The 55,300-nt window shown below is 71.1% G+C and carries 52 protein-coding genes, 1 tRNA gene and 3 pseudogenes (2 of these 56 cut by a window edge); 30 read left to right on the top strand and 26 right to left on the bottom strand.

Annotated features, from left to right (window positions below; translation table 11 throughout):
• The 3 genes and pseudogenes from ABZ079_RS23920 to ABZ079_RS23910 all read left to right on the top strand — a co-directional run.
• Window positions 1-159 carry the 3' end of a zinc-dependent alcohol dehydrogenase family protein gene (locus ABZ079_RS23920; protein WP_356941478.1) on the top strand. Its footprint begins 909 nt before the window's first position, so the window shows 159 of its 1,068 coding nt (coding positions 910-1,068); its start codon lies beyond the left edge, outside the window; its stop codon occupies window positions 157-159.
• Window positions 160-519: 360 nt separating this feature from the next.
• Window positions 520-706, top strand: a pseudogene (locus tag ABZ079_RS23915) (BON domain-containing protein); the annotation flags it as partial.
• Between the two features lie 35 nt (window positions 707-741).
• Entirely contained in the window at window positions 742-1,338 is a 597-nt protein-coding gene (locus ABZ079_RS23910; RefSeq protein WP_356941477.1) for a hypothetical protein, read from the top strand.
• Window positions 1,339-2,014: 676 nt separating this feature from the next.
• Here ABZ079_RS23910 and ABZ079_RS23905 read toward each other — a convergent pair.
• Both ABZ079_RS23905 and ABZ079_RS23900 read right to left on the bottom strand, forming a co-directional pair.
• Window positions 2,015-2,473, bottom strand: coding sequence for a cyclic nucleotide-binding domain-containing protein (locus ABZ079_RS23905; protein ID WP_356941476.1), 459 nt, complete (start codon window positions 2,471-2,473; stop codon window positions 2,015-2,017).
• Between the two features lie 324 nt (window positions 2,474-2,797).
• On the bottom strand, window positions 2,798-3,031 hold the full coding sequence (locus ABZ079_RS23900; protein ID WP_356941475.1) for a hypothetical protein: 234 nt from the start codon (window positions 3,029-3,031) through the stop codon (window positions 2,798-2,800).
• A gap of 247 nt (window positions 3,032-3,278) precedes the next feature.
• Between ABZ079_RS23900 and ABZ079_RS23895 the strand changes: the two genes are divergently transcribed.
• The 3 genes from ABZ079_RS23895 to ABZ079_RS23885 all read left to right on the top strand — a co-directional run bounded on the left by ABZ079_RS23895 (window position 3,279) and on the right by ABZ079_RS23885 (window position 5,712).
• Window positions 3,279-3,731: an ATP-binding protein gene (locus ABZ079_RS23895; protein WP_356941576.1), complete on the top strand. Its 453-nt coding sequence runs from the start codon at window positions 3,279-3,281 to the stop codon at window positions 3,729-3,731.
• A 333-nt stretch (window positions 3,732-4,064) separates the two neighbouring features.
• A complete protein-coding gene (locus tag ABZ079_RS23890; protein ID WP_356941474.1) occupies window positions 4,065-4,937 on the top strand; it encodes a trypsin-like serine protease in 873 nt (290 codons plus the stop codon).
• 235 nt (window positions 4,938-5,172) lie between these two features.
• Window positions 5,173-5,712, top strand: a complete 540-nt coding sequence (locus ABZ079_RS23885) for a hypothetical protein (protein WP_356941473.1) — start codon at window positions 5,173-5,175, stop codon at window positions 5,710-5,712.
• On the opposite strand, the gene ABZ079_RS23880 is transcribed toward ABZ079_RS23885, so the two are convergent.
• Complete coding sequence (locus ABZ079_RS23880) at window positions 5,687-5,950, bottom strand: GlsB/YeaQ/YmgE family stress response membrane protein (protein WP_356941472.1); 264 nt, start codon at window positions 5,948-5,950, stop codon at window positions 5,687-5,689. The genes ABZ079_RS23885 and ABZ079_RS23880 overlap by 26 nt on opposite strands.
• A gap of 1,242 nt (window positions 5,951-7,192) precedes the next feature.
• Between ABZ079_RS23880 and ABZ079_RS23875 the strand changes: the two genes are divergently transcribed.
• On the top strand, window positions 7,193-8,899 hold the full coding sequence (locus tag ABZ079_RS23875) for an LCP family protein (RefSeq protein ID WP_356941471.1): 1,707 nt from the start codon (window positions 7,193-7,195) through the stop codon (window positions 8,897-8,899).
• Window positions 8,900-8,949: 50 nt separating this feature from the next.
• Here the strand turns inward: ABZ079_RS23875 and ABZ079_RS23870 are convergent, their stop codons facing one another.
• From ABZ079_RS23870 to ABZ079_RS23860, 3 genes are all read right to left on the bottom strand, one after another.
• Window positions 8,950-9,183 carry a hypothetical protein gene (locus ABZ079_RS23870; RefSeq protein ID WP_356941470.1) on the bottom strand — a complete coding sequence of 78 codons (234 nt, stop codon included), beginning with the start codon at window positions 9,181-9,183 and terminating at the stop codon, window positions 8,950-8,952.
• A gap of 169 nt (window positions 9,184-9,352) precedes the next feature.
• The gene (locus tag ABZ079_RS23865) at window positions 9,353-10,198 is read right to left on the bottom strand and encodes a DUF1206 domain-containing protein (RefSeq protein ID WP_356941469.1); all 846 of its coding nucleotides are present in this window, start codon (window positions 10,196-10,198) and stop codon (window positions 9,353-9,355) included.
• A gap of 66 nt (window positions 10,199-10,264) precedes the next feature.
• Window positions 10,265-11,134: a class II glutamine amidotransferase gene (locus ABZ079_RS23860; protein WP_356941468.1), complete on the bottom strand. Its 870-nt coding sequence runs from the start codon at window positions 11,132-11,134 to the stop codon at window positions 10,265-10,267.
• A 257-nt stretch (window positions 11,135-11,391) separates the two neighbouring features.
• On the opposite strand from ABZ079_RS23860, the gene ABZ079_RS23855 reads away from it, so the two are divergent.
• Together ABZ079_RS23855 and ABZ079_RS23850 are read left to right on the top strand one after the other, a co-directional pair.
• Window positions 11,392-12,240, top strand: a complete 849-nt coding sequence (locus ABZ079_RS23855; protein WP_356941467.1) for an RNA polymerase sigma factor SigF — start codon at window positions 11,392-11,394, stop codon at window positions 12,238-12,240.
• Window positions 12,241-12,544: 304 nt separating this feature from the next.
• Complete coding sequence (locus tag ABZ079_RS23850) at window positions 12,545-12,901, top strand: hypothetical protein (RefSeq protein ID WP_356941466.1); 357 nt, start codon at window positions 12,545-12,547, stop codon at window positions 12,899-12,901.
• Between the two features lie 484 nt (window positions 12,902-13,385).
• Here the strand turns inward: ABZ079_RS23850 and ABZ079_RS23845 are convergent, their stop codons facing one another.
• The 3 genes and pseudogenes from ABZ079_RS23845 to ABZ079_RS23835 form a co-directional block, all read right to left on the bottom strand.
• Window positions 13,386-14,198, bottom strand: coding sequence for a cytochrome c oxidase assembly protein (locus ABZ079_RS23845; protein ID WP_356941465.1), 813 nt, complete (start codon window positions 14,196-14,198; stop codon window positions 13,386-13,388).
• A 20-nt stretch (window positions 14,199-14,218) separates the two neighbouring features.
• Window positions 14,219-14,779 carry a DUF2243 domain-containing protein gene (locus ABZ079_RS23840; RefSeq protein ID WP_356941464.1) on the bottom strand — a complete coding sequence of 187 codons (561 nt, stop codon included), beginning with the start codon at window positions 14,777-14,779 and terminating at the stop codon, window positions 14,219-14,221.
• 118 nt (window positions 14,780-14,897) lie between these two features.
• Window positions 14,898-15,434 (bottom strand): annotated as a pseudogene (locus ABZ079_RS23835) (alpha/beta hydrolase); the annotation flags it as partial.
• A gap of 184 nt (window positions 15,435-15,618) precedes the next feature.
• Between ABZ079_RS23835 and ABZ079_RS23830 the strand changes: the two are divergent.
• The 4 genes from ABZ079_RS23830 (at window position 15,619) to ABZ079_RS23815 (ending at window position 19,168) form a co-directional block, all read left to right on the top strand.
• The gene (locus tag ABZ079_RS23830) at window positions 15,619-16,476 is read left to right on the top strand and encodes an MBL fold metallo-hydrolase (RefSeq protein WP_356941463.1); all 858 of its coding nucleotides are present in this window, start codon (window positions 15,619-15,621) and stop codon (window positions 16,474-16,476) included.
• A gap of 90 nt (window positions 16,477-16,566) precedes the next feature.
• Window positions 16,567-16,992 carry a DUF6003 family protein gene (locus tag ABZ079_RS23825; protein ID WP_356941462.1) on the top strand — a complete coding sequence of 142 codons (426 nt, stop codon included), beginning with the start codon at window positions 16,567-16,569 and terminating at the stop codon, window positions 16,990-16,992.
• 531 nt (window positions 16,993-17,523) lie between these two features.
• On the top strand, window positions 17,524-18,489 hold the full coding sequence (locus tag ABZ079_RS23820; protein WP_356941461.1) for a GNAT family N-acetyltransferase: 966 nt from the start codon (window positions 17,524-17,526) through the stop codon (window positions 18,487-18,489).
• Window positions 18,490-18,499: 10 nt separating this feature from the next.
• Window positions 18,500-19,168, top strand: a complete 669-nt coding sequence (locus tag ABZ079_RS23815; RefSeq protein ID WP_356941460.1) for a hypothetical protein — start codon at window positions 18,500-18,502, stop codon at window positions 19,166-19,168.
• 399 nt (window positions 19,169-19,567) lie between these two features.
• On the opposite strand, the gene ABZ079_RS23810 is transcribed toward ABZ079_RS23815, so the two are convergent.
• Together ABZ079_RS23810 and ABZ079_RS23805 are read right to left on the bottom strand one after the other, a co-directional pair.
• Window positions 19,568-20,236 (bottom strand): L,D-transpeptidase, encoded by a 669-nt coding sequence (locus tag ABZ079_RS23810; protein ID WP_356941459.1) that lies wholly within the window; start codon window positions 20,234-20,236, stop codon window positions 19,568-19,570.
• Window positions 20,226-20,735 (bottom strand): SigE family RNA polymerase sigma factor, encoded by a 510-nt coding sequence (locus ABZ079_RS23805; RefSeq protein WP_356941458.1) that lies wholly within the window; start codon window positions 20,733-20,735, stop codon window positions 20,226-20,228. The genes ABZ079_RS23810 and ABZ079_RS23805 overlap by 11 nt, the downstream gene beginning before the upstream one ends.
• A gap of 138 nt (window positions 20,736-20,873) precedes the next feature.
• Here ABZ079_RS23805 and ABZ079_RS23800 point away from each other — a divergent pair, with 138 nt between their 5' ends.
• Window positions 20,874-21,803: an Ig-like domain-containing protein gene (locus tag ABZ079_RS23800; RefSeq protein ID WP_356941457.1), complete on the top strand. Its 930-nt coding sequence runs from the start codon at window positions 20,874-20,876 to the stop codon at window positions 21,801-21,803.
• Between the two features lie 170 nt (window positions 21,804-21,973).
• Here the strand turns inward: ABZ079_RS23800 and ABZ079_RS23795 are convergent, their stop codons facing one another.
• On the bottom strand, window positions 21,974-22,789 hold the full coding sequence (locus ABZ079_RS23795; RefSeq protein WP_356941456.1) for a DUF427 domain-containing protein: 816 nt from the start codon (window positions 22,787-22,789) through the stop codon (window positions 21,974-21,976).
• Between the two features lie 563 nt (window positions 22,790-23,352).
• Between ABZ079_RS23795 and ABZ079_RS23790 the strand changes: the two genes are divergently transcribed.
• Window positions 23,353-25,473, top strand: a complete 2,121-nt coding sequence (locus ABZ079_RS23790; protein WP_356941455.1) for a SpoIIE family protein phosphatase — start codon at window positions 23,353-23,355, stop codon at window positions 25,471-25,473.
• A gap of 28 nt (window positions 25,474-25,501) precedes the next feature.
• On the opposite strand, the gene ABZ079_RS23785 is transcribed toward ABZ079_RS23790, so the two are convergent.
• Complete coding sequence (locus ABZ079_RS23785; RefSeq protein ID WP_356941454.1) at window positions 25,502-25,669, bottom strand: hypothetical protein; 168 nt, start codon at window positions 25,667-25,669, stop codon at window positions 25,502-25,504.
• Window positions 25,670-25,899: 230 nt separating this feature from the next.
• Here ABZ079_RS23785 and ABZ079_RS23780 point away from each other — a divergent pair, with 230 nt between their 5' ends.
• Window positions 25,900-26,037 (top strand): hypothetical protein, encoded by a 138-nt coding sequence (locus ABZ079_RS23780; RefSeq protein ID WP_356941583.1) that lies wholly within the window; start codon window positions 25,900-25,902, stop codon window positions 26,035-26,037.
• Window positions 26,038-26,090: 53 nt separating this feature from the next.
• Here the strand turns inward: ABZ079_RS23780 and ABZ079_RS23775 are convergent.
• Window positions 26,091-26,270: pseudogene (locus ABZ079_RS23775) on the bottom strand (hypothetical protein); the annotation flags it as partial.
• Window positions 26,271-26,904: 634 nt separating this feature from the next.
• Window positions 26,905-27,144 (bottom strand): hypothetical protein, encoded by a 240-nt coding sequence (locus ABZ079_RS23770; protein ID WP_356941453.1) that lies wholly within the window; start codon window positions 27,142-27,144, stop codon window positions 26,905-26,907.
• 550 nt (window positions 27,145-27,694) lie between these two features.
• On the opposite strand from ABZ079_RS23770, the gene ABZ079_RS23765 reads away from it, so the two are divergent.
• Together ABZ079_RS23765 and ABZ079_RS23760 are read left to right on the top strand one after the other, a co-directional pair.
• Entirely contained in the window at window positions 27,695-28,072 is a 378-nt protein-coding gene (locus ABZ079_RS23765; protein WP_356941452.1) for a hypothetical protein, read from the top strand.
• Between the two features lie 517 nt (window positions 28,073-28,589).
• On the top strand, window positions 28,590-28,760 hold the full coding sequence (locus ABZ079_RS23760; RefSeq protein ID WP_199209256.1) for a hydrophobic protein: 171 nt from the start codon (window positions 28,590-28,592) through the stop codon (window positions 28,758-28,760).
• Between the two features lie 284 nt (window positions 28,761-29,044).
• Here the strand turns inward: ABZ079_RS23760 and ABZ079_RS23755 are convergent, their stop codons facing one another.
• On the bottom strand, window positions 29,045-29,929 hold the full coding sequence (locus ABZ079_RS23755) for a PaaX family transcriptional regulator C-terminal domain-containing protein (protein WP_356941451.1): 885 nt from the start codon (window positions 29,927-29,929) through the stop codon (window positions 29,045-29,047).
• The gene (locus tag ABZ079_RS23750; RefSeq protein WP_356941450.1) at window positions 29,926-30,537 is read right to left on the bottom strand and encodes a GNAT family N-acetyltransferase; all 612 of its coding nucleotides are present in this window, start codon (window positions 30,535-30,537) and stop codon (window positions 29,926-29,928) included. The genes ABZ079_RS23755 and ABZ079_RS23750 overlap by 4 nt, the downstream gene beginning before the upstream one ends.
• A gap of 149 nt (window positions 30,538-30,686) precedes the next feature.
• Between ABZ079_RS23750 and ABZ079_RS23745 the strand changes: the two genes are divergently transcribed.
• From ABZ079_RS23745 to ABZ079_RS23735, 3 genes are all read left to right on the top strand, one after another.
• Entirely contained in the window at window positions 30,687-31,754 is a 1,068-nt protein-coding gene (locus tag ABZ079_RS23745; RefSeq protein ID WP_356941449.1) for a CocE/NonD family hydrolase, read from the top strand.
• Window positions 31,751-33,007, top strand: coding sequence for a DUF418 domain-containing protein (locus ABZ079_RS23740; RefSeq protein WP_356941448.1), 1,257 nt, complete (start codon window positions 31,751-31,753; stop codon window positions 33,005-33,007). The genes ABZ079_RS23745 and ABZ079_RS23740 overlap by 4 nt, the downstream gene beginning before the upstream one ends.
• A gap of 105 nt (window positions 33,008-33,112) precedes the next feature.
• Window positions 33,113-33,186: transfer RNA gene (locus tag ABZ079_RS23735), tRNA-Met, on the top strand.
• A 218-nt stretch (window positions 33,187-33,404) separates the two neighbouring features.
• On the opposite strand, the gene ABZ079_RS23730 is transcribed toward ABZ079_RS23735, so the two are convergent.
• Window positions 33,405-34,037: a hypothetical protein gene (locus ABZ079_RS23730; RefSeq protein WP_356941447.1), complete on the bottom strand. Its 633-nt coding sequence runs from the start codon at window positions 34,035-34,037 to the stop codon at window positions 33,405-33,407.
• A 568-nt stretch (window positions 34,038-34,605) separates the two neighbouring features.
• Between ABZ079_RS23730 and ABZ079_RS23725 the strand changes: the two genes are divergently transcribed.
• The 3 genes from ABZ079_RS23725 to ABZ079_RS23715 are packed head-to-tail and all read left to right on the top strand — an operon-like array spanning window position 34,606 to window position 38,560.
• Window positions 34,606-35,292, top strand: coding sequence for an FCD domain-containing protein (locus ABZ079_RS23725; RefSeq protein WP_356941446.1), 687 nt, complete (start codon window positions 34,606-34,608; stop codon window positions 35,290-35,292).
• Window positions 35,289-36,728: a hypothetical protein gene (locus tag ABZ079_RS23720; protein ID WP_356941445.1), complete on the top strand. Its 1,440-nt coding sequence runs from the start codon at window positions 35,289-35,291 to the stop codon at window positions 36,726-36,728. Before ABZ079_RS23725 ends, ABZ079_RS23720 begins: the two co-directional genes overlap by 4 nt.
• On the top strand, window positions 36,725-38,560 hold the full coding sequence (locus ABZ079_RS23715; protein ID WP_356941444.1) for a GMC family oxidoreductase: 1,836 nt from the start codon (window positions 36,725-36,727) through the stop codon (window positions 38,558-38,560). Before ABZ079_RS23720 ends, ABZ079_RS23715 begins: the two co-directional genes overlap by 4 nt.
• Window positions 38,561-38,615: 55 nt before the next feature.
• Here ABZ079_RS23715 and ABZ079_RS23710 read toward each other — a convergent pair whose 3' ends face one another.
• Both ABZ079_RS23710 and ABZ079_RS23705 read right to left on the bottom strand, forming a co-directional pair.
• Complete coding sequence (locus tag ABZ079_RS23710) at window positions 38,616-38,912, bottom strand: alpha-amylase (protein ID WP_356941443.1); 297 nt, start codon at window positions 38,910-38,912, stop codon at window positions 38,616-38,618.
• Window positions 38,913-39,355: 443 nt separating this feature from the next.
• Window positions 39,356-40,579, bottom strand: coding sequence for a spore photoproduct lyase family protein (locus ABZ079_RS23705; protein WP_356941442.1), 1,224 nt, complete (start codon window positions 40,577-40,579; stop codon window positions 39,356-39,358).
• A 463-nt stretch (window positions 40,580-41,042) separates the two neighbouring features.
• Between ABZ079_RS23705 and ABZ079_RS23700 the strand changes: the two genes are divergently transcribed.
• Window positions 41,043-41,189, top strand: coding sequence for a hypothetical protein (locus ABZ079_RS23700; RefSeq protein ID WP_356941441.1), 147 nt, complete (start codon window positions 41,043-41,045; stop codon window positions 41,187-41,189).
• Window positions 41,190-41,336: 147 nt separating this feature from the next.
• Here ABZ079_RS23700 and ABZ079_RS23695 read toward each other — a convergent pair whose 3' ends face one another.
• The gene (locus tag ABZ079_RS23695; RefSeq protein ID WP_356941440.1) at window positions 41,337-41,849 is read right to left on the bottom strand and encodes a MarR family transcriptional regulator; all 513 of its coding nucleotides are present in this window, start codon (window positions 41,847-41,849) and stop codon (window positions 41,337-41,339) included.
• 85 nt (window positions 41,850-41,934) lie between these two features.
• On the opposite strand from ABZ079_RS23695, the gene ABZ079_RS23690 reads away from it, so the two are divergent.
• The gene (locus ABZ079_RS23690) at window positions 41,935-42,780 is read left to right on the top strand and encodes an SDR family oxidoreductase (RefSeq protein WP_356941439.1); all 846 of its coding nucleotides are present in this window, start codon (window positions 41,935-41,937) and stop codon (window positions 42,778-42,780) included.
• A 1,148-nt stretch (window positions 42,781-43,928) separates the two neighbouring features.
• Here ABZ079_RS23690 and ABZ079_RS23685 read toward each other — a convergent pair.
• Window positions 43,929-44,132: a hypothetical protein gene (locus tag ABZ079_RS23685; RefSeq protein ID WP_356941438.1), complete on the bottom strand. Its 204-nt coding sequence runs from the start codon at window positions 44,130-44,132 to the stop codon at window positions 43,929-43,931.
• Window positions 44,133-44,457: 325 nt separating this feature from the next.
• Here ABZ079_RS23685 and ABZ079_RS23680 point away from each other — a divergent pair, with 325 nt between their 5' ends.
• Window positions 44,458-45,903 carry a gluconokinase, GntK/IdnK-type gene (locus tag ABZ079_RS23680; protein WP_356941437.1) on the top strand — a complete coding sequence of 482 codons (1,446 nt, stop codon included), beginning with the start codon at window positions 44,458-44,460 and terminating at the stop codon, window positions 45,901-45,903.
• Window positions 45,904-46,073: 170 nt separating this feature from the next.
• The gene (gene manD / locus ABZ079_RS23675) at window positions 46,074-47,318 is read left to right on the top strand and encodes a D-mannonate dehydratase ManD (RefSeq protein WP_356941436.1); all 1,245 of its coding nucleotides are present in this window, start codon (window positions 46,074-46,076) and stop codon (window positions 47,316-47,318) included.
• A 3-nt stretch (window positions 47,319-47,321) separates the two neighbouring features.
• On the opposite strand, the gene ABZ079_RS23670 is transcribed toward manD, so the two are convergent.
• From ABZ079_RS23670 to ABZ079_RS23660, 3 genes are all read right to left on the bottom strand, one after another.
• Window positions 47,322-48,020 carry a hypothetical protein gene (locus tag ABZ079_RS23670; protein WP_356941435.1) on the bottom strand — a complete coding sequence of 233 codons (699 nt, stop codon included), beginning with the start codon at window positions 48,018-48,020 and terminating at the stop codon, window positions 47,322-47,324.
• A gap of 80 nt (window positions 48,021-48,100) precedes the next feature.
• Window positions 48,101-48,796, bottom strand: coding sequence for an alpha/beta hydrolase (locus ABZ079_RS23665; protein ID WP_356941434.1), 696 nt, complete (start codon window positions 48,794-48,796; stop codon window positions 48,101-48,103).
• A gap of 350 nt (window positions 48,797-49,146) precedes the next feature.
• On the bottom strand, window positions 49,147-51,213 hold the full coding sequence (locus tag ABZ079_RS23660; protein WP_356941433.1) for a SpoIIE family protein phosphatase: 2,067 nt from the start codon (window positions 51,211-51,213) through the stop codon (window positions 49,147-49,149).
• A gap of 699 nt (window positions 51,214-51,912) precedes the next feature.
• Here ABZ079_RS23660 and ABZ079_RS23655 point away from each other — a divergent pair.
• The gene (locus ABZ079_RS23655) at window positions 51,913-52,728 is read left to right on the top strand and encodes a maleylpyruvate isomerase family mycothiol-dependent enzyme (protein ID WP_356941432.1); all 816 of its coding nucleotides are present in this window, start codon (window positions 51,913-51,915) and stop codon (window positions 52,726-52,728) included.
• 55 nt (window positions 52,729-52,783) lie between these two features.
• Here ABZ079_RS23655 and ABZ079_RS23650 read toward each other — a convergent pair whose 3' ends face one another.
• Window positions 52,784-53,884 (bottom strand): PP2C family protein-serine/threonine phosphatase, encoded by a 1,101-nt coding sequence (locus ABZ079_RS23650; RefSeq protein ID WP_356941431.1) that lies wholly within the window; start codon window positions 53,882-53,884, stop codon window positions 52,784-52,786.
• 421 nt (window positions 53,885-54,305) lie between these two features.
• Here ABZ079_RS23650 and ABZ079_RS23645 point away from each other — a divergent pair, with 421 nt between their 5' ends.
• A protein-coding gene (locus ABZ079_RS23645; protein WP_356941430.1) for an FAD-dependent oxidoreductase crosses the window boundary here: on the top strand, window positions 54,306-55,300 show its 5' portion. 238 nt of this gene lie beyond the right edge of the window; the window shows 995 of its 1,233 coding nt (coding positions 1-995); it begins with the start codon at window positions 54,306-54,308; its stop codon lies off the right edge, out of view.

The following is a 55,300-nucleotide window of genomic DNA, read 5'->3' as shown; positions in this document are numbered from 1 at the left end:
GCCGCCGGCCGGCTGCCGACCGGGCAACTGGTCACCCACACCTTCCCACTGAACCGGATGGAGGAGGCGTACGACGTCTTCTCCCGTGCGGCCGAGACCGGGGCGTTGAAGGCCGTGCTCGGCGGGGAGCAGCACGAAGTGGCCGCTCGTGCGGCCTGACCGAATGGGCGTGACGGCCATGTCCGAACAGATGAGGACGCCCGGGCAGCGGGCAGCGGACGTGGAGGTGCCCCTGGGCGACCTGGGACGTCGCCTGTCCGCACGCCGCGCCAGGATCGGCCGGGACGGCAGCGCGGGGGAGATGTTCCAGGTCCCGTGGCGAGGGCCGACCGGCCAGAGGAGGCGCCGTCCACGGGGTTCCCGTACCCCGCGCAGTACCCCGCGCAGTCCGGGACCGCTGCCGTGGCCGGGCGTCGCCAGTCGCTCCCACCGGCCGAAGGTGTTCCCGGGGGACGCGGACATGGTAGTCCGGCTGGAGGCCGGCGCACGCTTTTCTGCATCCACCCAGCCGCGACCGGGGTAGAGGTGCACGATGGTGTTGTGACCCTCGGTGGCCGCGTCCGGGACACCCTCCTGGTGCCGCCCGCCGTCCGCCTCGCGCGCTCCGTGCCGGGCATGGTGGACGTACGGTGCGCCTGCCCGGGCGCCCCGGCACCCGGACCTTGACCCGGACCTGCCGGACGCCGAGTGGACCGGCACGCCGTGAGGCGGAGCCGCCGGTGCACGAAGGAGGCGGTGACGATGACCCGGACACCTCCCACGACGGTCTCCCCGGTACGGCTGTGGCGGTGGCGGCGCAACCCGCTTCGACGGCACAGTGACGTCGTCGAGGCCTGGATCGTCCTGGCCACCTGGGTGCTCGCCCTCGTCGGCGGGGTCCTCGCGGGCGTCGTGGCGGCACACGCTTCCGACGCGGCGTTCTCGGCCCGCCGGGCACAGATGCACACCGTGTCCGCCGTCCTCACCGACGACGCGGCGAAGACACCGCTTGCCGGGACCGGATACGACGACGGGCGGGTGTGGGCCGCCGTGCGCTGGACGGACGCGGACGGTTCGGTGCACACCGACCGGGCGAAGGTCTTCCCGGGCGCCCCCGCCGGAAGCCGGTTGACTGTGTGGACGAACCGGGCGGACCGGGTGGTCTCGGCACCCGTCACCGGAGCCGCCGCCGACCTCCAGGCGGCCCTCACCGGTGCCCTGGCGGCCCCATTGGCCGGTGCGGCCGTGTGGGGCGCGGGATGGGTCGTCCGCAGCCGGCTCATCCTGCGGCGCATGGCGGAGTGGGACGAGGAGTGGAAGCAGATCGGTCCCCGGTGGGGAAACCTCAGCGGCGCCTGAACGACGGCCGCCGGGGCCGTTGCTGTCACTCCGGGCGGACCCGAGGAGCGGGCAGTACACCCGCCCCCGACGCCCTCGACGCCCGGTGTCGGCCTCGAGCGGTATCCCCGTGCCGTCCGGGACCCGTCGGTCGGCGTTGCGACGCCGTCGGTGACCGTGATGTGCACGGCTCGACCGGACCCGGCAACGGCGACGACACGGGGCGAGGACGTCCCGGCGAATCTCGTCGGCGAATTGGCGCATCGCGGGAACACCTTGAGCGGGGTCACCCCGGCTGACGACGCCTTCGAGCATGCCCTCGGCGTTCACCACGGGCAGCCGCTCGACCCGCCGCCGGGCCCTGAGGCGCGCCGCCTCGGCGAGCATGGCGCCGGCGTGCACGGTGACGGCCGGCACGCCCCTCAACTCCTCGGCGGTCGCCGTCCCGGCCTCGGCCGGACCGGGTGGCCGACGCGGCTGAGTGAGCCGGTCCGGTCGCTGTCCCCGAACTCCTCCTTCGGCAGCGGACCGCCCTCGGACACCGCGCCGATTCACCCGGCCGTCGTCCGCGGGCACGGAAGGGCGCTGACCTTCCGCTGTGCCATCCGTTCGACGATGTCCTCCAACCGGGCCGTGCGGCCCACGACGACGACGGCACGGCCTCGTGCCGGGAGCGCCGGAAGCGGGGACACGGTGTTCACACCGGCCCGCCGCTGCCGTACGGGGCGTACAGGTCGAGCAGCCGGACCCGCGAGGCATGCAGTCGCTGGGCGACCACGCGCCCGACCCAGACCGCGATCGCCCGCCCGAACGCGGGGTCCTCGGCGCCCATCCCGCGCACTGAACCGGCATCGAACTCGTACGCCCGCACGGGGCTCGTCGCCTCGGCGCCCAGGTGCCAGATGTACGGCGGGAAGTGCCAGGCCCAGCCGACGAGTTCGCCGTGCCCGAGTGTCTCGATCACGGCCGGGCGACGGCCGGGCACGTGCAGGTCGAGGGCGACGGTGCCGGAGCGCACGATCCAGAAGCGGTCGGCGCGCCGGCCCTCCTCGAACAGGCGGGCACCGGCCTCGAAGGAGACCTCACGGGCGAGGCGCATCAGCCGTTCGCGGTGCACGGCCTCAAGGGCCGTCGTCATAGTGGTGGCGGAGGTCATCGCGCCGCTCCCTTCATGGCTTGTGCATCCAGCCTGGGCGCGTCCGGTGCGCGGCACCACGGGCCGCTCGGGCCGAACCGGGGGCCTTTCGGCCCACGTGGCCAGCCCCCGGGCACGTGTCGCCGTGGCACGCGGCGCCACGCAGTGAACGGCGTGGACGGCGACAGCGGGAACGGCACACAGTGAATGCCGGAGAACGGCAGAGAGAGAAAGTACGGCAGGACACGCGAGGACGGGAAGGGCCATCCGCTTCTCGCGGATCCTGATTGCGCGGTGCGCGGTTCCCGCCCGCTTCTCCGCGTCTGTCTAGGGTCCTTCCCGCCACTACCAGCACACCACGAAAAGCGCCGGCCCACCAGGCCCGACCGGCCCCGAATCCGCAGCCGTACGTACGAGGTCCGTCCCGGAGACGGCCGAGATGTCGTTCGAGAGGGTGGTGAGGCCGACGATCTCCAGGATGCGCAGGACGGGCCCGCGGACGCCCGCCAGCCGCACCCGGCCGGTCGGACCGTGGGCCTGGTGGGCGGCGATGAGTGCGTTCACACCGCTGGAATGCATGAAGGCCATCTCCCCGGGCGCCGTGACGACTGCGACGGCGTCGACGACGGCACGGCTGATCGGCCGCCCAGGAGCGCACGAAGGATGCATGGCCGGGCCCCGCGCGTCACCGGTCCCCATGGGAGCACCGGGTCCTGCACGTCCGCGATCGGCAGGCGTGCGGGGCGCGAACGTGGGTACAAGCCCGTGCGTGAACGGGGTGACGAAACATGTCCGTAAGGAATCGGGTGCCTTCGCTGAGGGGCCCCTGGCGCCGGACCTGCGGCTGCCGCACATCGCGGTCGAGCTGGACGGCGGCGACGGCGGGTGCATCGCCGAGGCCCGCGACCGGGCGGGAGCCTTCCTCGCCCGGATGCAGGCGGTGCACGGGGCGCCGGTGACGGCTCGCACCATGCATCTGACCCGGCTGGTGGTCAGCGAGCTGGTCACCAACGCCTGCAAGTACGCTCCCGGCCCGCTGCTGCTACGGGTACGGATCGCCAACGGGGCGGTGGAGCTGGAGGTCTGGGACAGCGATCCCGTCCTGCCGGTGGCCAGGGCCGCCGACCCGGGCCGGGTGGGCCAGCACGGTCTGGAGATCGTGATGGCCGTCGTCCAGGGTTTCGAGGTACGACGGGAGCCGGTCGGCAAACGCATCACCGCCCGGATCGCCCTGTGGGACGACCCCGTCGGCGGCCTCACCCAGCCCGGTTCCCGCTGACACCCGAACACGGAGGACCAGGCGGGTTGTGCTCCGGCGTCGGCGCCCGACCGACCGGGGCGTTGACGCGGTGAACGGCCTGCCCGAGGGCGACTGCGCGTGCGGTGCCCTCCCCGCGCACCGTCTCCGCGAACCGGCGGTCCGCCGCGCAACCGCCACCTCGGCGCGCGCCGGACCGGCGTGCGGTGGGCCGAGTTGCCGGGCAACCCCATGGAGTTCCTCCGGGGCCGGCTCCGCCCTGCCGTCTTGTCGTCGGCCGCCGCGCGCACTTCAATGCTCCCTACCTCCCACAGGAGAACACCTGTCCCACAACGCCCAGTGAAGGGGTTCTTCTTGACAGCCGTACGCGCCACCGCCGTCACCGCCGCCGCCTGTGCCACCGTGCTCGCCGCGACGCTGCCCTCCTCCGCGATCAACTCGTACAACGCCACGCCCGCACCCGAACGGACCGAGGTCGGGGCGCTGGTGGCCACCTGGGACGACGACAACGACCCGGCGACCCCGGACCGCGTCGACTGGGTGTGCTCCGGCACGATGATCGATGCGAACACCTTCCTGACCGCCGCGCACTGCACCAGCGACTGGCCTGCCGGCGTCCGCTTCCACGTCTCGCTCGACCAGGACGTCCAAGCGGGACTCGACGCCGCCGCGAAGAAGTACCCGGGTGATCCGGCCGCCCAGGCGAACGCCGTCGCCGTCCAGGGCACCGCGCACACCCACCCCGGTTACCCGGGCCCCGCTTCCGATCCGCACGACATCGCGGTCGTCGAGCTGCCCGCCGCGAAGGTCGCCTCCCGCTGGTCCTTCACACCGGCCGCCCTGCCCACCGCGAACCAACTGGGCACCCTCGCCCCGCAGGGCCTGAACTCCACCGACTGGTTCGTCGCCGGGTACGGCACGCAGGAGGCCGCCAACGGGCCCGGCGGACAGACCCACCCGGGCGGAGGCGTCCGCATGAAGGCGCCTGTGACATTCAACGCCCTCGACAACACCTGGGTCCGGCTGGGCATGACGGCTCCCCAGGGCAACGGCGGCGCTTGCTACGGAGACTCCGGCGGGCCCAACTTCGCCGTCATCGGCGGCAGGAACGTCCTCGCCTCCACGACCATCACCGGTGACACGCCCTGCTACGCCACCAATGTCACCTACCGCCTGGACACCCCGGGGCCCCGAGCCTTCCTGGCCCCCTTCGTGAAACTGCCGTAGGGCCGCAGCGTCGCGGGTCTGCACCCGGAGGCATCACAGGCATCACCCATCCACCGGCACTGGCAGGAGTCACGCCCTCACCGGCCCGCCTTCGGGCACGGCTCGAGGTGTGGCCCCCGGCTGCCTCCGGGTGGACGCCCGGGCGGAGAAGCGCCCCGGGCGCGGCCGAGGACTCCCGCGCCGCCCGGTGCGGTGTGCGAGCCCTCGGCCGACGGCGTGCGTCACGCCGGACCACGTGGTGGTGACCGTGGGCACGGACGACGCGGTGGCGGTCGTGATGGCATGGCCGGCCCGGCATCCCGGCATCGCATGTCCGCCGCGCCGGATCACCGTCGGCTCCGGCGGCCACTGCTACGAGGACTTCGTCCGCGGTGACGACGTCCGCGGTGACGACGTCCGCGGTGACGACGTCCGCGGTGACGACGTCCGCGGTGACGACGTTTCCGTCATCACCGACGTCAGCGCCATGGATCGTGTCCATTACGACGCCGGCATGGATGCCTGTGCGTCGAGGCCGGCGCGGGCAACGCGCACATCACCACCCAGCTCCACCGCCGTCACGGGCTCGCCCCGCCCGGCGGCTCCTGCCACCCCGCCCGCACCCGCGGTCCATCCCCTCGTCCCGGAGGACCTGTGCCGACTGCGCGAGGCTGCGGCATCTCCTGACGCACAGCGCCCCGCCGGATCATGGGGTCCGGCGGGGATCGCGGTGCTGGGCCGGCCGATGACGGGCTTCGTCTCCGGCGTCGTCAGTGCCGGAACTTCACCCGGCTGAGAGCGGCCACGCCGAGTGCCGCGAGAGCGATCTGAATGAGCCATTCGATCCAGTCGACGCCCTTGGTGTTCGCGACACCGAGTCCGGCCGCGACGGCGGTTCCGATGAATGCGGCGACGATACCGACCACGATCGTCCACAGGATGCCGATGTGCTGGCGGCCGGGGACGACGAGCCGTCCGAGGACGCCGATGACGATGCCGATGACAAGCGCGCTGATGATCCCGGATATCTCCATGGCTGAAAGACCACCCCTCTGTCGTTGGTGGCATACAAGTGCCCGTTCGGAATTGCGCCACGCCTGCCGGTGCACGGGACACCTTGAGTGGGTGTCAGCTGCAACCGCGGACGCTCGTAAGGTCTCCACTCCCAGTGAGGGCTCAGGCGGGAAGGGAGCGCGGTGGACCCGCTTTCTGTGGCGCTGCTCGGAGCGCTGGCGGTCGGCGCCGGCGGTGAGGCCGGGCGGCAGGCCTGGCACGCGCACCGGCGCTGAGCACGGCTCTGGCGATGCGGGCCGCCGTCGTCGCCTGCTTCTCCGCCGGCCTGCGGGACTGGCGCGAGCGGGCACGAGAGGTGCGCACCGGCGAGGGTGACGTGCACCACGAGATCAGTGACCGGGAAGGCCAGCGTCACGCCCCCTGCGAGGACGGCCACCACGTCCTGGCTGAAGGCATGTCCACGACAGGCCACTCGGGCGTGGGACGCGGAGGCCACCGGTCAGCGGGGGAGCGCGCCTGCCGTACCGGTACTGGGCCCGCGGTACGGCCGGCTGGACGACTGCCTCTCCTCAATGAGCGGCAACTCCTGGACAGAGTGAGGACATATCGCCTGGTATCAGGGCAACTCGGACGAGTGGGCCCACGCGGTGGACGGCAAGGCGCCCCACGCGCGAAGGCGCCCCACGCGCCGGGGCTGTACGACGGGCGACATAGGGGACTGGTACTGGGCCATCAACGACGCGGAGCTCCACGGTGGCTACCGGGGCCGTGCGTCGGCACGGCGCCGTAGCCATCCGGCGTTCCGGATCGACAACGTGGGGTTCCGTGTCGTGTGCTCCGGGCCCGCGGCATGCCTGTGACAGCCCGTCAGCCCGCACCGGCCGCTCGGCGCGCGCCTGCACCGGGCGGGCGCGCGCGTCAGCCCCGCCGTGAGAGCCGACGGCAGGACGCCTCGACGACCCCGGTGTCGTGACCCAGGTCCGTGTGATGGCGGGTCAGCCGACCGAGAGCTCACAGCACGCTACCGCCCCGTCGTCGCCTGCGTGGGCCCGGGTGCCGACGGCGGAACCCGGTGCGGCGGTTCCATGAGATGCCTCACCTGTGAATTGCGTATGGTCTGTGCTGCTCGCGCCCCGGGTTTGTTAGATTGCGCAACTACGCAACCGGGGTGAACGGCCGCTTCACCTGCCTGTACACCGCCGCGCAAGCCTGGCCGTCCACCGGACGGCCCTGACGGGGCCGACCGTTCATGGGAGTGGAAGATGAGCGACCCGTGGGACGGTCGAGCAGGTCAGGCCACGCGCAGCCCTGGCGCGCGGGTGCCCGGACAGCGTACCGCCGAGCCCGATGGGACGCGTCCGCCCGGCGGCCGGGCCACGGCACGGCCAGCCGCCCCTTCACACGGTGGCCGACGGCCAGGCCGAGGCCGTCCGATGCGTCGCGGCAGGAAGATACTGAGGGTCCTCGGGACATGCCTGTCCGTGCTCATCGTGGTCACCGCCGGCGCCGGCTGGTGGTTCTACCAGCATCTGAACGGCAACCTCCACAGCGTCTCGCTCGACGGCAAGGGCGGCGCGGAGAAGGCCGACGCCTTCGGCCGTACGCCGATCAACATCCTGGTGATGGGCTCGGACGGTCGTACCAGCGCGGCGGACTGCAAGCTCGGCGGCGGCTGCTCGAAGACCGGCGTGCAGACCGGCAGCAACGCGGACGTGCAGATGGTGTTGCACATATCCGCTGACCGCTCCAACGCCACCGTGATGAGCATCCCCCGCGACACCATGACGAAGGTCCCGGCCTGCAAGGACAGTGAGTCGGGCCAGTCCACGAACGGTTACTACGGACAGATAAACAGCGCGCTTCAGTACGGCCCCGCCTGCCAGGTGGCCACGGTCCATCGGCTCACCGGCATTCCCATCGACCACTTCGTCAAGCTCGACTTCTCCGGCGTGGTCAAGATGTCCGACGCGGCCGGCGGCGTCTCCGTGTGCGTCAGCGACGACGTCTACGACACCTACTCGCACCTGAAGCTGTCCAAGGGCACCCACACGCTGAAGGGCGTCGCGGCCCTGGAGTTCGTCCGCTCCCGCCACGGCTTCGGCGACGGCGGCGACCTGGGCCGGACCACCTCGCAGCACATCTTCCTCAGCGCGATGATCCGCAAGTTCAAGAGCGCGGGCACGCTCACCGAACCCACCGCCGTCTATGCCCTCGCCGACGCCGCCACCAAGGCGCTGACCGTGGACGACGGCCTGGGCACGGTGAAGAAGCTGATGGCGCTCGCGGCCGATCTGAACAAGGTGCCCACCAATCGGATCACCTTCACGACGATGCAGACGGCCCCGGACCCGGCCGACGACAACCGAGTGGTGGTGGGCGCGGGCGCGAAGAGCTTGTTCTCCACGATCGCCGACGACCAGTCCCTGACCACCGGGTCCGGCAGGAAGACCGGGGCCGCCTCCGCGAAGGCCACGGCCACCGCCTCGGCCGTGCCCACGTCCGGCATCGCCGTGACGGTGGAGAACGGCACCACCCTCACCGGCCGCGCCTCCGCTGTCGCCACCGCCCTGACCCAGCAGGGTTTCAGCTCCGCAACGACCACGGCCAACGCCCCGAACCCCGCGATCACCACCACCCTCACCTACGGGACCGGCCAGAAAGCCGAGGCCAGGACGGTCGCCAAGGCGCTCGGCCTGTCCGCCTCCCAGCTGAGGCAGGGCACCGGCGCGGGTCTCACCCTCGTCGTCGGCAGCGACTGGCCCAGTGGCACCAGCTACCCGGGCGGCAGCCTCTCGCCCGCGCCCGCCGACACCAAGGCCGCGGTCTCGAACGCCCACGCCTCCACCGCCGACCAGGCCAAGGCCTGCGCCAAGGTCAGCCCGTACAAGACGGTCGCCCTCGACGGCGTCTCCATGACACCGCCCCAGGCGTATGCGGCGGCGCGGAGCAAGCCCGACTCCGACGACTGAGGAGCACGTTCCGGACCCCCGGTCGCCGCGCCGGTCCGGGACTCGGGTGATCAGGGACTGGCGATGTCGAAGCCGTACCGCACGGGCCCGTCGGTCACGGTGTAGTCACGGCGGTAGAGGTACACCGCTTCCGCGCGCATGCCGTCGGGGTACTCGGCCTCCGCCTGGCAGGGGTACGTCACCTGGATCACGCGCGGCCGGTCGGAGACCTTCATCCGCAGTCCGTCCGCGGGCCCTCCGTCGAGCACCGCGATCTCCCAGCCGGTCACCTCGGTCGTCTCCACGCCGACAGTTTAGGGGGCGCCCGCGTCTCCACCCCGTGAGGCGGGTCACGGTCAGCGGGCGGCCGTTCGGCGTTGTAGGGAGGTCAGGGGCGCGGGCCCGCGTCGTCATGGACGACGACGGTGCCGGTGATCACGCGGCCCCAGAGGCCCGCCCGAGGACGCGGGCCGCTCAGACCTCGCGCCAGCGTGCGTTGCACCACGAGAAGACGCCGAACGCGGCCAGGCCGAGTGCGATCAGGGCGAGCAGCCAGGGCCCGGCGGGCAGATCCCGGAAGGCGCGCAGGGTGTCGTCCATCCCCTTGGCCTTGCCGGGCCGATGCTGGACGGCCGCGACGATGGCGAACACACCCGCGACGGCGAAGACGATCCCGCGCGCCGTACCGCCCGTCACGCCGAGGAACTCGGTGACCTGCCTCGTCCGCCGTGACATGGCCGCGGTCCGCAGATGCTTGCAGAACTTCTTCCGCGCGGCCCGGACCGCGATCCACAGACCGGCGATCACCACTGCGGCCCCCGAGATTCCGACGATCCACTCGCCGCCGGGCCACTTGAGCACCAGGGCGGTGACATCGTCGGTGTGCTTGTCGGAGGAGCCGCTGCCGCTGCCCCGGTTTCCGGCCGCGTAGGACAGCACCGAGTACGACACGAAGGCGTAGAAGACGAAACGGCCCGCGGCCGACGCCCGCTTGGTGAGCTTGGAACCGTCTGGACCCGCCCCGCCGAAGACCGCCTCCGACAGCCGCCACAGGCCCATGCCGGCGAGCGCGATCCCCACGATCCACAGCATCACCGATCCGAACGGCTTGCCGGCCAGCTCGCCGAGGGCACCGCCGCGGTCCGCCTGCTGCCCACCGCCGTCACCGCCGAAGGCGATCTGCAGTGCGATGACGCTCACGAGTACGTAGATGAGCCCGCGGGCGGCGAACCCCGCCCGGGCCGCGGCAGCCATCGCCGTGCTGTCGGCCGCCCGGCGGGCCTTGAACCGTCCATGCAGTGCCCATGACTGTCTGTTCATACCTCGCCGATGCCCCCGCGCCCGTGTCCGACACCTGCTCGACGGCCTCTGGCCGCGCCCGCCGTGCTACCCGGGCCGCTGCGAGGCGGCCGCGGTGGGACGCAGGTCGGCGAGAGTGAGGGGATGGACCGGAGGGTCGGGCAGGGCGAGGCGCGATGTGGTCTGCAGGTGGTGGTCGACGTGGAGCAGCTCGCCGGGTTCCATGAGCCGCCAGTGCGGGTTCTCGTCCATGGGCTCGCTGGCCACGACGACCGCGGGACGATCGCCCAGGCCCGCCGAGCGAACGCGCAGCCGGCCGTGGCGGCCGCTGTGGTCCAGATGCCGCGATCCGTGATGGCCGCCCGCAGGGCGCTGAAGCACGTACAGCTCGTGGGTGGCGGGATAACGCAGGGCCCACAGACCGCCGGCGGTGACGAGGATGATGTTGAGGGCGTACAGGGGCAGGTTCTCCGCGGTCCAGCGTGCCGCGGCGACGATACCCGCGGACACGTCGCCGCCGTGCGCCGCGGTCTCCCGGGTCACCAGGGCGAAGAAGCGCTCGGAATCGGTGTCGCCACGCACCAGTGAGCGGTCCGCTCCCAGGTGGCGGTCGAGCTCGTCGAGCCCCTCGATCACGCCGTTGTGCGCGAACAACCGCCCCTCCTGCTCGAAGGGGTGGGTGTTGCGCACGTCCAGGCCTCCGGTTGAGGCGTAACGGATGTGGGCGAGGAAGGTCGCCGACTCCACCTGCCGGGCCTCCTGGGCGAAGACACGGTCTTCGTAGGCCGCGATCGGGGCCTTGTGCACCTCCGGGGCGCCGTCCCTGGCGAAGTAGCCCAGCCCGGTGCCGTCGGGTTCGCGGTGACTCTGTGCACTGAGACTGTCGGGGGCGTCCAGCAGCCAGAACGTGGCATACGTGCGCAGGGGGGAGCTGCTCAGCCCGAAAAGGCGGCACACGGCATCCTCCTTCGTCTCCGGTCTCCGGTCTCCGGTCTTCGGCCGGAGACCGGGACCGTACAACGGCTGGTGACCATGGTCCCGCGCTCGGCGCAGCCCCGCATGCGGCGCGCGCGGCGGAAGGGGGCGTGCGCGGGCGCGGCCGGCCCGGACAGTCATCGATCTCGTACGGAACAGGCATGGATGCCTTGTGTCCGGGTAGGCGGCGTGTCGTTGACAACACGAGCAGTTGCGAACCGATCCGGGAGGGGAACACCATGACACCGCAGACCGTGGCGGACCAGGACACGCGGAGGGCAACCGAGTTGCCCGAGCTCGCCGACCCTTCCAGCGTGGCCCCCAGGGACGCCCGAGAGTTGTCCAAGGTGTTCTTCGACCAGTTGGCGGTGCTGGAGGAGGGTACGCCCGAGCACCAGTACGCCCGGAACACGCTGATCGAGATGAACATGTCCCTGGTCCGCTTCGCGGCGGCCCGGTTCCGCAGCCGGGGACCGGAGGAGATGGAGGACATCGTCCAGGTCGGCATGATCGGCCTGATCAAGGCGATCGACCGGTTCGAGCTGTCGCGTGAGGTGGAGTTCACCTCCTTCGCCGTCCCTTACATCGTGGGAGAGATCAAGCGGTTCTTCCGTGACACGTCCTGGGCCGTGCACGTTCCGCGGCGACTGCAGGAGGCGCGGGTCCAGCTGGCGCGCGCCACCGAGGAGTTGCGCAGCCGGCTGGGCCGTACCCCCACGGTCAAGGAACTGTCGGAGCTGATGTGCCTGTCCGAGGAGGAGGTCGTCGAGGCCCGGCTGGCCTCCAACGGCTACAACTCGTCCTCCCTCGACGCCGCGATCAGCAACAGCGAGGACGGCGAGAGCGCGCTACAGGACTTCATCGGGGCCGAGGACACGGCGCTGGAGCTGGTGGAGGACTTCCACGCGCTGGCACCGATGATCGCCGAACTCGACGAGCGGGACCGGCTGATCCTGCACCTTCGCTTCGTCGAGGAACAGACCCAGGCCCAGATCGGCGAGCGTCTGGGTGTCTCCCAGATGCATGTGTCGCGACTGCTGTCGCGCACGCTCAAGCGGCTCAGGGAAGGGCTGCTGACGACCCACTGAGACAGCCGTCGGCCAGCGAAGCCCGCCGCAGGTGCGGCGGGCTTCTCTGACCGTGGAAACCGCTTCTCCCGAGCCCGCCCCGCAGCCCGCCCGCTCCTGAGCCGGAACATCCCGCTGAGCCGGCACATCCCGCTGAGGCGGACATCGCCGAGACCGGAACTTGAGCAAACCCCGCCCCTGGCTCACGCGCGAAGGCCGACCGGTCCGTGGCAAGATGACGGCATGCTGATCCGAAAGGCCGATGCCGCGTAGGCGTCCGAAGGCTGTCCGCGCCGAGCGATGGCGGCCGCGTAGACATGTTCCGGTGCGACGGATCCCTGGTGTCTCCGCCCTGACCCGCGCTGCCGTCCGGCGCCTGGAAGAGGAGCGGATGGAGCGGGATGCCGTTGCCGAGGCACTGCGTCGCTTCGAGGAGGCGCTCCAGCAGCCGGGTCGCTATCTGAACGCCACCGAGCCACCGGAGCCCGGTCTGGAGGTCGAGGATGCGCGCGACACCTTGGAGGAGGCCCTGCGCCGTCTGCCTTCCGGTGCCCGGCGGGATCTGCGGCGGCTGGTAGGGCGCATGGACGCCGAGTTCGAGCGCCGTACGCTTCCCGACCCCGGCCGGATGCCCCAGTGGACGGCGGGCTGTTGGTGGTGGTGGCGGATCCGGGAACACTGACGGAGCCTGTCGCAGGGCCGACATCGTGCTCGGACGGGAGGCGGTCCTCGTCAGCGGCCTGCCGGAGCACGAACGCCCCCTGCTCAGGGCGCTGCTGGACAGACCGATGACCGATGTCCGGAAAGGCACGGCCCGCGAAACAGGCTGGAGCCCCCGCCCCCGCCCCCGGGGCAGACTGCGGCGCAGCCCGTGACTCCGGCCACTCAGCGCCATGGTTCGAACAGCTGACGCCTCCAACAGGACCATCCCGATGGCGGGCCACCGCGCAACTCGGTGCCGGGCCGACATCCTTCGGCACCGGCTGCCCTGCGCCTGGCCGAGGTCCGGCCGGCACCGCCGTGAGGTGCCGGCGTGCCCGTGACGGCGTACGGTCACCGCTACGACAGCCGGGGAGCGACCGATCCGCCGCGCGACCGCCGGGGCATGGCCGAACAACTGGCCGCCATGGGCCGGAACTCGCCGTGGAGGTCGGGCTCGGTGCGCCTCAGACCCGGGCCGGGTCACGGGTCGCTGCCGCCGTCGCGGCGGAACGGGTACGGCGTTCTGGGCGCCAGGTGGCGACGAGGGCCGCGGCGAGGAGGAGTTCGGCGATGTCACCGCCGTAGTACATGATCTCCGCGCCGCCCTGGACCTCGGGGATGGGCGCGTGGACGTCCACCCAGAACCCGCCGTACATCAGTTGCGCCATGACGGAGTGCGCGGCGATGGCACAGCCGAGGCAGATCAGCCGGCCCCGCACGCCGAGGCGGCGCGGGTCCGGGTCGGGACCGGCGACGGCATGCGCGAACAGGCACCCCGACACCAGGAAGTGCGCGTGCAGCAGCCAGTGCCCGGCCGGGTGGGCAGCGGCGATGTTGAAGAGCGGCGTGAAGTACAGGACCGCGAGGCTGCCCGTGGACAGCAGCAGGGCGACGACCGGGTGAGCGAGAAACCGGGCCGGGCGGCTGTGCAGGAAGGCGGTCAGGCGGCGGGCGCGGGGCGCGGGAAGGGCACGCAGCAGGAGGGTGACCGGGGCACCGAGCACGAGGGCGAGCGGGGCGTACATCCCGATGAGCAGGTGCTGGGCCATGTGCCCGCGGAAGTCGCGGTGGGCCAGGGACGCGACGGGCGGCAGCAACGCCACGGACAACAGGACGAGCCCGGCGAGGAAACCCGCGCCCCGCCATCGGTTCCAGGCCCGTACCGGGTTGCGCCGCCGCGCTCGGCGTGCCAGCAACACGTAGCCGACGGCACAGGCCAGCAGGGCCAGTGCCGGCAGCAGGATCTCCAGCGGACTGCCGCCTGCCGGGTGATGCATGTGCGGTGTGTGCTCGTGCATCAGGCGACGCGTCCTGCTCGCCCGGCGCCCGGAGCCGCGGGATCGACCGGCCGCCCACCGCGCTGGAGCAGCCAGCCGCCCACGAGCAGCAGCGCCCCGAAGAGGAGGAAGCCCATGTCCCACCACACCTGGTGCGGCCCGCCGTGGACGTGGTGGATGCCCAGGATCTGGTGGTCAAGGAGGCCTTCGACGAGGTTGAAGATGCCCCAGCCGGCCAGAATCCAGCCCCACAGGACCCGTGAGGCCCACACCCGGCGTCGCTGGGTTGTCACCCGTGAGTACAGGATCGCCAGGCCGACGAGGACGGCGATCCAGCACACGGTGTGGAAGACGCCGTCCCACACGGTGTTCATCTCCAGCCCGGAGACGGTGTGCGGGTCGTAGTACTTCACACCGATGCGATCGTGGTTGGTGCTGGTGAGCATGTGGTGCCACTGCAGTAGCTGGTGCAGCAGAATGCCGTCGGCGAACCCGCCCAGCCCCACGCCCAGCACGATCCCTGGCAGCTGAAGGCTCGTCGGCACGGTTTCGCCCCTCGTTCCGCTCACGCTGGTTGCCATATCCTCGTCTCCGTCGGCGTCGGCCGTCCCTATGAGGAACTACCAGTTCCACGGCCTCACCGCCGTATCCCCCTCGGCCATATGTCGAACCCGGGCGTGCCCCTCGTCCGGATGCCCCGGCGAAGAAGTCCCCCAGGGAGGACGCGAGCGCCTCGGGAGCCTGTTCGGCCACGTGGTGGCCGGAGCCGATGCCGTGGCCGCGGACGTCGACGGCCCACTGCCGCCAGACCTCGACCGGATCCCCGCACGGATCCTCCAGGTCGTCCGGCAGCGACCACAGGATCAGCGCCGGTCACCCAGTCCGTGCCCCGGCGGTCCGGTCCGTCTCCTCGCGCCGCCGGTCGATGGTCGGGCCGGCCCGGTAGTCCTCCGGTATCGCCCGCACGACCGCGGGGTTCCGGGTGGCCTGCCGCCACTGGTCGTAGTCCTCCTGCCCCATGCTCTGCGGATCGCCGCGATACCAGCTGTCCGGATCTGCGTTGATGACCCGCTCCGGGATGTCCGGCTGGGCGAAGAAGAAGCAGTGCCACCACTACGTGGCGCACTCGGCCGTGATACGGGACAGGTGTTCGCTCAGCGGCAGGCAGTCGATCAGGGTCACCCGGGAGACCACACCGGGATGGTCGGGCGCCAGGCGCAGGGCCACCGAGCCCCCCCCGCGGAGGGCCGCGCGGCAGCACCACCGGTGGAGCCTCCCCGCCGTAGCGGACGAGCCGAGCCGCCCGTGGTTCTCGCGGGGGAGTGGCTCCGCCCGCCAGGGGGTACCCCGTGCGGCGAAGAGAGCACCCGCATCCCGCGGCGCGGGCGGTGCCTCCGGCAGACGCGAAAGGCGGGTGACCATGCCCGGAACCAAGGACGATCCCGCCGACGACGCGGTCGACATCCACTTCATCGGCAATGCGACCGTCCTCCTGCGGTACGGTCCGCTGACCCTGCTCACCGACCCGAACTTCCTGCGACGCGGCCAGTACGCCTACCTCGGCTACGGCCTGGTGAGCCGACGCCTGACCGAGCCGGCCGTCGGTCCGCAGGAGCTGCCCCGCCTCGACGGGATCGTGTTGTCCCATCTGCACGGGGACCACTGGGACCGCCAGGCCCGCCGGCACCTGGACCACGCCGTTCCGGTGCTGACCACACCCCATGCAGCGCGTCGGCTCAGGGTGGTCCACGGCTTCCGCCGGACTGCCGGACTGCACACCTGGCAGGGGCTCACCCTGGCACAGGGCGGGGTGCAGGCCAGGGTCACGGCGCTCCCCGGCCGGCATGCCGGCCACCGGGTGCTGCGAGGTCTCCTGCCTCCGGTGATGGGCAGCATGGTCGAGTTCGGCCCCATCGGGCGTCCTCCTCGACTGCGGCTTTACATCTCGGGCGACACGCTGGTGTACGACGGCCTCGACGAGATCGCCGAACGCTTTCCCACCGCCGACCTGGCCGTCCTGCACCTGGGCGGCACCCGGCTCCCTGGCGGGTTCGTGGTGACCATGGACGGCGTGCAGGGTGCGGAACTCTCCCGGCGCCTCCGGCCCCGCAGCGTCCTGCCCGTGCACTACCACGACTACACGGTGATGCGCTCCCCCCTGTCCGCTTTCCTGGACGAGGCCGACAGGCTCGGACTCGGCGACCGGATCGTCCACTGCGGTCACGGCGGGCGCGCCAGGCTGCCGGCCGCGCCGGGAGCGGTTCCCGTGAACCTGTGACCGGCAAGGCGCTGCACGAGCCGTATGCGGCCGCGGAGGGGGTAGTTTGAACGGCATTGGGGGCCGACGAGCTGTCACGAGGAGTCGCTGATGACCGATGACGCCTATCTGTTTCTCCTGGAGGACCCGGCCACGCCGCTGGGCGTGCCACCGGCCGCCGTGGGTGGACTGTCCTGCATGGAGACGTCCTCGGTGCGTGCGTGGCTGGACGCCCAGGGGGTGTCGGCGACGTCACCGCGCGTGCGGGTGGTGCCTCCGGAAGCCACGGAGGCCATTCCCGAGAACGCGGAGCGGCTGCCGGTTCCGTTGAGCGACGAGGAACTGAGCCGACTGCGTCACCGGACGGCTCCGGAGGCCATCGCCGCGGTCGAGAACGAGTTGCTCGCCTACCGGGACTGCACGGACGGCCGTGACGAACTGCTCGCACGGGCGCTCGCCGCAGGTGTCGCACCGCACCGCATCGCCGAACTCACCGGCGAGGACCTGTCCGCGGTGACAGCCGCCGCCGGGCGCTGAGAGCCCGGTGCCGGCGTAGGACCATGCGAAGGTGGTGCCCTGGTGGAGGCGCTGCGCGTGGGGCCATCCGGCTGCCACCAGCACGGTGAGTCCGGTGCGGACCCGGGCGCGGCATCCGGGGCGGGGCCGCCTGCGAGGGCGAGGTGGCCGGGACCGGGCCGCCGTGGATGAGCGGGAAAGCCCTGGGGGGCGGCCAGGGTCCGGGTCCGGAACGCGTGGGCCCATGCTGGACGCGAGCGGCCGCACCGGGGTCGGCTCCCCAGACGGGGTCCACGGCGCCGGCCAAGGGGATGTGCACGTCGTCGATGTGCGGACGCGGCTGTGGCCCGCTCGCGGAGTGCGGAACCGCCTCGAGTCATCCAGCTCCGTTTCACCATTGGTTACCGGGACCGCCCCCCGCGCTCAGCGGTGACAGGCGGCGGGGCCCGGATGCCAGGGGCGGACCGGATGGTGTGGTGCGAGGGCGTGCCGGCAGGCGGCCGGCATCCGATCAGGTCGACATGGCGGCCGGAAAGGCGCAGGGTTCATCTCATGTCTGATCTCCCCGAGCCGTGGCCGCTCGGCTACCGGAGCCGGTCCGCAACCACGGCCGACGTGCAGGCGGTTCACCGCCTGGTCACCGAGTGCGAGCGCCGATTGCTCGGCCGCGCTGTGACCGGTTTCGAACGCATCGCCGCTGACCTCGGCCTGCCGGACCAGGAACCGAAGCCCGACTCGGTGCTCGTGCGCGACTCCAAGGGGGATCCGGCCGGGTGGGGCTGGATGAAGGGGCGGCGGGCCAGGGTGCATGTCCACCCCGATCACCTGGGGCGGGGCCTTGGCCGTTCGCTCCTGGACTGGGCCGAGGCGCGGGCCCGGCGACTGGGGATCGATCGGCTGTCCCAGTCGGTTCCCGACAGCGATCACATGGCGAACGCGCTCCTGCGGTCCAGCGGGTACTTCCCGCTCGTCACCGAGTGGCTGCTGGAGATCACGATGCCCGTCGAACCGGAGGTGCCCGAGCCGCCGGCGGGCATCACGGTCCGGCCGTTCCGCCCCGGTGACGCGCAAGCGGCGTACCAAGTCACCGAGGACGCCTTCGACGAGTGGCAGCAGCGGCGCAAGACCTACGCGGAGTGGGCCCGCCTCACGGTCGAACGGGCCACGTTCGAACCGGCCGCCTCACCCGTGGCCTTCGCCGGCGGCCAGATGGTCGGTGTGGTGCTGTCCTCGGACGTCCCCGGCAGCGACGAAGGGTACGTCGAGCGGGTCGCGGTACGACGTGACCACCGTGCCCGGGGAATCGCCCGCATGCTGCTGCGGGAGGCCTTCCGTACCTTCTACCACCAGGGGAAGGGGACCTGCACGCTGTGGACGCACACGGGCACCGGCGCGCTGTCGCTCTACGAGCGGATCGGCATGACGGTCCAACGCAGCTCCACGGTCCACAGCAAGGCGCTCACCATCGAACAGCGTCCGCCCGGACCTGCCGGAGACCGCCGGCGTGGGGATCTTTAGGATCTTCGGCATGGCGAAGCGGAAGGTGCACCGGCGGGCACGGAAGATCCTGGGCGAGGAGCCCGTGGCCCTCGTCTGGTGCGGCCTGCCGGGTGACGTTCCCGCACCGCCGAAGGAGGCCCACCGCGCAGCCGGCAGGGACCGTCTGAAACCGGGGCGGCACTGGCTGTATTACGCCGGTCTGACCCTCGCCGGTGCTGTCGTCATCCCCTGGTTCCTGGCCGATCAGCTCCTGAAGGGCATCGACCGGCTGCCGTGGAAGCAGGTCCGCCAGGAGCAGGCCCGCGCACGGTCCGGGCGCGCGGTCGGCACGCGGGGCACGGGCGGTGACCGGCCGAGCGCACGGAAGCCGTCCGACAACGTGTTCGACGGTGACTGGACCCTGACCGCAGGGCAGTTGCTGTTGCGCTGGTACACGCAGTCGCCCAACTCCAGACGCCTGCTCCTCCTGACCCGTGAGCGGATCTGTCTCGCGGCCTCACCGAAGCGGCGCCTCTCGCCCACCAACGCGGACGACTTCGACATCGTCACCGAGTTCACCCGGGGCGAGGCCCGACTTCACCGCGAGCCGGACCGACGACACTTCTCCCTGTGCTTCGCCGACGGGTCCTGGCTCCACCTGGGGCGGCCGGCCGAAGCCGAGGACGCCGAGCGCTTCCTGGACGCGATCAGCGCCTGACACTGCGCCAGGATGCAGGCCGGCCCCCTCGACCGCGCCCAAGGAGGTCGCCCCGCACTTCGGGCAGCGGAACCGGGGCCGCGGGTGCTTCCGGCCACGATCAGAGCCCGGTGTGCCTCACCGCCGGCGTCGATCGCTGCCCAGCGGGCCCGCTGAGGCCACCAGGCTCTCGTACGGCAGGCCGAGACGCGGTACCGGCATGACCGCCTGCTGCCCTTGGGCAGCTCGATCGCGCACTGGCTGCACAGCCGGGCGTTCCTCCGGGCCGTACCTCCAGGGCTGCCCGCCGCACCGGGGTTCGCCGGTCTGCCGGGCGAGTGGGACGTGTGCACGAGGCCCGTGCCCGGCCGAAGCCACCGCCGGTTCCCGGAGTTCGAGCGTTGACCACCCGGACCGGCCCTAGCCGGAGCCATCGCCTCCCGCGCTCGGTGGGTTCTTCGCCGTGGATCCGCCACCCTTGACGTCGACCACGTCACCCACGCGCAGATGCCCGTACAGCCACTTCGCGTCCCCGGGGCCCAGGCCGATCCAGCCGCTCGTCGTGTCATAACGGCCGGGGGCCTCGGCGTCGTGGAACAGGGCGCCGAAGAAGGTGCTACTGCCGTCCTTCCCACGGAGTTCCACCACCCACGGGACGTTGAGGGTGTAATCGCCCTCGAAGCCGACTGCCTCGCCCGAGACCGCCTTGGACTTCTCCCGGGCGGTGACCGTCATCCGCCCGGTCGGGGTGGCGGTGCGTGACCTGCCCGCGGAGACGGGGAGTTCGCGGCCGCCGACGGAGAGCACCCGGCGCGTGAGGTCCACCGTGGCGGAGGGCGCCGCCTGGGTGCTCGGCGTACCGGCGGGGGTCCCGGCAGGGGAGCGGTTGCCGGCGTCGGGGCCGGTGAGGCCGAGCAGCAGAGTGATGCCCAGGGCGGCCGCGCCGGAGACACCGGCGACCGCGGCGACCGTACGACGGCGACGCCGGCGTACGCCCGCGCGGCGGCGGATCTCCATGCCGGGGACGGAAGGCGCGGCCTGCCCGGCCTCGGCCAGTTCGCGCAGTCCCGTGGTGAGGTCATCGGACACGGTCGTCCTCCCTCTCCCTTTCCCCCTCGCCGACGGCCAGTTCGCGTGCCAGCGCCGTCCGGCCGCGGGACAGCCTGGCCTTTACCGTCCCCAGGGGAGCACCGGTCTCGGAGGCTACCTGCTCCACACTCAGGTCGCACAGATGGTGCAGGACCAGGGCCATCCGCTGTGCCTCGGGCAGTTTGCGCAAGGCGGCCACCAGCGCGGCTCGATCCGGATCGGGCCCGGCTGTATGCTCCGGCGGCGGAGTACGCCGCACCACTTCGAGCCACCGCCGCGCCCGCCGCCAGCGGCTGACCGCGAGCCGCATCGCCACGGTCCTTATCCACGCCTCGGGCGCTCCGTCGGCGAGGAATTCCCCACGCCGGTCCCAGGCGCGGATGAACGCCTCCTGCACCACGTCCTGCGCCTCGCCGTGATCCCCCGTGAACGCGTAGAGCTGGCCGGTCAGCCGGGGGAACGCGGCCGCGTAGAACGCGTCGAACTCTTCTTCGGTCATGCCCCCGCCACGTGCCCGCTCATGGCCGTGCCACAAGTCCTCGTGAAATTCCGGGGATCGCGGTGCAACCCGGCAGCCACCCCCGTGCGTACAGGTCCCGTACATCGCACATCGAAGCACACCTTCAGGGGGAACACGATGACCAGCAGAGCCAGGAACCGGCGCCGCGGACTCGCGCGGGCGGGCGCGGCCGGGTGCGCACTGGTGGCCCTCGCAGGCTGCGCACAGACCGCTGGACCGGACGGGGACGACCGGGCCGAGCCGCCCGCGAGGCCCGGTACGACGGCCTCCGCGACGACCGGACCGACGGCTGCGCCGTTGAGGCGGCTGAGCGGCGCGCGCATCAACATCGCCGAAGGCCAAACCGTGGGTGTCGGCATGCCCATATCAGTGACCTTCAGTCATCCCGTACCGAGCGGCCAACGCGCCGACGCGGAGCGCCAGTTGAAGGTCGACACGGACGTCGAGGGCTCCTGGAGCTGGGTCAAGGACCGCAACCTGCTCGACGGCCAGCGCATCGACTTCCGGCCCCGCACGTACTGGAAGCCGGGCACGAGGGTCACCGTGCACGCCGGCTCCGGCACCACCCGGCACTTCACGGTCGGCCGCTCCCTCATCGCCACGGTGGACGTGCGAACCCACACCATGAGGATCGTCCGCGACGGCGCGACGCGCACCGTACCCATCACCGCGGGCGCTCCCGGCATGGACACCTGGAACGGCACGATGGTCGTCTCAGACAAGGCCACCAAGGTCTTCATGGACTCGCAGACCGTCGGCTACGGCGACGCCTACGCGGGCTATTACCACTACGCCGTGCATCTCACCGCCTCGGGCACCTACCTGCACCAGAATCCCAAGGCGGACACGTTCGCCGGCCGTGCGAACGTCACCCACGGCTGCGTTGGCCTCGCCACGGACGGCACGGCGAAGCACTTCTACGAAGAGGTCATCCCCGGTGACGTGGTGAAGGTGGTCGGTTCCAAGGAGACGGTCGCGCCGGGCAACGGCTACGGCGACTGGAACGTCGACTGGGCCCGGTGGCGGGCCGGCAGCGCCCTCACCTGACCGGTCGGCCGGCGGGGGAGAGGGGCGGACGCGTCCTCACGACTCTCACGATCCCCGTCTTCGGACGCCATCCGCTGCTCGTCGCCGGCCAGGGCCCGGACGGCCCAGGTCGCCACCCGTGGCCGCTGCCACCTCGGCCTCGCGCTCGGCCGTGGCCGGCATCGCGGTCGTCAGCGCGTCGGGGCCGAGGACAGCGCCTGGGTGAAATGGGTGACCGGACGCTCAAGGCGTTCGCCGTCCACCGTGATGTCGACCGCCTCGTTGAAGAAGGCGAGCAGCCCCTTGACAGCGGCCACCGCGGGCAGCGGATCGGGGTAGCTCCACACGATGTTCGGCGGGACGTCCGCCTCACCGCCCCAGGACCAGTACTCGGCGGTGCCCTTGTAGGGGCAGCGGGTGTGGTGGTCGCTGGCAGTGAACAGGTCGAGGCGGACGTCCCCGCGGGGCAGGTAGTGGCGGCTGGGCAGGCCCGTCTCGAAGAGGAGGACCGGGTGGTGGGTGTCGGCGACGACCGTCCCGTCGATCTCGACCCGGACATGCCGGCTGCTGGGGAGGGCGTCGACCCGTTTGTGCGGGTCACGCGGGTGGACGAAGATCTCCTCTTCCTCCTCGTACCAGTGGTCGAGGCCCTTGCCCGTGCGCCGGAACCACTCGAAGGCGATGTGGCCGGCCAGGTCGGCGGCGGGGAACGTCCAGGCCGCGTTCTCCAGCAGCTCGCCGTCGACCTCGAGGTCGTAGAAGACCGTCGACCCGGTATGGCTACCGGTGGGCGGGCTCTGCGCGGGGTGCAGCAGGTCCTCGCGGACCTCCTCGCGCGGGAAGGCATACAGCGGCACCGGGACGCCCGGCTCCCACACGAGGACGGGATGACGGCTGTCGACGACCGTGACCTCGCCCTTACGGCCGCGCACCCAGCGTTCGCTGGGCTCCCAGAGGAGGCCTTCCGGGGTGCCGCGAAGAGACTGCGCGGTGCTCAGTGTGCTCATGTCCGGTTCTCCCTCTCCCTCGGTCAGGAGGCGACTTCGGCGACGTACGGACGTCCCTCGCGCCCCCACCCCGAGCTGGTCCGTGCGCCCGAACACCCTCACACCTCAGATACTCCTCGACGTTCCACCGGCCCGCTCCCACACCGACAGGTGCCCGACACCGATCCCGGCTGTCACGGCCGCTCGGCATGGTCGCTCGGGTGAGGCGCGGGCGGTGCTCCGCGTGAGCCGCGCGACCGGGTTCCGAGCCGACCGGGTTCTGGGCCGACCGTTCGGAGTGTTTCCCGCTCGGTGACGGCCGCCCGTCTGGGCTCGGTCGAGCCGGACGAACAGGAGCCGAACGGCCGACGGCCGGCTCCACCCCCGTTCGACCGGATGAGAGACGCGCCCCGGCTGCCGGCCGTGGCGCGCTGAGCCGGACCGCGTGCCGACCGCTGTGTGGGGGCGTAGCGTCCCGGTATGAGCGGGGCCGGGTGTGTCCTGCCGCGGTCATGGCGCGCGGCGCGGGCAGAGGACTCGTGTGACGGTGCTGGGAGTCGCCCCTGCCAGGCTGGAGGTGTCGCGTGACCGGAGCGGGTGATTCGGCCACGGACGCGGACGCGCGGGACGCCGCGTTCACGGAGACGATGCGCCGGACGGGCGCGTCCATCGGTGCTCTGTACCTGCTCGCACCCGATGAGCAGCAGTTGCTGCTGGACGTGATGTGCGGGGCACCGGCCGACTTCGCGGCGCCGTGGGCGACGATTCCGCTGGCCACTCCGGCGCCGGTGACAGAAGCCGTACGTGAGGACCGCATGGTGTGGGTCGGCAGCCAGGAGGAGCTGGCCCGCGCCTATCCGCGTACCGCGATGGCGCTGCCGTACCCGTTGACGCTGGTCGCCGCACCGGTCACCGGCGTCCGGCGGTGGGGAGCCCTGCTGCTGATGTGGCCGGCCACCCGCCCGCCGTACATGACCCAGCGGGAGCGGGGGAACATCGCGGTCAGTTGCGGACAGCTGGCCAGGCTGCTCGAGGAAGCCGTGGAAAACGGAACGTTCCCTGCCCCCGGAGACCAGCCGCGCGTACTCCCCGCGGGAACGGGTCGCCGCTCCGCGGGCCCGGCGATGGCCGCCGCCGACTTCATCGAGCGGTTGCCCGGCGGCAGCTGCGCGCTGGACCTCGAGGGGCGCTTCTCCTACCTGAGCGCGGGTGCCTGCGAGCTGCTGGGCCGAGACGCCGGTGAGCTGCTGGGCACCATGCCGTGGCAGTCCCTGCGCTGGCTCGACGACCCGATCTACGAGGACCGCTATCGGGCCGCGGTGATCAGCCGTGAGTCCGTCGCGTTCACGGTGTGCCGCCCGCCGGACCACTGGCTGGACTTCCATATGTACCCGGACGCCAGCGGTATCAGCGTCCGGATCGTCCTCAGCGGAGCGCAGGACCCGCCCACACCGGCCTCCCGGCACACCAACCGCTCCGCCGCACCGTCCCGCGCGGGCCGGATCTACCAGCTCACGCACCTGGCCGCCGCGTTGACCGAGGTCGTCAGCGTCCAGGACGTCATCGATCTGGTCGCCGACCAGATCATGCCGGCCTTCGGGGCGCAGGCCCTGGTCCTGTCCAGCGCCGAGGCCGGTCGCCTGCGGATCACCGGGTGTCGCGGTTACGACCCCCACACCATCGAGCGTCTCGACGGCCTGTCCCTCGACACCGCCTTCACCCCGGCCGGGCAGGTCCTCAGCACCGGCATCCCGGCCTTCTTCGCTGACCGGGAGGAGATGCGGCGCATATACCCCGAGGCCTCGCTGATCAGCGGCAAGCAAGCCTGGGCCTTCCTGCCGCTGATCGTCTCCGGCCGTCCCGTCGGCTGCTGCATCCTGTCCTACGACCGCCCCCACGCCTTCCCGGCCGAGGACCGTGCCGTCATGACCTCGCTCGCCGGCCTCATCGCCCACGCCCTCGACCGCGCCCGCCTGTACGACACCAAACACGACCTCGCACACAGCCTGCAGCAGGCGCTGCTCCCACGTGCCCTGCCCACGGTCACCGGCCTGCGGGTCGCCGCCCGCTATCTGCCCGCCACCCGGGGCATGGACATCGGAGGAGACTTCTACGACCTCATCCCGCTCGGCGACACCGTCGTCGCGGCCGTCATCGGCGACGTCCAGGGCCACGACGCGGCCGCCGCCGCTCTCATGGGGCAGGTCCGTACCGCCGTCCACGCCCACTCAGCCCTGGGTACGGCCCCGGACCAGGTGCTCTCCGGGACCAACCGGCTCCTCATCGATCTCGGCACCGACCTGTTCACCAGCTGCCTCTACGCCCGCATCGACCTCGCCGCCCGCCGGGTGATCCTGGCCAGCGCCGGCCACCCACCGCCGATCATGCGTCTGCCCGACCGCGACACCGGACCCCTCGATGTGCCGCCCGGACCGCTCCTGGGCATCGACCCCCACGCCGTCTTTCCCGTGACCGAGATTCCGCTCACCCCCGGATCCATGCTCACCTTCTACACCGATGGGCTCATCGAAACACCGGGAGTCGACCTCGACGACTCCATCGCCGACCTCGCGGACCATCTCGCCCACGCCGACGACCAGGACCTGGACGCGCTCATCGACACCCTCGTGGGAAAGGCGGGTCCGGGCGGTCAGCGCACCGACGACATCGCATTGCTCGTACTGCACCACGCGGCGCGCCTCTGACAGCGGTTCTTGTACCGATGTCGCCCGGCTACCGGTCGTTCCGGCCGGGGCGCTCTCGTTCTTGGGGAGCCGTCCCTTCCGCCGGTTCCCCACCGTGGCGTTCCGAGCCCTGGGACGGCTGCTTCTTCTCGGACGGTGCGTGGTCTTCTTCGAGGTGCTTGCGCACCTCCTCCGGCTTGTCGCCCACCTGCTCCATGGCTTGCCTCCACTTCGGCAGGTCCCGGTGACGCTCTTCGGCCCGATGACCTCTACGACCTTGCGAAGACGAGGCAGCGGACCAGAGACGCCGACCGGATTCCGCTGTCCAGCCTACGTCGGCAGGCCGGCTGCCGAAGACCGGCGCCGCGGACTGGCCCCCGGGGCCTACGTAGCCACCGCTGAGCTCTGTCCGCGCCGCGACGCGACATCACCTGTGCGCACCGTTCGATGCAGGCGGGCGTCTCGGTCGAGCTCGCACCAGTGGCCCGGCAACTTCCACGGATCGCACGCGATCTCTCCCCGGGGGTGTCGCGACGGCAGATCGCCGAACTCGGCGCCGCCCTGCGCCGTGCCCTGGCCGACTGACTCGGTCGCGGCCGGCCTGGTCGGCCGGGCCGGCCACCGGAGCTCCACACCCCGAGTGTCCGGGGCACGTGCTCCAGGAAGAGCACCAGGCTGAAGGAGCACCTCCCGATGGCCTCCAGCCGATCGCGCACGGCAGGCGATCCCTCCCAGTGCGCGACGGCCCCTTCGACGCCTCCGAACGCGTCGGCGAAGTCGGCAGGAGGATGATCCGGCAGGACCCGCCAGCGGTACAGCGCACCGGCGCAGGGCTCGGGCATGGGTGGCTGAAGGGCAGAGATGGAGGTCGAGGGGACACCGGTGTTCGTCAAGCGGGTCCCGCCGGCCGCCACCACGGCGCCGAGCCTGCGGTCGCTGAACAGGGAGAGCTTGCATCCGACGGCTGTGCGGGTCCCACGCTCGAATAGCCCCTCACGCGGGGGCGTTGCCGGGGTCTAACCGCCGATGCGCAGGTTCCCGTACTTGTCGCGGGCTTGGCCACCCGAGCAACTGCCGTGTGAAATAGGTCCGTTGGGACGGGGGCGGTGGACCCGTGGCCCGGCAGACATCGACCGGCCGCCGGAATGTGGCTGGGCCCTGACTGGCTCGTGTCTCACAATCAGCTTCCCCGCTGCGTGGCCAACGGCCTTGCCCGGCTCGCCTCGTCCGGTACGGTCGCCGGATTGTTATCACAGCTGGGAGCCCATCAGGTTCGCGTGGGGCCTCCCCGGCGGTTCCCAGGCTGAGAGCAGGTTTCCATATGGCATGTCGTATCAGTGAGCTGGTCCCGAGCCAGGTGACGCAGCGGTTCGCCCCCGCCGGGCCTGCCCGGTAGCGGGCCTTGTGGCGCGGCGAGGGCGGTCGTTTTTCCGCTGTTCCTTCCTACGGCCTTCAGCCCACCACGATCACCACGACGCCACTGTTGAGGACGCCGCTGCGGTAGAAGTCTCCACGGTCGCCTCGGTTGCCGAAGCCGTCGCAGTGGTCGTACCACGAGCCACCGTGATAGAAGCAGCCGTTGTTGGTGGGCGTGTTCGCCGGGGTGGCTGCCGAGGCCGTACCTGCTAGGCCGACGGCCGCGCCACCGGCCATGAGAACGCCGACCGCAGACACTGCGAAGAGACGCCTCACGCGTTGACCTTTCATGGGCCTACCTTCTTTCCACCCCTCGTAGCGCGGTTCCGGAACGAGGAGCATGGCCGGGGCCGCAGTGGGAAGAACGGCCACGGATGTTGCCGCGTCGGGGACGAGACGTACGGCTCGCGGTCGCGGGCTGCCGGACCCGATGAGCAGGGCCCTCGCCTGCGGCGGCGGGCGTACCCCCCGGATCGCGGCCCTTCCCTCACACGCTAGCCGCCCTTCGACCACCCAGCATCTCGGGCCGCGAGACGGAAGCCCGAGCCTTGCGGCGCGAGTGGTGCGTGTGGGCATGCGAACACGAGATGAGGGATGCCTGCTCTCCGCGCCGCGTTGCGCTGGCCTCGAACACCGGCCCGGGGAAGTCGCAGCGTGGGGTGTGATCGGTACCCATCCGAACGCTCTCTGTACGGCGTAGGTGCACGTTTGCGTACGCCATTGGTACGGTAAAATGGGACACGTCCGAACACTGGACGTGCGGACCTCGTCTCAGCTCCCTGCTAGTCTCTGCGGGTTCCAGTGACTCAGGGGGAAGTCCGTGCTCATGTCGGTTGCCGCGGAGTGGCTGTGGCTGTTGGCTATCGCAGCTCTCGTGATCCACTGCTCCGCCATGGCGAAATGGATACCCATCCAGAAGTTCTGGACGGTGTACCCCTTCATCTGGGTGCTGTGCGGTATGGGAGCGGTGGCGTTCGGATCGTCGCGCGGCTTCCCTCTGGCACACATGCTCGTCCTGTGCTCGTTCGCGCTCATCGGGCTGACGATCGGGATGTATCCGACTCGCAAGCTGTTCGCGACGTGGGCGCACGAGATCAACACGGGAGTGACGCGCGAGCGGTATGACTACCCGCGCTCACATCTCGCATTCTGTGGGGCCTCCGTGCTCGTCATGCTGGCCGTCGCGGTCCTGCTGTGCCACTGACGTGGGACCGTCCTGGCGCCCGACAAGCTGAGGGCATACCAGCGGTCGGCGCACAGGCTCGCCGGCCGGCCGTAGGGACTGGCCGCTAGAGTCACCTTCGATGGCGGCACCAGTGCTTCAGGCGATCGAGGCGGACGGGACCACCTGGGACGACCCGTCCGAGGAGCAACCACACGACCTGCTGGCAAACATGAACCTCACCTGGCGGTTCGTCATCGTGAAGCGGCTCGATCCGGAACCTGCCGACCAGGCAGCCCTACATTCATCTCTACTCGGCCTGGGCGGCGTGATCCGGGCGGTTGGCCGGTCGCTGCCCATGAGCCGCTCGCGGTGCCGGTGGGTGGGGGATGGAGCAACGCGGTTCGAACCGCCTCTCCGTGCCGGGCCGTGTGGATGAGGGAGGCGGGCAACGGGGGCGCAAGAGGTACGTCTGCCCTTGCTTGCATGGAAGAAACACGCCATTTATGTGCTTGTAGAGCTGAAGTAAGGGCATTCGGTGGCCAGGAGGTTGATAACAATGGTTCCCCTGCTACTGGTTCTTCTTCTGGCTCTGATCCTCTTCGGTGCGGGCTTCGCGCTGAAGGCACTGTGGTGGATCGCGGTGATCGTTCTCGTCGTGTGGCTGCTGGGCTTCGTGGTCCGACCCGCAGGCAGCGGCGGCCGCAAGGGCCGCTGGTACCGCTGGTAGGCGCACGCGTTCGCCGGCACGCGGCACATATCCCTCGTGCTGGTTTCAAGCAGGGCCCGGCCAAGGATGGCCGGGCCCTGCTCGTGTGAAGGCCAACGCGAAGAGGCTTCACCGAGGGTGATCAGGGAGAGAACGGGCGTATCGGACGCGTCGAGGGGTAGCCGAGCAGAACACCGGCCCCCGCAGGACCAGCAGTGGAACCCTGCACCTCCTATTCCTCCGGGGGCCGGCCCTCCTGAGGGGCGGTTACCGGGGCGACGCCGCGGTCGGCTGAACGGTCGGCGCTAGCTCTCGTCCACGTCTGGGAACACATCCCGGTAGAGCTCGAACAGCCGCAGAGGCGGTGCCGCACCATCCGCTGCCCCGCCTTCGCGGAGTCGTCGCCAGCATGCGGCGCTGATCGCGCGGGAGCGGACTCCGGGCCAGGGCTGGGGGAGTAGTTCGGGCGGCAGGAGCGGGTCGGGTTCCATGGCGCGGGTGAACTCGGCCGCCAGGATCACCGTCATGGTCAGCCGGTCCGCCGATGACGCGTTGCCGTCCAGGCCGGCGAGGTAGCTGGTGGCCAGCTCGGTGAGGCGGAGATGACGGTCGGCGATCCGCTGAAGTGGCCACAGTGCGGCTGCCAGTGCGGGTGGGTCCGTGAGGGTGCCGACGCGCAGGTCGCGGCTGGTGAGAAAGGTGACGCAGTCCAGGACGTCCAGGCGACGGGCCTGGTGCTCGACGAGTTCGCCGACGTTGTTGGCGGTGACGTACAACCCGCCCTGTACGGGTGCGGCGCCCAGGTGGAGGAGGGAGTCCCGCAGGGTGTCACGTGCCGACCGGTGTGCTTCGGGGATGGCGAAGGCGAACAGGTGCCAGGTACCGTCCCACGGAGCCTGGCCGGCGTCCTGCCGGTAGGCATAGCGGACGTAGTGTGCGTCGAGCGTGAGTGATTCGGTCACCTCGGCGGCGGCCCGCAAGGTGGCCTTGCGGCCGCGGCCGTCCTGGACGAAGCCGCCTTCGGATACCAGCCGTTTCACGCACAGCCTCACCTGCTGGTCGGACATCCCCAGCACTCCCGCCACGGTGTAGAGTTCGCCGGCGTCGACGGTGCCGTCCTCGCGGACGAGAGCGTGCACGAGCAGACGGGTGGAGATCTCGGGCCGCTGCGCGGTGGTTTCGTGGTTCATCGCGTGCCGTCTCCGCCCTCTCGGTCCGCCGCCCGTACTCGGCGGTGCATGGTGGTCACCGCTGAGAACCCCATCAGAGAGCGAAGATACGGGACGCGCTCGGTGCGCACCGCGGTGAAGCCGTGCCGGCTGTACAGCGCGCGGGCCCGGGGGTTGGTGTCGATGACGTCGAGCCGTATCCGATGGCAGCCGTGCTCGGCGGCCAGGGCGCAGACCTCATGCAGCAGGGCGCTGCCGACGCCTGAGCCCCGGTGCGCGGCGTCCACGGCGATGCCGTCCATCACGAGCTCACTCTCGGCGGCCCTGCGCTCGAACAAGGAGAGAACGGCCAGCCGCGGCAGGCCCCGCAGCAGGCCGTACGAGGCCAGGACGTCCCCCGCTCCACCGCCGGTGAGTGAGCGCCCGGCCAGTTGGTAGCCGGCCACGCCCACCACATGGCCCTCCCGGACGGCGACGATCCCGCGGTCGTGGTGGAGATGAGCGGCGATGAACGCCCGCCCGGCTTCCGGGGGATTCAGCGCGGGGCCCAGTTTTCGCCCGAACGCCTCCCAGTACAGGGCCGCGACCCGTTCTTTCGCGCCCGGCGGGATGCCTCGCCGTACGGCCATCCCTTCTTCCCCGGTGTCTTCCGTCGATGGACCCATGCGTGCCCCCTTCGTGCCCGGGTGGCCGGTGAGCCACCCCCTTGCGCTATCGAGCATATAACGTTCATTCTCGTAACGAGCGTATTGGCTTCGATAGTTTGGAGTGAGTGAGGATGCCGACAGGAAAACGGGCGGCCGGCGGGCGCTGGAGGCGCGGGCTGGCGTGGGCGGCGGCAGCGACCCTGCTGGCGGCCGGGTCCCTCGGTGGCGTCGTGCTGTGGCAGAACAGCTACGCGCTGCGGGAGGAGAGAGTGACCCTCCGTCAGGCCGGGCATCGGCTCGATGGGGTGCTCGCCCGGCCCGAGCACGGCAGGGGCCCCTTCGGGCTGGTCGTCTTCGTCCACGGCGACGGCCCGATCGACGCCACGCACGACACGTTCTACCGGCCGATGTGGGAGGGCTTCGCCAGGGCCGGATACGCGTCGTTGTCGTTCAGCAAGCCCGGCATCGGCCGTTCGGAGGGCAACTGGCTGCACCAGAGCATGGACGACCGCGCCGCGGAGACGCAGGCCGCGATCGCCTGGGCCCGCCACCGGCCCGACATCGACCGCGATCGGATCGGGCTGTGGGGTGCGAGCCAGGCCGGCTGGGTCCTGCCGAAGGTCGCCGCACGCGAGCGGAATCTGCGCTTCGTCATAGCCGTCTCACCGGCCGTCAACTGGCTACGGCAGGGCGAGTTCAACCTCCTTGCCGACCTCCAGGACCGTCACGCGTCCCCGGCTGATCGAGCCGAGGCGCTGCGCCGCAGGCGGGTGGTGCTGCGGCTGCTCGAACGCGGGGCGTCCTACGAGGAATATCGAGCCGCCACGGGCGGACACGACCAGGACATGACGGCCGACCGGTGGCGGTTCGTGTCCCGTAACTACACCTCGGACGCAACGGCCGACCTGCGTGCCGTGCCGAGCGGTACGGCCGTACTGCTCGTGCTGGCCGGGCACGATCGCAACGTCGACGCGGCCGAGACCGAGACGGTCTACCGGCGCCTGCTTCCCGCCGGGTCCCTGAGTGTGCGCCACTATCCGGACGCGAACCACTCCCTGGTCCGGACCGCGCTGGGCTCGGGGCTGCGGCTGACCCTGACGGCTGCCTTCGCGCCCCGCTCGCTGTCCGCCTCCGGATTCCTCGACGACCAGCGAGTCTTCCTGCAACGCCGTAACACGGACACGGAGGCGCCGAAGTGACGTGGGCATCGGAGGCAAGCCCGGCACCAGCCCTGCGGCCGCCGGCCCGGCTGGAGAACGCCGACGCGCTGCGCGGCTTCGCGCTACTGGGCATCCTCATGGTCAACATCACCTACATGGCCTCCGCCTATCACGGCACCGGCGTGGAGGACCCCGGCTTCGGCGGCCCGCTCGACCAGGCGGCGCGCTGGGTGGTGACCGTGCTGTTCGAAGCCAAGTTCTTCCTGCTCTTCTCCTTCCTGTTCGGTTACGGCTTCACCCTCCAGCTGGCCTCGGCCGAGCGCGCCGGCAGCTCCTTCACGCCACGGTTCCTGCGCCGCCTCACGGGGCTCTTCACCCTCGGCGTCCTGCACGCCGTGGTGCTCTTTCCGGGAGACATCCTCACCACCTACGCCCTCCTCGGGCTGCTCCTCCTGGCGCTGCACCGCATACGCCTCCGCACCGCCGTCCGCCTCGCAGTCACCTTGCTCGCCCTCACCGCGACCGCCTACCTGCTGCTCGCCTGCGGCTTACAGCTGTCCGGCGGCTCGGGTATCGACCAGGCCGCGGCGAGCGCCCACGCGGAAGCCGAGACGGCCGCTCTGCGTGCGGACGGGGCCTCCGTGCTCTCCGCCCACCTACGGCAACTGCCGCAGGTCGCGGTCCTACTGGTGTTCTTCCAGGCTCCCGCCGCACTCGCCGCCTTCCTCCTCGGACTCGCCACCGGCCGCGCGCGGGTTCTGGCCGACATCGGCGCACACCCGCGTGTGCTGCGCCGACTGCAATGCGTAGGTTTCACGGCGGGGCTGGCCGGTGGCGTGATGTACGCCCACGCGAGCCTGCTGCACCCGGGCGGGGCCTATCAGGTCCTGGCCCTCGGCGTCGACGTCATCACCGCACCGTTGCTCGCCGCCGGCTACGCGGCCACCGTCCTGCGCCTGGCCCACGGACGGCACCGTCGGCGCGTCACGCTGGTGTTCGCCCCCGCGGGCCGGATGACGCTGACGAACTACCTGACCCAGTCCCTGGTCTGTGCCCTGCTGTTCACCGGCTACGGCACGGCACTGGTGGGCCGGGTTCCGCCTCCGGTGATCGCGGTGATCGCCCTGGCACTGTTCGCGCTACAGGCGGCGGCCTCTCGGTTCTGGCTCGCCCGCCACCGCTACGGACCCGTCGAGTGGCTGCTGCGCGCGTGGACCGATCTGTCGCCGCCACGCCGGAAGGATCTCCCCACCGCGCAGGGCCCAACAGACCGGGCCAGGACGCATTCATGAACCTCGGGCATCTCGCCGCAGGGGCGCCGCAGGCGGAGGACATCGTCCGCCGCTGAAACCGGGTTGTGTCCGTGCCGGTCGCTGTGTGTAGAGTGGTGGCACCGACGCGGGGTGGAGCAGCTCGGTAGCTCGCTGGGCTCATAACCCAGAGGTCGCAGGTTCAAATCCTGTCCCCGCTACGAGACGAAGGGTCCGGCCACGGCCGGGCCCTTCGACGTTCCCGGCCGCCCGGGCTCCGTCCGCGGCTGCCGCATGTCATCGAGGACCTGATCGGCGGGCGGATGGACTGACGCACCCGCGTCGCCTACGACCACCAGCACGGATGAGCGGCGGGCTGCCCGGCGTAGACCTGTCCCGCGCAGCGTTGCGGGCGAACAGCAGGGCGTCGCGTGACCGATCAGGGAGTGAATACCTCATCCAGGCGGTCGATGGCTCCATCGTCGCCGAGGTGGTACCTGAAGACCAGCCCGCTGTCGGGATGCGCTTCCAGCCAGTCGAGGAAGTCCTGTACCCCGATGTGCTGGTTCTCTGTGCTCTCCACGACGGGGTCGGTAGCGGTGACGTACGCGGCCTGATCCATGGGCAGGTATGTCTCCTTGCCCACGGTGACGAACGGCGCGCCGTCGGAATCGGCAGGAGCACAACCCCAGTTGCCGTGCTTGACGATCAGGTTCAGGGAGCCGCCCTCGGGGGTGTAGCGGTAGACCGCGATCTCGTCGGGCGAGATGGGCATCTTGTGGTCGCACCCACTCGTGCCGTCCGCGGTACTCGAGGTGGTCGGCTTGGCGGGTGCCGGGGCGGCGGTGGCGGCTGAAGAGGCCGACGCCGATGGTGGTTCGGCGTCGTTCGCAGACGTCGTGGGCGTTCCGGCGGGCTTGGCCCCGGCCGTGGTGGCACCCGCTCCCGCTCCGCTGGAACCCGGCTTGGTCGTCGCGGTCCGGCCGGTGGCCGGGGATGCCGTGGCGTCGCCGCCTCCATTGCAGGCCGTGAGCGTCAGCGCCAGGACGACGGTGGCGGACGCGCTCGCCACGGCCGCATGGAGAGCGGCGCTGGGTCTGTGACGGGTGGTCTTCCTGATTGTTGCCACAGGGGGTCCCCTCAGTTGTGTGCGGCCCGTGCGGGGCCGGTGTCTGTCGCAGAGACGGATGATTTCACGCCAGGTGCGGTTGCAGCGGATGTCGGGTCGTTGCCGAGTCGTGATGGTCCCGCGGAGGGCTCCCCGATTCAGCCGCCGGTGAGGGTTGGCGTCTCCGGCTTCCCCCGCACCAGCACGCCAGTTGCCGACCACCTCCTTTAGGCGCATCCATGTCCCGAGAGGCGCCGTACGCCGTGGTTCGGAAGCCCGGGGCGCGCACCAGGATCAGCAGTGTGTGGAACGGCTCGCCCTCCACGGTTGCTGGCATATCGCGGCCGGCTCGGCCGCGCCGAGCCGAAGCGGACAGGCTGCACTGGTGTGCGTTGCATGCCGAGGGCCAGCTGACCACTCAGCGCCGTAAGTTGAGCGAATCGCAACCCCGATTGGCCCCGCCCTGCCCATTGACTCCACGCCACCAGGTTGGTTGAGTGGCTCATCCACTGAGCCACTTGGAGGGAACGGCGTGGAGGCACTGCCCCGCGAGACCATCGTCGATGTCCTGGAGAGCCGTCTGCGCGAGGACATCCTCACCGGGCGCCATCCGGCGGGCAGTTACCTGCCGCCCGAACGCACGCTCGCCGACGGCTACGGCGTCACCCGCACCACCCTCAAGCACGCTTTCGGGCGTCTCATGCAGGCCGGACTGCTGGAGACCCGCCATGGCGTCGGCACCCGCGTACGGGACTACCTGCGCCTGGGCGGCGCCGACCTGCTGCCCATGCTCGTACGGCACAGCCCCGACTGGATCGGTGAGGTCTTCGAAGTACGGCGGAGCATCGGAGCGTTGATCGCCGAACGCGCGGCGGCCCGGGCGACCGACCGGCAGCGCGCCGAGTTGCGCTCGCTGCTGACGGCCGTGGGGGATGCGGCGGACGCCGATGCCGTACAGCTCGCGGACATCGAGGTGCACCGGGCCCTGGCCCGCGCCACCGGCAACCGTGTCTACGTTCTGCTGACCAACACCCTCTTCAACGCCTACCTGCCGGTGCGCGCCGTACTCAGGGGACCGTTCACGGACGCCCTGGCGGCCCGGGGGCGTTTGGAGCCGGTGGTCGACGCGGTGCAGGCCGGTGACGAGACAGGCGCCCGGCGGGCGGCCGAGGAGTATCTGACCGCGACGGAACGGATCATGCTGGAGGGCCTCGCATGAGCGTGACGACCACCTCACCCACGGTCCCGATCAGTGGCTTGCCCGTTCGCGGCACCGTCTTCAGCGAGACGATGCTCGGCACCCTGCGGCTCGACGACGAGGTCCGCACCCGCCGGGTCCGCCTGGATCTGACCGTCTCGGCAGACCGCCTCCTGCGGTTGCTCGGCACGACCGAGGCCCGGGCCACCGGCCGGATACGGATCACCGGCTGGGATGACGACCCCCACGTCGAGGGCGAATTGGAGATCTCTCCGCTCGCGCGACGCCGTATCCGCTACCGCGTCAGGTTCACCGCGGACGGCCGCCGGCTCACCCTCGACGGCTGGAAGTCCGTCACGCCGCGCAGGCCCGTTGCCTCGATGACCGTACTGCCGTACACCCTCCGCGAGGACGGTGCGCGGATCGGCACCGGCACCCTTCACTTTCCGCTCGGCACGCACCTGCTGCCTTTCCTCGCCGGTTTCCGCTTCCCGCGACGGGAGGATCCCGCCGCGTTCCTCGCTTCCCGCTGGCGGGGTGAGCCGGGCCGTGCCGAGGTCTGGTACACCACCGTCACCGACCCGGACACCGGCAGCGGACTGTGGCTGCACCACGAACTGACCGCCCCGGCCGACGGATCCGAGCCGTACGCGCACGGCTGGGCCGTGGTGTTTCCCCATGACGGCCCCGTGCGGCACGCCCGCTTCGGCCCCGCCCGATGGACTCCGAGCGAGCCCGGCTTCAGCGCCGACGGGGTCACGGTCCGCCCCGGACGCCTGACCGGAACGGCGGGGGGCGGTGCCCTGCACTGGGACCTCGCCGAACGACCCGTGGACGGGCCGCTGTTCACCTTCCCCCGCTGGGCCTGGCGCCGTCCACTGCTGCCGGCCGCCCAGATGCTCCCCGCCGCGCGGTCCCTCTACGAGGGCACCTTCACCCACGACGGCAGGACCCTGACGTTCACCGGGGCCCCGGGCGCGTCGGCCCGGATCTACGGTCACGGCAACGCCCACCGTTGGTCCTGGCTGCACGCCGACCTCGGCGGCGGTGACGTCCTGGAGATCGTCGCCGCCGTCTCCACACGCCCGGGTCTGCGCAGACTGCCCCCCCTGGTCTTCCTCCGGCTGCGTCGCCACGGCCGCGGCTGGCCCCGCCGCGCCGAGCGCCCGGCCGTCGGCTGGGCCGGAGCGGGGCGCTTCCACGCCGACATCGACCTGCCCACCTGGGCGGTCACCGGCCGCAGCGGCCTGCGCCGGATACGGGTCGAGGTCACCCAGCCCACGGACCGCACCCTCGTCCTCGACTACACCGACCCCGACGGCCGACACGCGACCTGCCGTAACAGCGAACGCGCCGACGTACACGTCCTGCTGGAGCGGTGGTGGTTCGGCGGCTGGCGCACGGAGGAGGAGTGGACGCTCGACGGCACGGCCCACGCGGAGGTGGGCACGCGATGAGCCTCACCGGCCTCGTGGCCGCCCTCATCGCCGACGACGGCACCACCGACTGGCACCGCCACGTCCCCGCCCGACTCGAGAAGGTCCTGTCCACCATGCCGCTCGCCGCCCGGGCAGGCATCCGGATGGCGGCCCACGGAGTGAACGCGTACGCCATGGCCCGTACCGGACGCACACTGACCGCTCTCGCCCCGCGCGAACGGCAGTCCGTACTGGCCGAACTGGCCGCACGCCCCGCACTCATCCCGCTCCTGGACGTGCTCAAGGTGCCGGTCCTGCTGTCCGCCGGCACAGAACGGATGCTGCACCATGGCCCCGCACCACACGGCCTCACGCGCGAGGACCCACCGCTCGACCTGACACCCGCCCACGCCTGGCCCGCTCGCTCGACCGCCGACGCCGTGGTCATCGGCTCGGGCGCGGGCGGGGCGATGGCCGCCAAGACCCTGGCCCGTGCCGGGCTCGACGTCGTGGTACTCGAAGAGGGACAGCACCACTCCACCGAGTCGTTCGGCCGGCGCCCGCCCCTCGACCGGTTCACCGACCTGTACCGGGACGGCGGAGCGAGCGTCGCCGTCGGCAACCCCCCACTGCTCCTGCCGGTGGGCCGAGCCGTCGGCGGCACGACGGTCGTCAACTCCGGCACCTGCTACCGCACTCCGGACCACGTGATCGACCACTGGAGCGACCGCTTCGGACTCGCGCTCGCCGAAGGCTTCGACCATCACCTGGACGAGGTGGAACGCATTCTGCGCGTGGCCGCCCAACCCCTCGACGTCCTCGGCGCCAACGGCCGTATCGCGCTCACTGGCGCCCGCGAGCTCGGCTGGCGGGCCGCGCCCCTGCGCCGCAACGCGCCCGGCTGCAAAGGATCCTGCCAGTGCGTGGTCGGCTGCCCGACGGGCGCCAAACAGAGCGTGCAGCTCTCCGTACTGCCCGACGCCTGCTCCGCCGGCGCCCGTATCGTCACCGAAGCCCGGGTCGAACGCATCCTCGTCGACACGGACCGCCCCGGAGGACCACGCGCCGCAGGGGTGCGGGTACCACGGGACGGGGACGGCGGGTTCGAGATCCTCGCGCCGCTGGTCGTCGTCGCGGCGGGCGCACTGCAGTCCCCATCCCTCCTGCGCCGCTCCGGCCTCGGCAGGCACCCTCGCCTCGGCCGCAACCTCAGCGTCCACCCGGCGACGAGCGTCGCCGGGCGCTTCGCCGAACCGGTCACGGCCTGGGAGGGCGTGCTGCAGAGTGTCGGCGTGGAGCAACACCACGAGGCGGGGATCCTCATCGAGGCCACCGCCACCCCGCCCGGCATGGGCTCCTTCATCCTCCCCGGACTCGGCGCCGAACTGCGCCACGAACTGGAGAACGCCGACCGGCTCGCCACACTCGGCGCGATGATCGCCGACCGCCCCTCGGGCCGTGTCGTGGGCCGTTCCCGCACGCTGCCGCAGTACCGGCTGCACCCCCGGGACGCAGACCGTCTGATGCGGGCGGTCCGCGCCATGGGCCAGTTGCTGTTCGCCTCCGGCGCCGAGGAAGTACTCACCGGCATCCCCCGTGCGCCCCGCGTCCGCAGCCTCGCGGAACTGGACGCCGTCCTCGCGTGCACCAGCGCCCGACAACTCCACCTGTCCGCCTACCACCCCACCGGGACGGTCGCCGCGGGAGCAGACCCCCGGCATTTCCCGACCGATCCGCTGGGACGTCTGCGCGGAGTACACGGCGTACTGGTCGCCGACGCCTCGGTACTCCCCAGCTGCCCACAGGTGAACCCTCAGCTGACCATCATGGCGGCGGCCCTGGCGATCACGGAGGCGTATCTTCACGCTTGATCATTCTGGCCCCCGCAGGGCGACGACCATCGCTTGAAGGACGAATCCGGCACGGTCACGAGGGGCGGCACACGGCGAGGTGGTCCGTATGGCCATGCTGGCCGAGGTAACCCTCGCCCACGGTGGTGAACGCACCAGGCGGCACGGTGTGGCACAGGCCCGTCGCGCCGTCCTGGTACACGACCATCACACTGACTGTGTCGGAGCAGTCGTTGGCGACGTTCGTGTATCGCCAGCTCTCGTAAAGCGCGACACAGGCAGGGGCCGGCTCCGACGTGAGGGGAGCGGCCGAGACCGGTCCTGCGGCAGCGAAAGGTGAGAGTGCGGCGGCGAGGGAACAGACAGCGGCCATGGTGAGGCGGTTCCTCGTGCTCCGTACGACCACGACGGTGGCTCCTTCGAATGGGTGAAGACCGATGCCCTCTTGAATCGGGCGAATAACTCGCGCCGATCCGGGGCGCGTTCGAGAGTTGAAGGTTTCAGCCCGCTCGCCTGGGTGCAACTGCCGACGCCGCTTTGCGTCAGTCCCGCCGTTTCATCGGAGACCCGCCCTGACCTGCGTCTCTGCGCCGGCGATGAGAAAAAGGCGAGAGTGAAGGTTCAAGGATTTCACTGTGCCGGGGAGGGAACCACCTGGTCGGGCAGGTGCGGAGCCCGAATGGCGGGCGTCGGCTGTCCGATGGTCTGCAACAGACGTCCGTGTCCCCTTGTCCGGCTTCCGGCCGGCATCACCGTCTCCGCTCACCGCCGATGCCCTGGCCGAGACGGCGGTGTGGAACTCGGCGCACTGAGCGTTCAGAAGGCGTACCGGATGCGGAGCCAGGGTGCGCGGGCCGCGATGAGGCCGCGCAGGGTCCGCACGGCCTCTTCCTTCACGCGGTGGGCATAGCGGACGTTCAGCGCCCCGTTCTCGGAGCGTTTGCCCTGCTGCAGGCCGGGCTGCCACAGCACCTCCTCGGCGCGGGGGTGCCAGCCGAGGTTGACCTCGTGCAGTTCCCGGTTGTGGGTGAGCATGATCACCTCGGCGGCCGCCTGCTGTTTGACCCGGTCCGGCAGGACGTCGTCGAGATGCCGGAGCAGATCGGCCCAGGCTTCCTCCCAGCCGGGGCGCAGGACCACGGGGGAGAGGTTGAAATGGACCTCGTAGCCCGCGTCCAGGAAGTCCGCCGCGGCGGCGATCCGGTCGCCGACCGGCGATGTCCGTACGTCCAGCAGTCGTGAGTCCGCCTCGGGCATCAGCGAGAAGCGGACGCGTGTCCGGCCCCGTGGGTCCAGCGTCAGCAGGTCGGGGTTGACGAACTTGGTGGCGAACGACGCCTTCGCTGTGGGCCAGTGGCGGAACGACCGCACGAGATCCGCGGTGTTGTCGCAGATCAGCGCGTCCACCGAACAGTCGCCGTTCTCCCCGATGTCGTAGACCCAGGCCGCCTCGTCGCACTGGGTGGGTTCCCGTTTGGGACCCTGGCGCGCGATGTGCCGTGCCAGATGGGCGATGATGCGGTCGATGTTGGTGAAGACGGTGACGGGGTTGGCGTACCCCTTGCGGCGCGGCACGTAGCAGTAGGCACAGGCCATCGCGCACCCGTTGGAGGGGCCGGGGGCGATCCAGTCGGCGGACCGTCCGTTGGGCCGTGTGGCCAGCGTTTTCTTCTCGCCCAGGACCAGCGTCTCCCCCTTCACGCGCACCCAGCGCTGGACGTTTCCCTCGTTGCCGTGAAGCCCCGGGATGCGCCAGTGGGAGTCCACCTCGATCACTTTGGCGGCCGGGAAGCGTGCGAGGACCTGTCGGCCGCGCGGAGAGGCCGCTGCCGCCGGTTCCGCGTAGACGGCCCGCACGGGCAGGAGGCGGCGGGCCGCGGGGGAGTCGCGGAAGAGCGCACGGCCGTCCGTCTCACGTCCGGGTGCCGTACCCCCGTACTCGGCCGTGCCACCCCCGTCCGGCGGCGTACCGGCGTCCAGCGCGTCGAGATCGAACAAGGCGTCGGAGCCGTCGTCCGGTCCGGCGGAGGGATACCTCATGTGTGCTCCGCTCGGGTGTCGGGGGAAAAAGAGGTCTCACTCCACTGTAGGCACGCGCGAAACGTGCGGTGACGCGCCTGCACGCAGTCCTCGGCAGCGGGAGCGGAGTGGAGGGTCCGGTCCCAGTGTGGTGAGGCCGCCTGCAGCGGGGCTCCCACGGGCAGGCCACGTCCCGTCCGGCTCGCCCTCCCGGCAGCGCCGGGACGCGGGCGCTCTGACGGTCGCGTCAGCGCACGGCCACGTGACTCGGCGGATGGCAGGTGCCACTCGGGTCCCGACCGGCCGGCGGCTTCACATCCGCGTCGGACCTCGGGGCGGACGACCGGGCCGTCGGCCGTGGCCGTGCCGAGAGCCTACTGCGCGAGACGGGCCGCCAACGGTCTGGACCCTCGGCCACCGGGTAACCGGAACACGACGGAGCCCTGGCAGCGAGTCGGGGACAAACCCGATGGGAAGGAGTGCCGTGTCCGGAGTACTGGAGCGGATCAAGCAGTTCGCGAGGAGCCCACAGGGACGGCGCACGATCGACCAGCTGCGGCGCACCGCGTCCGACCCGCGCCGCCGTGCTCAGGCTCAGCGGCTCGTCGCGAGGTGGCGCACCCGCCGGTGACGCCCGGGTCCGGCCTTATCCCGGGCGGCGGCCCGCGCCGTCAGCCGCCCGGGGCCCGGCGCCTGCCGATGCACGCAGCGGTCGGCGGCGCGTCCAGCGGGCCGGGGACCACACGCGACGGAAGCGGCCGACGCGGTGAACGGCAGGTCACCTCTGGCTGTCGGGCGTGGCCGGGTGCGGCTTGGGCGCCGGTTGCTGCGCCAGTCGCTCCTTTTCTGCCTTGAGCTTGCGCCACACCGTGCCCAGGGCCTCGATGTCGTGCTCGTCGAGGAGGTCGGTGAAGACCGGCGCCAGGGCATCGCGGCGTGTCGCGTCGGCCTGCTCGAAGACATGGCGGCCCTCGGCGGTGAGGGAGACCTCGACCGACCGCGCGTCGCGCGCGGACGGGGTGCGGGTCACCAGGCCCCGTGCCTGGAGGGCGTCGACCACGCGTGAGACCTGACTGCGGCTGAGCATGGTGCTGTTGCCGAGGACGGAGGCGGGAACCGGCTCGGGGCTGGAGGCCAGCCACAGCATGACCTCGAACCAGGAGACAGGCAGATCGTGCGCCTTGGTGAGGGCCCGGTCGACGCGCTCGGTCATCACGGTGCCGGCCCAGACCAACCCGTAGAAGGCGTAGTCGGCGGCGGGCATCTCGGCCTGGGGCAGCTTCTTCGGCATGGATCGATTATAGGCGGGTTGCGTGCGCACACACATACCGCTATGTTGTGTGTGCACGCACATAAACGCCCCGAAAGGATCCGCCATGTCCGCCACCCCCCGCACCGTCCTCATCACCGGTACCTCGTCCGGCATCGGCCTCGCCGTCGCCATAGCCGCCGCCCAGGCCGGCTGGCGTACGGTCGCCACCCTCCGTGACCTCACCCGCGCCGACGCCCTGCGCAAGGCGGCCGCCGAAGCGGGTGTCGAACTCGATATCCGTCAGCTCGACGTGACCGACGAGGCGTCCGTCACCGCCGCCGTCGACGGCGTGATCGCCGACTACGGCCGCCTGGACGCCGTCGTCAACAACGCGGGCGCGGGCCATCTGGGCACCCTGGAGAACGACACCGTCGCGGACGTTCGGAAAGTGATGGAGGTCAACTTCTTCGGTGTGCTCCACGTCTCCAAGGCCGCGCTCCCGCACCTGCGCACCACCGGCGGCCGCCTGATCACCGTCACCAGTGTCGGCGGCGTCATCGGTCAGCCGTTCAACGAGGCGTACTGCGCCGCCAAGTTCGCCGTCGAGGGTTACATGGAAAGCCTGGCGCCCGTCGCGCAGACGCTCGGCGTGAGCGTGTCCGTCGTGGAACCCGGCGCCGTGGCCACCGAGTTCGTGAACAACGTCGGCTTCGACCTCGAAGCCGACATCGCCGCCGGTCCTTACTCGGACGCACTGCGCCACTACATCGACCGCACCGTCGAGCAGTTCCTGGACGGCAGCGCGCAGACCCCGGCCGGCGCGGCGGAAGCGGTCATGGGGGCTCTCGACGCCGACCGGCCGGCGTTCCGTATCCAGACCTCCGAATGGGCGCGCACCTTCGTCGGCACCAAGCTGGCCGACGTCGACGGCTCCGCGGTCCAGGGCCTCACCGCCGCCTGGGTCGGCTGACCCCCGCGGCCGCTCGCTCCGGGGAGGGGCCGCTCTCATCGCGCGTCATGAATGCCGGCAGCGCGCGCAGAGCGCGGCGATGCGGCGCTGGTGAGACGTAGCGCCGACGTGGCGGCCCACCGGATCGGATTCCCTTGAAGCCGGCGTGGCTCTGCGCGACGACGAGGGAGACTCCGGTCGCCTCGGCAGCGGCCGGCGGGAGGCCCGTCATCCGAGGCACGAGGGTGTCCGGCCGGGCGCGGCCACCGCCTCACCGACCGACACCGCATCCAGCCCGTCCGTCACGACGCCTTCGGCGCCCAGTCGCTCAGCAGGTGCGCTCCGAGAGGAGGGGGCGCGGCACATCCACCTCTGGAACGCGAGCGATTCTCCGAAGAGTGCAGGGCCGGCTGGCAGACGGACGCCTGGGCGGGCGTACGGTCCGAGGGGGTGAGGCCGGCTCGACACCCGCTCAGGCGGTCATCCGCGGGGTTTCGCCGTCTTCCTGGGGCGCTGCCCGCGGGGCGGTGCTCCCGCAGACGCAGCAACTGCCCGACTCCCGCAGCGAGGCCGCGCTTGTCGTCGGCCGCCATCGTGACCACCAGTTCGTCGTCGACCGGGATGCCCGCCTCGGTGAGTGCCTGCTGGTAGCCCAGCAGTCGTTCGCGCGAGCTGAAGGCTGCAGCCGGTGGCCCCCTTGGTCGGCGTGAACGCGATCCACCGCTTGACCGTCCGGCGGCCGTAGCGGCTCGGGTGGCGCATGACGTCGTGGTTGGACGGCACCCAGGTGGCCGGCGCGCCGACCGCGTCGAGCATGGCGAGCGAGTCGTCGATGACCGCGCGCAGGCCCTTCGCGTGCCAACTAGACATCAGGAAGTCGAAGTTGAACGCGGTAGAGCTCCAGCATCGACGTCTCGTCACCGTTCTGCGCCTCGACGCTCAGCTCTCCCCACTCGGCGTGTGGTCAACCTGTCGGCCGGGGCCTACCGGCTGCCCGCCCACACCTCGGTCCTGCTGGCGAGCGGGCCCGTCGAGGACGGCCTGCTGGCGCCCGACCACGCGGCCTGGCTCGCGGGGTAAGCGGCTCCGCCAGAGCAGCCGCCCGCACGCGCCGGCGCACCTCCCGCAGCAAAATGCCGGAGGTGCGCCGCCTTCACCGGCCGGGTGCTTCAGAGCAGCAGGGGGAGGCTCACGAGTGCGGCGCCGCTTGCACCGAGCGCTGCGAGCAGTGATGCGGGCCAGTTCCCCGACTGGGCGTACGTCAGCAGTCCTGCTAACAGACCCGCCACGACCGAGGCCAAGAGAATGAACGCCCAGCGCAGCGACAGCCGGTCCGGCGTGGGTGTGGGCGTGGGCGAGGTCGGTTCGGGCATACGGCTCTCCTGCGGGTTCGTCAGGGCGGGATGAGGCAGCCCTTCATCAGCTGCCGCGCACCGATACCGGCCCGGTAATCCCTGGGATACCGACTCACCCTGGCCGGTGCCTCGGCACACCGAAACATTGCGAATGAGTGACCACGGTACCCACCTAGATGTGATCAGAGAAGGCATCTGATGCCTCACTGGTCCGTAAATGGGGCACGCGGTCGCAGTCAGTGCGTCGAGTGCGCCCCCGAGCGCGCCCATAGAACCGTCTGCGCTCCTTTTGACGGCAGTCGGATGGCTGACCAGATTGGTGTTGAGGTCTAGCATCGCTGCCATGACTGGTCCCAAAGTCGACCTGCCTGAAGGCTCAGAGGACGCGTTACGCGGCTCGACCGCGCGGGTGGTGGAACAACTCGGCTGTCAGATCGTGGAGGGCGGCAAGCCCCGCGATCAGCATCTGACGGTGGACGCCGTCATGCACGAGTTCGGGATCACCCGGCCCATGGCCCGTGAGGCCCTGCAGACGCTGCACCAGAAAGGCCTGGTCAATCTGCAGCCGCGGATCGGAGCCACCGTCCAGGCGCTGGAACGGTGGGACCTGCTGGACCCCGACGTGATCGCGTGGCGTCTGGAGGTGGCACCGGACAGCCAGATGCGCTCACTCACCGAACTGCGAGAGGTGATCGAGCCCCGGGCGGCCAGGCTGGCAGCACTGAGCAGGTCGGCGGAGATCTGCCACGATCTGACCAGCCACGCCCGCACCCTGCTCGCCCTCAGCCAGGACCCGGACTTCGCACAGCCGCGAGAAGGGGCGGCGATCCGGCAGCGCTTCCGGGACATCGACGCCGCCTTCCACCGCACCCTCCTCGCGGGCTCGCGCAACGAACTGTTCCTGCGACTGTCCCATCCGGTCGTCATGGCGTTGAACCACCGGATCGACCGGGACTGGACGGGAAACCACCAGGAGACGACGGTCACGCCGACGCGTGCCGCCGCCCGCGCCGACACCGTGCAGAGCTATCCCCCGCGGCCGCAACCGATCGCCATGTGGCTGCACATCGGGCTGGCCTACGCGGTCGACCAGGGACTGCCGACGGCCGCGGAGGCCTTCGCGGAGGCCATCCTCGCCGAGATCCGAAGCGGACGACTGCAGGATCCCGTCGTCCGGGACCGTCTGCGGGCGGGGCTGGACCAGTTCAACGCCAACAGCCTGCCGACCGCCCATCGGGCCGGTTTCCAGGAAGCCATGGCGGCCCTGACCAACGCCCAGCGCGTCCCCGTCGTGGTCATGGGGGTCAGCGGATGCGGCAAGACCACCGTGGGCCAGTACCTGGCCGAGTCGCTCAGGGTGCCCTTCGAGGAGGGCGACGATTTCCATCCCCGGCGCAATGTGGAGGCCATGAGGAACCGCACCCCTCTCGACGACCGCAGCCGCAGTCCGTGGCTGGCCGCCATCGCCGGCCGCATCCGTGCGGCGGGCTCGGAGGAAGGGCTGGTGATCACATGCTCGGCTCTCAGACGCATCTACCGCGAGATGCTGCGCGTGGCCCGGCCCGACACGTTCTTCGTGCACCTGGTACTCGGCCAGGACGAGGCCACCGCCCGCGTCGAGAGCAGGGACTCGCACTACATGCCCGCCTCCCTGGTGTCCTCGCAGTTCGAGGACCTGGAACCACTGGAGGACGACGAGGCCGGGATGACCGTCGACGCGGCCCTGCCGGCCGAACGCATCGTCGCCGAGGTCCAGACCGAGCTGGTTCGGCGCATCCGGAGCCGCTGACACGGCCCGCCGCCGCAGGGACCGGCGTATCGGAGCTGTTGCCCGGCCTCCCTCCCTCCTTACTCTCCTGGGCTCGAGTCCGGGCCCACACGCTCACCGCAACCTGCCGCCGCACGGCTCCGCGGGGGCCGAGCCGATCGACCGAACCGACCGAGCAGAAAGGCCCCACCATGCGGATCGTGTCCGCCGAGGTGATCGTCACCAGCCCGGGACGCAACTTCGTCACCCTGCGCATCACCACCGAGGACGGCGTCACCGGTCTCGGCGACGCCACACTGAACGGTCGTGAAGTGGCCGTTCAGTCCTACCTGGACAGTCATGTCGTGCCCCTGCTCGTCGGGAGCGACGCCTCCCGCATCGAGGACACCTGGCAGTACCTCTACCGGGGCGCGTACTGGCGGCGCGGTCCGGTGACCATGGCGGCCATCGCGGCCGTCGACACGGCGCTGTGGGACATCAAGGCGAAGTGCGCCGGAATGCCCCTCTACCAGCTGCTCGGTGGCGCGTCCCGCACCGGAGCCCTGGCCTATGGCCATGCCTCCGGCCGCGATGTGCCCGAACTGCTCGACTCCGTGCGCGCTCATCTGGAGCTGGGTTACCGTGCCATCCGCATCCAGACCGGGATACCCGGCCTGGACTCCGTGTACGGTGTGGCTGCCTCCAGCGCGGGCGGCGGAGAGCGGTACGACTACGAACCCGCGCGCCGCGCCGGGGTCGGCGGGCGGCCCCTCCCGGCGGTGGAGACCTGGGACACCCGTGCGTATCTGCGGCACCTTCCCACCGTCTTCGAGGCCGTCCGGGCAGAGTTCGGCCCCGAGCTGCCGTTGCTGCACGACGGGCACCACCGGATGACGCCGATCCAGGCCGCGTATCTCGGCAAGGCCCTGGAACCGTACGACCTGTTCTGGCTGGAGGACGCCACACCCGCAGAGGACCAGGCGGCCCTGCGCCTGATCAGACAGCACACGACGACACCGCTGGCGATCGGCGAGGTCTTCAACTCGGTGTACGACTACACCATGCTGCTGAGCGAGCGGCTGATCGACTACGTGCGCTCCGCCGTCACCCACACGGGTGGCGTCACCGCGATGAAGAAGCTGCTCGACCTCGCGGGTGTCTACGGCGTCAGGTCCGGTATGCACGGCCCGACCGACATCTCCCCGGTGGGCATGGCAGCCGCGCTCCATCTGGACCTGGCCGTCCACAACTTCGGCATCCAGGAGTACATGCGTCATTCCGAGCGGACACTGGAGGTCTTCCGCACCTCCTACCGGTTCGAGGACGGACTGCTGCATCCGTCCGACACTCCGGGTCTGGGCGTCGACGTGGACACGGAGGCAGCGCGTCGCTTCCCGTACCAGCCGGCGTACTTGCCGGTCAACAGGCTGCGGGACGGCACCGTCCACGACTGGTGAGTCTCATGCCTGCCGTGCCCCGCAGAACGGGCACAGCGCGCTGTTCGCCTTCATCACAAGTGTGGGAAGGGTGCCATGGAGGATCTGCTCGCGGGGCAGGGTGAGGTGGAAGTGCTCCTCGATGGCGCCGAGGCATGCCCGGTGGATCCCGCGCCGGTCGTCCCGGCGGTCCTCGGGATCGTCGAGGCGGAGACCGGCTGCCGTCAGCCTGGCCTCCAGCGCGCGGGCCACGGCCGGGTCACCGTCGACCCGGCTGGATCCCCAGGAGCCGTCGAGGTGCAGGTTGAAGTGGCACAGCGTGCGGCCGTCGTGCTCGTAGGCGAAGTAGGGCGGCACGGGCTTGCCGTTCTCCTCCTCGTACCACAGGCGGAACACGTGGGCACCACCGCGGGAGACGGGCGGTTGGTCCCCGAACTCCGCGTACCAGGAGCTGTGCTGGACGACGTAGGCCCACTCGCCTGTCTCCCCGTAGCGGAGAGCGATCGCGTCATGCGTGTCGCCGAACAGCCCCGTCATGATGTCGCCGGCCTGCCCGGCGGTGAGGTCGCCGAGGAAGCGCGGTTCTTGGAGGTTCCGGCCGAACCTGGTGGCCGCCACCCGTCTGGCGAGTTCGTCGCCGGCGAGGTCTTGAGCGATGACGACGCTGTAGCCGCCCCAGTCGATCGACTTCGGTTCGGCAAGCCAGGTGATTCCCTCGGACATGAGGATCACCTCAGCAGGCCCGGACCACACACGCTATGGCGGAGGCCACAGTTCCGGGCCGCCGCCTGTTCTGAAGTCGATCAAGCCGTGGTGGCCAGGTCGACGAGGTGCCGGGCCGTGCCGGCAGGATCGATGATCTGATGGAGGTGTGCGCCGGGCAGGTGTGCCACACGCCAGCCGCGTTCGCGTGCCTCGGCGGCAAGGCCGTCGTACGGAGGGCCGAACAACAAGTAGGAGCAGGGGTGGTCGTCCCAGCCGTCGGGGACCGGGATGTGCTGCTCGTAGTAGGACAGCGGCAGGCTGGGCTGCTCCTCAATGACTGTCTGCCGCACGATCGGATCGGGGAACATGGGTGCGACATCCGCTTCGTCCCACCAATCGGTCCAGCGCGGGAGCCTGCCGTCCACAGCCATCGGGCTGAGGAACTCCAGCAACTCGGGTGAGGCGACAGGGGTCGGCCCGGTCCGGGCCGGCAGCGCGGCGTCGACGAAGACCGAGCCGGTCACCGGACGTTCGAGGCCCGAGCGGACCGCCGGGAGGAACAAGCCCGCGTTGCTGTGTGCCACCAACGCCACGGGGATGCCGGCCGGGACCTGCCGGAGGCCGTCTCGGACGGCGTTGACGATGCGGGGCCAGAAGGGAGGAGCGCCGGCGCCTATGTGCAGCAGGGACGGCACCCGCACCTGGTATCCGGCCGTCGTCAGGTGTTCGGCCACAGGGTGCCAGGTGGAGGGGCCTACCGACGGACTGTGCACGAGGACGAAGATCGGCTGCATGGGACGATCCTGTCGCCCATGCCATGGAAGGCGCGATGGTCTTGGCTGACAGCAGAACGCTTGGCGCGCACGAAGTGGCGGCCGGCAGGCTTGTCCTGTCGCGCGGCCACGGCCCGGTGCCTCTCGAGGTGGTCGATGCCGTACTCGACCGCGCGCCCGGAACGGCCTGGGCCGGGGCGGCGATCGACTGCGGCCGTGAGGTGCCGGCATGTGCTGACGAGCTGTCGCGGTCGGGATGCCGGCCGGAGCCGATCACCCGCCCGCGCAGACACTGCGACGAGCAACGAGCCCCGGCGCATATGCGCACGGGTGGAGACGGCAGGAGCGGGTCCGGGGTCCGGGGCCACCAGCTACAGCGCCCGTGCGATGAGCAGGGCCACGTCGTCGTGGTCGTCGGGATTGCGTAGGCCGTACAGCAGCAGGTCGCAGATCTCCTCGAGCGGCCGGTGGGGCTCCTCCAGGAAGCTCAGGAGGACGTTCAGGCGGTCGTCTATGGCGTGCTGCCGGGTCTCGACGAGGCCATCGGTGTAGAGGACCAGCAGATCGCCCGGGTGTAGTTCGAGCGTGGTGGCCTCGAACCGGATGCCTCCGACGCCCAGCGGGGCCGCAGGGGGCAGCTCGAGGAGCGTGGGGGTGCCGCCCGGGCGCGCGAGGGCGGGCGGCATGTGTCCGGCGTTGGCGATGGTGCACCGCCTGGTGCGGGGGTCGTACACCGCGTACAGGCAGGTGACGATGTAGTGCTCCAGATCGCAGGTGACCTTGTCCAGGTGCTGGAGCACCTCGTCCGGTGCGAGGTCGAGTTCGGCGTAGGCACACGTGGCGGTGCGCAGTCGGCCCATGGTGGCGGCGGCGTCGATGCCGTTGCCCATGACGTCACCCACCACGAGGGCGGTCTTGTCGTCGGCCAGCGGGATGACGTCGTACCAGTCGCCGCCCACTTCGCTGGTGGCCTGCGCGGGCTGGTAGCGGGAGGCGACATCCAGGCCCGTGTGATGTGGCGAGTGGTCGGGCAGCAGGCTGCGCTGGAGGGTGAGGGCGGTGTTCCGGACACTCTGGAACCAGCGTGCGTTGTCGATGGCCACGGCAGCGCGGCCGGCCAGTTCGCTGGCCAGGACGACGTCGTCCTCGTCGAACGGCGCCGGGTTGTGGGTGCGCTTGAGATCGAGGGCGCCGATCACCTCGCCGTGGGCGATCAACGGCACGGCGAGGTACGAGTGGACGCCGGCGGCGGCCAGCAGGGCGCCGGCCTCGGCATCCCGGGCGATGCGCGGCAGATCGCGCGCCCGGACATGGCGGACCAGGACCGGCCGACCGGTGTGGACGCACAGGGTGACCAGGCGGTCGCCCTCGTAGGCCGCGAGGTCACCGGGCGGGTCGGCGGCGCGCACCGCGACGGTGGGGTGGGCGGCTTTCAGGGCGAGGGCCCTGAAGATCTCCGGGCCGTTGTCGGGTCTGCGCATGCGACGGCAGGACAGGGCGGAGTCGAGGACGTCCACGGCCACCACGTCGGCCAGCGCGGGTGCGGCGATCTCGGCCAGTTCGTCTGCGGTCTGCTGTACGTCCAGCGTGGTGCCGACCCGGGTCGAGGCGTCGGCGATGAGTGCCAGGCGCCGCCGCGCCCGGTCGGCCTCGCCTGCCGCCCGGTGCCGTTCGGTGACGTCGACGACCGACGCGGCCGCCCCGAGGACCCGGCCACCGGGATCCTCCAGGCGGTAGAACGACAGCGACCAGGCGTGCTCGTGGTCGGGATCGGCCGGGGGACGGCCCACGTGGTACTGGTCCAGGAGAGGCGTACCGGTGGCGAGCACCTGACGCAGAGCGGACTCGACGGTGTCGACGTCCGGGAAGGGCAGGGTCTCCCTCAGGTGGCGGCCGATGTGGTCCTCGGCGGGGATGCCGTCGATACGCTCCAGCGCCGGGTTGACCAGCAGGTACCGCAGGTCGGGATCCAGGAGGGCCAGCCCGATGGGGGACTGGTTGATGAGCCGCTCGCACAGGGCCAGGTCGGTCTCGACACGCTGGAGAAGGGTGTGGTCCGCCGCGATGCCCAAGGCGTAGACGTCCCCGAGGTCGTCCAGCAGCCGCATGGTGCGGAACTCCGTCAGACGGCTGCTGCCGTCCTTGTGCCGCACGGGAAACGCGCCGGCCCAGCCCCGGCCGGTCTCCAGCACCTCCGTGAACAGACTCACCACGGCCTGCAGATGCTCGGGGTGGATGAGCAGGCGTGCGGCGTGCTTGCCGAGGGCCTCCTCCGCGGAGTAGCCGAAGAGTTCCTCGGCCTGCGGGGTCCAGAAGACCACCCGCCCACGGGTGTCCAGGGCCACCGCGGCCACGCTGAGCACGTCCAGCAGGCCGGTCGGCCGGGGCAGCTCGGGCCGCTGCCCGCCGTGGCCGGTCTCGAAGGAGTCCACTGCCATCCCGGAACCACCTCCACCGGCCCGGGGCGGCCGACCTTGGGACGACGCCGCCCTGGCCGTGCGTCTGCGTACTGAGGACCGGTTCTTCCATGCTCCCTCCGTCGCTCCTCGGACCCAACCGCACAGCGCCGCCGCGTGCGGTCACATCCGCCTGACCCCTGCGGCCCGCGACGCCGACGGCACCACCGCGGCATCGGCTGCCGGCCCCGTGCGCCTCGGAGCAAGCACATCGGGACGTTTACATCGGGAACATAACGTCTATCAGGTTCATAGTGGGGTGTATGGGTGGAGCCGATGAAATCCGTGCGGGAGCGTATCGCCGCATCCACGTCCCCGGAACCGGGTGATCCCTCGCCGCACCGGAGGTCGTCGGCGGGTCCCTTCGGCGTCTGCCGGCCATGCCCGAGGACCCGGTACGGGTCGCGGCCATCGCGGAGCGGTGGGGGCCCGGAAAACGCTGGAGCGGGCTGAGCACCGTACGGCATCGGGACGGCCGCCGCCTGGACGTCCATGTCCCTGGTCGTCCAGCTCGCCCACCGCCGGGGCGCCCGGTACACGGGCGACGGAGAGATCATCCGGGCCGAGCAGGAGATCGCCTGAGCCGTGGACCGGAAAACCGCCCCGATTTGCCTTCGAGTGGACTCCAGCACCCACACTGATCGCGACGGAACACCCACCGAGACTGAACGGCGGCAGCTGATGGCAGCGACAAGCAGGGCGGGGCATCCTCTGCCGTACGACACCTACCGTGAGGCCATCGCGCGCGAGACGCTGCGCTTCGCCGAAGTGGTCAAGGGCGCCGATCCCGCGCGTGCCGTGCCCTCCTGTCCGGACTGGACCCTCGCCGATCTCACCCGGCACGTGGGAGCGCTGCAGCGCTGGTTCTGCACACTGCTGACCCGGCTCGTGCAGGAGCCTCCGCGCAGCCGCGACGTGGATCTGGGGCTGCCGGACGACGTGCGGGACCATGCCGACTGGGTGGCGGCTGGAGTCCCCGACGTGGCGGCCGTGCTGCGGGCCACGGACCCGCAGGCGGCGATGTGGGCCTGGGGCGAGGACCAGCACGCGCGGTTCTGGGCCCGCCGGATGCTCTTCGAAACGCTCGTCCACCGGGTGGACGCCGAGCGCGCCATCGGCCGGGAACCCGACATCGACCCCACCCTGGCGGCGGACGGCGTGGACGAGTTCCTGGTCAACCTGCCCTACGCGGGACTCTTCGCTCCCAATGTGGACAAGCTGCGCGGTGAAGGCGAGGTCATCGCGTTCCAGTGCACGGACTCCGGCGCCACCCCCGGCGAGGAATGGCGGATGCAACTGGACCCGGACGGCTTCCGCCTGCTTCCACGGGCAGGCAGCGAGCACGCCCCGTCCGGGCCCCCCACGGTGGCGGTGCGGGGGCAGGCGGCAGGTCTCCTGCTGCTTCTCTACGGCCGGCGGTCCTACCGTGAGTCCGCCTTCGAGGTTTCCGGACAGGTCGCGGTCCTCGACCGATGGTTCGCCCGAACGGCCTTCTGATCCGGTCCGGACCGCGGTGTTCCGGAGCGCGGGCCCACCCGCCCCGGGGCAGCCCTCATCCGCCCGCCGACGCGGACGGTGCCGATGGCTCGTCGTCAAGCAGGCCGACGGCGAGCGCCGCGGTGTCGTCCTGGGGGCGATTGCGGCCGTAGGCCAGCAGGTCGTGGTGGAGCCGTTGCAGAAGGTCCCGGGGCGGCAGGGAGCCCCAGGAACGCAGCCGCTGGAGAAGCGGGTAGAAGGCGCCGGTCGCGTCCCGCGTCTCCGTGATGCCGTCCGTGTACAGCAGAAGCTGGTCCCCGGGCCGGAACGGGTAGGTGTCGACGTGATACGGCTCCCCGACCAGCACGCCGAGGTTCAAAGGCGGAGCCGACCGCCCGTTGTTCAGTTCGCGCACCTCGCCGGGGCGGAGGAGGAGCGGGGGAGGGTGGCCGCAGTTGACGACACGGACAAGGTGCCCGTCGCCGGGGATCTCGGCGAAGACGGTGGTGACGAAGCGCTCCTCCGTCTCACTTCCGCCGAGCTGCCTCGCCCGGCGGTTCATGCTCGTCTCCACGCGGTCGGCCAGGGCGGCGAGATCGGGTTCGTCATGCGCCGCCTCGCGGAACGCCCCGAGCAGCGCGGCGGCGGTCTCGACCGCGAGCAGCCCCTTGCCGCGGACATCGCCGACGAGCAGCCGGACCCCATAGGCGGTCGGGACGGCCTCGTACAGGTCACCGCCGATGCGCGCCTCCGCGGCCGCGGAGAGGTAGAGGCTTTCCAGGACGAGATTGCCGATCCGGTGCGGAACGGGTCTGAGCAGGACGCGCTGCGCGATCTCGGCCACGAACCGTACGTCGGCGAGCGTGCGTTCACGGTGGGTCCGATGGGCGGCCAGCACCGTGCCGAGGGCACCCACCAGGGCGGTGCAGACGTAGGCGGCCACGTAGTGGCGGTCCCACAGGTAGCCGACGGCCCGGCCCGCACAGCACGGGGTGCCGGCCAGCACCCCTTCGAGAAGGACGGCGAAGACCGTCGCGCCGCCGACGACGAGGGGCCCGTGGGCGAAGGCGGTCACCAGGGGCAGCGCGATCAGCACGAAGCTCACCGGCCAGTCCACGGGTGTCAGGGGTTCGATCAGCAGAACGGCCGCGACGTACAGGACCGGAAGCCAGCGCATCCACGCCGGGGGCGCGGGCAGCCGACTCCGAGCGGCAGTACCGGCCTCCGGCTCCCTATGGGTACCTCCGTGCCTCACCCGCCGCTCCCGGGCGCGGACACCGCAGGAGCTGCCGGTGTGGCACCGGGGGCATGAGGTGCGGGCGCACGGCCTGCCCGACGGTTCGGCTGACGCGGCCTTCGCACACCGGACTCCCTGTCACGCGACCCGACCAGATCTCCAGCCTGCTGGGCCGGGCCGCGCCGCACCGGTGATTGCTCCACTCAGCGGCATGTTCCGGCGCCCGGAACGGCTGCCGCCGGGAGGCAACTCGGAGGGCCGCTCGGACTCCTCCCCGTCGGCCCGAGCTGCCCGCGGTACACGGGCGTACAATATTCACCAAGCGAGGAATTACTGCTCTCCCGGGAAGGGCGGGACTGCCATGGAACGGACCACGTGCTGTGTAGTGGGAGGCGGTCCCGCAGGGATGGTGCTCGGCCTGTTGCTGGCCCGGGCGGGCGTCGCGGTGACGGTACTGGAGAAGCACGCCGATTTCCTGCGCGACTTCCGCGGTGACACCGTCCACCCCTCCACCCTGGCGCTCCTGGACGACCTGGGCCTGGCCGAGCGCTTCGCCCGGCTGCCGCAGCGCCGGGTGCGTACCGTGCAACTGCCGGTCGGAGCCGGCCGCTCGACGGTCACGGTCGCGGACTTGGCGGTGCTGCGCGGCCCCTACAACTACCTGGCGATGGTGCCCCAGTGGGACCTGTTGGACCTGCTCGCGGACGAGGCCCGGCGCGAGCCGGCCTTCGACCTGCGGATGAGTACCGAAGCGACCTCCTTCCTGATCGAAAGCGGACGCGTGACCGGGGTGCGCTACCGCACCTCCGACGGCCGCACCGGTGAGTTGCGCGCCCTCCTCACCGTCGCCTGTGACGGCCGCGGATCACTGGCCCGTTCCCGGCCGGAACTGAAGCCGCGCCGCTTCACCTGCCCGATGGACGCCTGGTGGTTCCGCTTGCCGCGACACGAAAGCGACCCGCCCGGCCTCGTCGGCGGCGCGGGTGACCGGTTCCTGACCGCGATGATCGATCGCGGCGACTACTGGCAGTGCGCCGCACTGATCCCCAAGGGCACCGACCCCGGGCGCCGCGCCGCCGGCCTCGACCGCTTCCTGGCCGACTTCACCGCCGCCGTCCCCTGGCTCGCCGACCGCACACACGCTCTGCGCTCGTGGGACGAGGTCAAGCTCCTCCAGGTACGCCTGGACCGCCTGCGCCGTTGGCACCGCCCCGGCCTGCTGTGCATCGGCGACGCGGCGCACGCCATGTCCCCGGTCTTCGGTATCGGCATCAACCTCGCGGTCCAGGACGCCGTGGCCGCCGCCCGCTATCTGGCCGAGCCACTGCGACGCGGTACCGTGCGCCTGCGCGACGT

The sequence above is a fragment of the Streptomyces sp. NPDC006314 genome (assembly GCF_040613075.1).
Lineage (GTDB): Bacteria > Actinomycetota > Actinomycetes > Streptomycetales > Streptomycetaceae > Streptomyces.
The sequence above is the reverse complement of the archived record's forward strand: the minus strand, read 5'-3'. Positions and strand labels throughout refer to the sequence as shown.

Excerpts from the sequence above, each read along its gene's own strand:
- ABZ079_RS23910 (WP_356941477.1), top strand. The coding sequence starts at position 742 with ATGACCCGGACACCTCCCACGACGGTCTCCCCGGTACGGCTGTGGCGG.
- ABZ079_RS23905 (WP_356941476.1), bottom strand. The coding sequence starts at position 2,473 with ATGACCTCCGCCACCACTATGACGACGGCCCTTGAGGCCGTGCACCGC.
- ABZ079_RS23900 (WP_356941475.1), bottom strand. The coding sequence starts at position 3,031 with ATGCATTCCAGCGGTGTGAACGCACTCATCGCCGCCCACCAGGCCCAC.
- ABZ079_RS23880 (WP_356941472.1), bottom strand. The coding sequence starts at position 5,950 with ATGGAGATATCCGGGATCATCAGCGCGCTTGTCATCGGCATCGTCATC.
- ABZ079_RS23875 (WP_356941471.1), top strand. The coding sequence starts at position 7,193 with ATGAGCGACCCGTGGGACGGTCGAGCAGGTCAGGCCACGCGCAGCCCT.
- ABZ079_RS23865 (WP_356941469.1), bottom strand. The coding sequence starts at position 10,198 with ATGAACAGACAGTCATGGGCACTGCATGGACGGTTCAAGGCCCGCCGG.
- ABZ079_RS23855 (WP_356941467.1), top strand. The coding sequence starts at position 11,392 with ATGACACCGCAGACCGTGGCGGACCAGGACACGCGGAGGGCAACCGAG.
- ABZ079_RS23845 (WP_356941465.1), bottom strand. The coding sequence starts at position 14,198 with ATGCATCACCCGGCAGGCGGCAGTCCGCTGGAGATCCTGCTGCCGGCA.
- ABZ079_RS23840 (WP_356941464.1), bottom strand. The coding sequence starts at position 14,779 with ATGGCAACCAGCGTGAGCGGAACGAGGGGCGAAACCGTGCCGACGAGC.
- ABZ079_RS23830 (WP_356941463.1), top strand. The coding sequence starts at position 15,619 with ATGCCCGGAACCAAGGACGATCCCGCCGACGACGCGGTCGACATCCAC.
- ABZ079_RS23825 (WP_356941462.1), top strand. The coding sequence starts at position 16,567 with ATGACCGATGACGCCTATCTGTTTCTCCTGGAGGACCCGGCCACGCCG.
- ABZ079_RS23820 (WP_356941461.1), top strand. The coding sequence starts at position 17,524 with ATGTCTGATCTCCCCGAGCCGTGGCCGCTCGGCTACCGGAGCCGGTCC.
- ABZ079_RS23815 (WP_356941460.1), top strand. The coding sequence starts at position 18,500 with ATGGCGAAGCGGAAGGTGCACCGGCGGGCACGGAAGATCCTGGGCGAG.
- ABZ079_RS23805 (WP_356941458.1), bottom strand. The coding sequence starts at position 20,735 with ATGACCGAAGAAGAGTTCGACGCGTTCTACGCGGCCGCGTTCCCCCGG.
- ABZ079_RS23800 (WP_356941457.1), top strand. The coding sequence starts at position 20,874 with ATGACCAGCAGAGCCAGGAACCGGCGCCGCGGACTCGCGCGGGCGGGC.
- ABZ079_RS23795 (WP_356941456.1), bottom strand. The coding sequence starts at position 22,789 with ATGAGCACACTGAGCACCGCGCAGTCTCTTCGCGGCACCCCGGAAGGC.
- ABZ079_RS23785 (WP_356941454.1), bottom strand. The coding sequence starts at position 25,669 with ATGGAGCAGGTGGGCGACAAGCCGGAGGAGGTGCGCAAGCACCTCGAA.
- ABZ079_RS23780 (WP_356941583.1), top strand. The coding sequence starts at position 25,900 with ATGCAGGCGGGCGTCTCGGTCGAGCTCGCACCAGTGGCCCGGCAACTT.
- ABZ079_RS23765 (WP_356941452.1), top strand. The coding sequence starts at position 27,695 with ATGTCGGTTGCCGCGGAGTGGCTGTGGCTGTTGGCTATCGCAGCTCTC.
- ABZ079_RS23760 (WP_199209256.1), top strand. The coding sequence starts at position 28,590 with ATGGTTCCCCTGCTACTGGTTCTTCTTCTGGCTCTGATCCTCTTCGGT.
- ABZ079_RS23755 (WP_356941451.1), bottom strand. The coding sequence starts at position 29,929 with ATGAACCACGAAACCACCGCGCAGCGGCCCGAGATCTCCACCCGTCTG.
- ABZ079_RS23750 (WP_356941450.1), bottom strand. The coding sequence starts at position 30,537 with ATGGCCGTACGGCGAGGCATCCCGCCGGGCGCGAAAGAACGGGTCGCG.
- ABZ079_RS23745 (WP_356941449.1), top strand. The coding sequence starts at position 30,687 with ATGCCGACAGGAAAACGGGCGGCCGGCGGGCGCTGGAGGCGCGGGCTG.
- ABZ079_RS23720 (WP_356941445.1), top strand. The coding sequence starts at position 35,289 with ATGAGCGTGACGACCACCTCACCCACGGTCCCGATCAGTGGCTTGCCC.
- ABZ079_RS23715 (WP_356941444.1), top strand. The coding sequence starts at position 36,725 with ATGAGCCTCACCGGCCTCGTGGCCGCCCTCATCGCCGACGACGGCACC.
- ABZ079_RS23710 (WP_356941443.1), bottom strand. The coding sequence starts at position 38,912 with ATGGCCGCTGTCTGTTCCCTCGCCGCCGCACTCTCACCTTTCGCTGCC.
- ABZ079_RS23705 (WP_356941442.1), bottom strand. The coding sequence starts at position 40,579 with ATGAGGTATCCCTCCGCCGGACCGGACGACGGCTCCGACGCCTTGTTC.
- ABZ079_RS23695 (WP_356941440.1), bottom strand. The coding sequence starts at position 41,849 with ATGCCGAAGAAGCTGCCCCAGGCCGAGATGCCCGCCGCCGACTACGCC.
- ABZ079_RS23690 (WP_356941439.1), top strand. The coding sequence starts at position 41,935 with ATGTCCGCCACCCCCCGCACCGTCCTCATCACCGGTACCTCGTCCGGC.
- ABZ079_RS23685 (WP_356941438.1), bottom strand. The coding sequence starts at position 44,132 with ATGCCCGAACCGACCTCGCCCACGCCCACACCCACGCCGGACCGGCTG.
- ABZ079_RS23680 (WP_356941437.1), top strand. The coding sequence starts at position 44,458 with ATGACTGGTCCCAAAGTCGACCTGCCTGAAGGCTCAGAGGACGCGTTA.
- manD (WP_356941436.1), top strand. The coding sequence starts at position 46,074 with ATGCGGATCGTGTCCGCCGAGGTGATCGTCACCAGCCCGGGACGCAAC.
- ABZ079_RS23670 (WP_356941435.1), bottom strand. The coding sequence starts at position 48,020 with ATGTCCGAGGGAATCACCTGGCTTGCCGAACCGAAGTCGATCGACTGG.
- ABZ079_RS23665 (WP_356941434.1), bottom strand. The coding sequence starts at position 48,796 with ATGCAGCCGATCTTCGTCCTCGTGCACAGTCCGTCGGTAGGCCCCTCC.
- ABZ079_RS23660 (WP_356941433.1), bottom strand. The coding sequence starts at position 51,213 with ATGGCAGTGGACTCCTTCGAGACCGGCCACGGCGGGCAGCGGCCCGAG.
- ABZ079_RS23655 (WP_356941432.1), top strand. The coding sequence starts at position 51,913 with ATGGCAGCGACAAGCAGGGCGGGGCATCCTCTGCCGTACGACACCTAC.
- ABZ079_RS23650 (WP_356941431.1), bottom strand. The coding sequence starts at position 53,884 with ATGCGCTGGCTTCCGGTCCTGTACGTCGCGGCCGTTCTGCTGATCGAA.